Source organism: Janthinobacterium sp. SUN176 (assembly GCF_030587335.1).
GTDB lineage: Bacteria > Pseudomonadota > Gammaproteobacteria > Burkholderiales > Burkholderiaceae_D > Janthinobacterium > Janthinobacterium kumbetense.
Genome location: NZ_JAPWIA010000002.1, coordinates 170,618 through 227,180 on the forward strand (window position 1 = coordinate 170,618; position 56,563 = coordinate 227,180).

Genomic DNA, 56,563 nt, shown 5'->3' on the forward strand with positions numbered 1-56,563 from the left:
CGCTGCCTGCTCAAGCCTGTTGACGTTTCCATTTTGCAAAACGGTTTGGCAATGCTGTGCGCGTGATGCCGGCCGTGCCGGTTTTCGTTGCTCAGTTGTTGGCTGGATTTTTTTTTGTCAGTCAAAGAGGCGCGTCTGTTTTTTTGAAGAGAGGCTTGTCAACGTTCTCGAAGGCGAAGGACAGGCAAAGCGTGCGTTGTCGGGTTTACCTTAACAAGTTCGTATACAAGAATAGTAATAGTAGTTAACGGCGGCATCTTCTGTGGATAAGTCCGGATTTATCCTTGTAAACAATCGCTTGGCGTACGGATAAACGCTGAGTAAGGGTTGTATCTGCCGGGGATGGTTTTGGGATAAAAAAAAGGCGTCCAAAAAAATTTTCGTTTACGCACATATCGTACCTGTGGATATCCATACGGTTATCCACAGCTTGGCGACCCTGTTTTTGAGCTTGTCGTGACGCTCGGCCGTATCGCGGGCCACGATTAATGTCGCCCTGGCCCGGCACTGGTGGTAATCTCAAGGCGGCTCAGCAGCCATGCATGCATGAAGAAAGACAGACTCTGGTACAGGGACGCGGCGGGGAGACACGCCGCGCGACAGCTTGATGGCATACCGAAAGGAGCTTCATTGGAATCGGCAGGCGAATACGACTACATCATCGTGGGCGGCGGCACGGCAGGTTGCGTGCTGGCCAACCGGCTCACGCGCGACAAGGATGCCAACGTTTTACTCGTGGAAGCGGGCGGCAAGGATGATTACGTGTGGATCCACATCCCCGTCGGCTATCTGCATTGCATCGGCAATCCCCGCACGGACTGGCTGTATTCCACGCAGGCGGACGCGGGCCTGGGCGGGCGCAGCCTGATCTATCCACGCGGAAAAGTCCTGGGCGGCAGCTCTTCCATCAACGGCATGATCTACATGCGTGGCCAGGCCGGCGATTACGACCACTGGGCCGACTTGACGGACGACGCTTCCTGGCGCTGGGACAAAGTCTTGCCGCTTTTCAAACAAAGCGAGGATTACTACGGCGGCGCCTCGGAAAACCACGGTGTGGGCGGCGAGTGGCGCGTGGAAAAACAGCGCCTGTCCTGGGATATCCTGAATGCATTCCGCGATGCGGCGCAGCAGGTCGGCATCCCGAAAACCAGCGATTTCAACGGCGGCGACAATAGCGGCAGCGCATATTTCGACGTCAACCAGCGCCGCGGCATCCGCTGGAATACCTCGAAAGCGTTCTTGAAACCGGCATCGCGCCGCCCGAACCTGACCATCATGACGGGCTGCCACGTGGAACGTCTGTTGCTGGAAACGACGGACGCGGGACCGCGCTGCGCGGGCATCGTGTTTACGGGCGGCGGCACGCAGTGGCAGGCGACGGCCCGGCGGGAAACCCTGCTGACGGCGGGCGCCATCGGTTCGCCGCAATTGCTGCAATTGTCCGGCATCGGCCCGGCCGCCTTGCTGCAGCAGCATGGGATTGTGCCGGTGCTCGATGCGGCTGGCGTGGGCGGCAATTTGCAGGATCATTTGCAGCTGCGCATGGTTTACAAGGTGCAGGGCGTGAAAACCTTGAATGTGATGGCCAGCAATATCGTGGGAAAAATGCAGATCGGCTTGCAATATGCGCTGTTCCAGAGCGGGCCCATGTCGATGGCGCCGTCGCAGCTGGGAGCGTTCGCCAAGTCCGATCCGCAGCAAGCCACGCCGAACCTGCAATACCATGTGCAACCCTTGTCGCTGGATAAATTCGGCGAACCGTTGCACGCGTTTCCCGCGTTTACGGCCAGCGTGTGCAATCTGCGCCCCACCTCGCGCGGCCACGTGCATATCGCGTCGGGCGACAGTTATGCGGCGCCGAAGATCGTGCCCAATTACCTGAGTACCGAGCAAGACCGCGCCGTGGCGGCCGACGCCTTGCGCCTGACGCGGGCCATCGCTGCCGCGCCGGCGTTAAGTAAGTTTGCGCCACAGGAATACAAGCCCGGCGTGCAATTCCAGAGCCAGGAAGAACTGGCGCAGGCGGCCAGCCAGATCGGCACCACCATCTTTCATCCCGTCGGTACTTGCCGCATGGGCCTGGCCAGCGATCCCTTGAGCGTGGTCGACAGCCAGCTGCGCGTGCTCGGCGTGGCCGGCTTGCGCGTCGTCGATGCCTCGGTTATGCCGTACATTACTTCTGGTAATACGAACTCGCCCACCGTGATGATCGCGGAAAAAGCGGCGCAAATGATACACGCGGCCTGGAAATAGCCGGGCAAGCGTGCGAGTTTGCGCCATTCGGGCCGGCGAAAAATCCCCGTAGTTATACTGTATTGTGCGTTAAATTTAAGTTGTGTATTATAAAAATGACTAAGTAGTACAAAAAGTACAACTAGGAGACACGATGTCAAACGTAATCTTGGAAACAAGAAATTTGACCAAGGAATTCAAGGGATTCACCGCTGTGAGCGACGTGAACCTGAAGGTAGAGCGGGGCCATATCCACGCCTTGATCGGTCCGAACGGCGCCGGCAAGACCACGTGTTTCAACTTGCTCACCAAATTCCTGGTCCCCACTTCCGGACAGATCCTGTTCAATGGGAAAGATATCACGGCCGCCAAACCAGCCCAGATCGCGCGCATGGGCGTGATCCGTTCCTTCCAGATTTCCGCCGTCTTCCCGCATTTATCCGTGCTGCAAAATGTACGCATCGGCTTGCAGCGCCAGCTCGGCACCTCGTTTCACTTCTGGCAAAGCGAACGCGCATTGAACCAGCTCAACGACCGCGCCATGGCCTTGCTGGCCGAAGTCGACTTGACGGAATTCGCGGACACCATCACGGTCGACATGCCGTACGGCCGCAAGCGGGCGCTGGAAATTGCCACCACCCTGGCGATGGAGCCGGAAATGATGCTGCTCGACGAACCGACGCAAGGCATGGGCCATGAAGACGTGCACCGCGTGACGGAATTGATCAAAAAAGTGTCGGCTGGCCGCACTATTTTGATGGTGGAACACAATATGAGCGTGGTTTCCGGCATCTGCGACAAGATTTCCGTCCTGCAGCGCGGCGCCATGCTGGCCGAAGGCAGTTACGCGGAAGTGTCGCGCAATCCGCAAGTGATGGAAGCGTACATGGGCACCACCCACGCGGAACTGGAAGGGGCGCATTGATGGCGACACGAGCGAATGGCAGCGCACCCGCGCTGGAAATTACACAACTGCACACCTGGTATGGCGAATCGCACATCCTGCACGACGTCAATCTGAAAGTGGAGCAGGGCGAGGTGGTGACTTTGCTGGGCCGCAACGGCGCCGGCCGCACCACCACCTTGCGCGCCATCATGGGGCTGACGGGCGCACGCACGGGCTCCATCAAAGTCAACGGCGTCGAAGCGATAGGTTTGGCCACGCACAAAATCGCCCACCTGGGCATCGGGTATTGTCCTGAAGAGCGCGGCATTTTTTCCTCGCTGTCGACGGAGGAAAACCTGTTGCTGCCGCCGACCCTGGCCAGCGGCGAGAAGGGCATGTCGGTGGAGGAAATCTACGCGATGTTCCCGAACTTGCAGGAACGCCGCCACAGCCAGGGCACGCGCCTGTCGGGCGGGGAACAGCAGATGCTGGCCGTGGCGCGCATCCTGCGCACGGGCGCGCGTTTGCTGCTGCTCGATGAAATTTCCGAAGGCCTGGCGCCCGTCATCGTGCAAGGCTTGGCGCGCATGATCACCACCCTGAAAGCAAAGGGTTACACCATCGTCATGGTGGAACAGAATTTCCGGTTTGCCGCGCCGCTGGCGGACCGGTTTTATGTGATGGAGCACGGTCAGATCGTCGAGACTTTTGCTGCATCCGAACTGGAGGCCAAGATGCCGGTATTGACCGAGCTGCTTGGCGTGTAGTCCCCATGTAGTCTGTTGTACTCGTCATCGTCCAGCAATCGACTGAATAGCAAACAATAATCCCAACGGAGACACTATGAAACGTAACGCTATCGCCATTGCCACCGCCACTCTTTGCGCCCTGGGCTTGTCCAGCGCCGCGCACGCCCAGGTATCGGGCGACACCATCAAGATCGGTTTTATTTCCGATATGTCGGGCGTGTATTCCGACGTCGACGGCCTCGGTGGCGCGGAAGCCATCAAGATGGCGATCGCCGATGCCGGCGTGGTACTGGCCGGCAAAAAGGTGGAATTCATTTCCGCCGACCATCAAAACAAGGCCGACATCGCCGCCTCGAAGGCGCGCGAATGGTTCGACCAGCAGGGCGTCGACATGCTGATCGGCGGCACCAATTCCGGCGCCAGCCTGGCCATGGCCAAGGTGGCGGCGGAAAAGAAGAAAATTTTTATCGCCATCGGCGCCGGTTCGTCGCGCCTGACGAATGAGGAATGCACGCCGTACACCGTGCATTATGCGTATGACACGGTGGCGCTGGCGCGCGGCACGGGCGGCACCATCGTCAAGCAGGGCGGCAAGAACTGGTATTTCATGACGGCCGATTATGCGTTTGGCCATTCGCTGGAAAAAGACACGGCCGAGGTCGTCAAGGCGGCCGGCGGCAAGGTGCTGGGCAGCGTCAAGCATCCGCTGGGCGCCTCGGATTTCTCTTCCTTCCTGCTGCAGGCGCAAGCGGCAAAACCGCAAATCCTCGGTCTGGCCAATGCCGGTGGCGACGCCATCAACAGCATCAAGGCGGCCAACGAGTTTGGCCTGACGAAATCGATGAAGCTGGCCGGCTTGCTGATCTTCATCAATGATATCCATTCGCTGGGCTTGAACTTGACGCAGGGCATGTACCTGACGGACGGCTGGTACTGGGACTTGAATGCGGAGACGCGCGCCTGGTCGAAACGCTATTTCGCCAAGATGAAGAAGGAACCGTCGATGCTGCAGGCGGCCGATTACTCGGCCGCGGCGAACTACCTGAAAGCCGTCAAGGCGCTGGGTACGGACGACACCGAGAAGGTCATGGCCTATCTGAAAAAGACCAAGATCAACGACATGTTTACCCAGAATGGCGAAGTGCGTCCCGATGGCCGCATGGTGCACGATATGTATTTGATGGAAGTCAAGAAACCGTCCGAGTCGAAGTACCCATGGGATTACTACAAGGTGGTCGCCACCGTGCCCGGCGCGCAAGCGTATGTGACCAAGGCCGAGTCGAAGTGTTCGCTGTGGAAGTAATGCTGTAGCACTCTCTACAGGGTGCCCGCCGCTGCGCGGGTGCTCTGTCCTGCACGCTTCGCCCGCAGGGTTCGCCTTGCGCCGCCGCTCCCGTTTGCGGTGGCGCGTTTCCCTTGATACCACACCGCTACCCGGCGGTGCTTTTTATACTGTGATGCCATGGAAATTTTCGGCGTTCCAATACAAGCGATGATGAGCCAGCTGCTGCTGGGTCTCGTCAACGGCTCGTTCTATGCCATGTTGTCCCTCGGTCTGGCCGTCATCTTCGGCTTGCTTAATGTGATTAATTTCTCGCACGGCGCCATGTACATGATGGGCGCCTTCCTGGCCTGGATGGGCCTCAGCTATTTCGACATCAATTACTGGGCCATGCTGGTCATCGCCCCTATCCTCGTCGGCCTGGTCGGCATCCTGATCGAAAAGACCATGCTGCGCTGGCTGTATAAACTCGACCACCTGTATGGCTTGCTGCTGACCTTCGGCATCACCCTGATCATGGAAGGCGTGTTCCGTTCCTTCTATGGCGTCTCGGGCCAGCCGTATGCCGTGCCCGAAGCGCTGGCCGGCGCGACGGACCTGGGTTTCATGATCTTGCCGAACTACCGCGCCTGGGTGGTCATCGCCTCGCTCTCCGTCTGCCTGGCGACCTGGTTCGTCATCGAAAAAACCAAGCTGGGCGCCTACCTGCGGGCCGGCACGGAAAACCCGAAACTGGTGGAAGCGTTCGGCATCAACGTGCCGCTGATGGTGACGTTGACGTTCGGCTTCGGCGTGGCCCTGGCCGGTTTCGCCGGCGTGCTGGCGGCGCCCATCATCCAGGTCTCGCCGCTGATGGGCTCGAACCTGATCATCGTCGTGTTTGCCGTGGTGGTGATTGGCGGCATGGGATCCATCATGGGTTCCATCCTGACGGGCCTGGGCCTGGGCGTGATCGAGGGCCTGACCCGCGTGTTCTACCCGGAAGGCTCGGCCACCGTGGTGTTCGTGGTGATGGTCATCGTGCTGCTGCTGCGTCCCGCCGGCCTGTTCGGCAAAGAAAAGTAATCCTCATCAGTCATGTATTGGAGCTACCACGATGAATAAGAATGTAGGCTACGCCATTGCCTTGCTGCTGGCGTTGGCGGCCCCGTTTTACGGCTATCCCGTCTTCCTGATGAAGTTGCTGTGCTTTGCCCTGTTTGCCTGCGCTTTCAACTTGCTGATCGGCTACACGGGCTTGCTGTCGTTCGGCCATGCGGCCTTCTTCGGCGGCGCCGGCTATGTCACCGGCTACGCGCTGCGCACCTGGGGTTGGCCAACGGAACTGGGATTGCTGGCCGGCGTCGCCACGGGCGCCTTGCTGGGCCTGGTGATCGGCGGCCTGGCGATCCGCCGCCAGGGCATCTACTTTACGATGATCACCCTGGCGCTGGCGCAGATGGTGTACTTCCTGGCCTTGCGCCTGCCGTTCACGGGGGGCGAGGATGGCTTGCAGGGTGTTCCACGTGGAACCTTGCTGGGCACGATAGACCTGGGCAATGACACCGTCTTGTACTACGTCGTGCTGGCGATTTTTGTCGCCGGCTTCGCCTTGATCGTGCGCACCATCCACTCGCCGTTCGGACAAGTGCTCAAGGCGATCAAGGAAAACGAACCGCGCGCCATCTCGCTGGGCTACGACGTCAACAAGTACAAGCTGATGGCCATCGTGCTGTCCGCTTCGCTGGCCGCGCTGGCCGGCGCCACCAAGACGCTGGTGCTGGGCTTTGAAACCCTCACCGACGTGTACTGGGGCATGTCGGGCCTCGTTGTGCTGATGACACTGGTGGGCGGCATGGGCACCTTGTCCGGCCCCATCCTCGGCGCCGTGTTGATCATCGCGCTGGAAAACAAGCTGGGCGATGTCGGCACCTACCTGGCCACGCACACGGGCATCGAGTGGTTCGGCACCCTGGGCGAATCGGTGGGCATGGTGACCGGCGTGATCTTTGTCATCTGCGTGCTGATGTTCCGGCGCGGCATCGTCGGAGAAGCCATCGCGCGCTTCGGCGGCAGGCCAGCCAAAGCGGCTGTCTGATTTTCAAGCAACGCCGGACGGATCGTCCGGCGTTTTTCATTGTGCGTCCACTGTTACCTTAACGGAGAGAACCACCATGCAAACGACGATCACGCGCGCGGGGAGCAGCCTGTGCACCCTGCTGGCGTTGGCAGCCTGCGGCAGCAATCATGCACCGGAAGAACGGAACCAGATACCGGGCTACCTGGGCACCATCACGCGGACCGACTACGACGGCAAGACGAACGATCTGCTGACGGCCGGCCTGGGCAAGACGGGGCTGGCGGGAGCGACTCCCGCGTATGCGAATGCGGAACAGCCGACGCCGGTCGAATTGCGCCGCAATGCGATCTACGCCAATTACCGCGCCGTGCTCGACATTGCCGCCAACAGCGGCTACGGCACCTTGTACGGACCGAACGTGGATGCGTCCGGGACCGTGGGCACGGGCGAAGGCTTGATCGCCGGCAGCGAATACATCGCGTATGCTGACGATGGCACGGGCAAGAAGAATGTCACCTTGATGGTGCAGGTGCCGGCCAGCTTCGACCCGGACCATGCCTGCATCGTCACGGGCACGTCCAGCGGCTCGCGCGGCATTTACGGCGCCATCGGCAGCTCGGGCGAATGGGGGCTGAAAAAGGGTTGCGCCGTGGCGTATGCCGACAAGGGTTCCGGCACGGGCCTGTATGTGTTTGAAGATGACAGCGTCAACCTGCAGAACGGCGTGCGCGCGGGCAGGGTGGCCGCCGGCAAGAACGCGCTCTTCGCGCCCGACTTGAGCGATGCCGACCGGCTGGCCTGGGCCGCTGCCAACCCGAACCGCATCGCCTTTAAGCACGCGCATTCGCAGCAGAATCCCGAGAAGGATTGGGGCAAGGTCACCTTGCAGGCCATCGAGATGGCGTATTACGTGTTGAACGAACGCTATGGCGTGCTGGCCCGCGACGGCAGTTCGCGCGTCGTGCGGCTGACGCCGAAGAACACGATCACGATTGCCTCCAGCATTTCCAACGGCGCCGGCTCGGCCTTGCTGGCGGCGGAACAGGATAGCAAGGGCTTGATCGGCGGCGTGGCGGCCAGCGAGCCGCAAGTCCAGCCGGCGCCATCGACTGCCTATAGCGTGCGCCAGGGCGGGGCGGTGGTGGCCAATCCGGGCCGCGCGCTGTTCGACTACGCCACCTATGCCGCCCTGTACCAGCCGTGCATCGCTTCCGTGGCAGGCAATGCGGGACGCTGTACGGCGCTGGTGACCAAGGGCTTGCTGAACGGCGCCGACTTGGCGGCGCAGCAGGCGGACGCGAAACAGCGCTTGCGCGCGTATGGCTGGTTAGTGGATTCCGATCCGCTGCAGGCGGCGCACGCGGGCACGAATATCCTCGTGGCCGTCACGTATGCGTATGCCTACGGCAAATTCTCCGTGACCGATAAGGTGTGCGGTTTCACGTTTGCGCAGACGGATCTCAGCGGTAATCCGATCGCGTTTACCACGGCGCAAAAGGCTGTCAGCTTTGCCGCGCAGAGCGGCATCGTGGGCAATGTCGTGTACGAGAACAGCGTGGGCGGCGCCAGGGTGTACACGGCGGGGGTATCGCCATCGAGCAGCCTGGCGGACCAGTCGCTCGACGGCTTCCTGTGCCTGCGCAGCCTGGCGACGGGACGCGATGCCGTCAGCAACGCCAACTTGCAGGGTACGCTGGCCGCGCAAAGCGTGCGCGTGCGGGCAGGCATGACCGAGGTGCAGGCGACGGGCAAACTCAATGGCAAGCCGGCCCTCATCGTGCATGGCCGCAGCGACACCTTGATTCCCGTCAATCACGCCTCGCGCGCTTATCTGGGGCTGAACGCAGCGGTGGAAGGGACGAATAGCCGCCTGCGTTATATCGAGGTGACCAACGCCAACCACTTCGATTCCTTCAGCAGCGCCTTGCCGACCCTGATCGTACCGCTGCACGTGTACCTGAACCGCGCGCTGGACGCCATGTATGCGCACTTGAACGCCAAGCAAGCCTTGCCGCCATCGCAGGTGGTGCGCACGGTGACGCGCGCCGATGCGTCGACCCTGATCACGAATGTCAACGTGCCGGCCATTGCGGCAACGCCGGCGGCCGGTAATGTCATCAGCGTGACGGGCACGGTGGTAGATATTCCCAACTAGCGGCTGCTTGTGGTCGCAAGGCTAGCCACGCGCCATGCGTGGCTTTTTTTATGTCTTGACAGCGTATGGCCTTACAGCGCGGCCGCATAGATGGCGCGCGCATCGCTGCGCGTGACGGGACGGGGATTGTTGCCCAGCAAGCGCGTCTGCAGCATGGCTTCATCGGCCAGCCGGTCCAGGTCGCTGGCCGCGATGCCCACCTCGCGCAGGGTGCGCGCGATGCCCGTGGCCGAGGCAATTGCCTGCATGGCGTCGATCAGGGCGTTCGCCCGCGCCTCGTCGCTGCCCGTAATGCCGGGCTGCACGATGGCTGCCAGTTGCGCGTACAGGGGCGCCGCGTGGGACAGATTAAAGCGCAGCACGTGCGGCAGCACCAGCGCATTCGACAAGCCATGTGGCACGTGGAACAGTCCTCCGATGGGATAGGCGAGCGCATGCACGGCGGCCACGGGGGCGTTGGCAAACGCCTGGCCGGCCAGCATGGCGCCCAGCAGCATGGCTTGGCGCGCCGGCAAGTGGCTGCCATCGCGGCAGGCCGTGAGCAGATTGGCGGACAGCAGCGACAGCGCCTGGCTGGCCAGCATGTCGGACAAGGGATTTTTCAGCAGGCGGCTGGTGTACGCTTCGATCGCATGCACCATGGCGTCGATGCCGGTGGCGGCCGTCACGGCGGGCGGCAAGCCCAGAGTCAGGCTGGCGTCGAGGATGGCCAGGTCCGCATACAGTTGCGGCGCCACCACGCCCATCTTGCTGGTGGCGCCCGTGGTGACGATGGCGATGTGCGTCACTTCCGAGCCCGTGCCCGCTGTGGTCGGCAATTGCACCAGGGGCAGGCGCTGACCGTGGACATTGCCGATGCCATACAGTTGGGCCAGCTCCTGGTGGCCGGGGACCAGCACGGCGATCAGCTTGGCCACGTCCAGCGAGCTGCCGCCACCGAGGCCGATAATCAGTTCCACGTGAAACATCCGGGCCTGGGCCACGCCTGCCAGCACGATGGCTTCGGGCGGATCGGCTTGCACGTCGGAAAAAACATGGGTGTCGATGCCCGCCGTCCGCAAGCTGTGCAGAGGGGCATCGGCCAGTCCCGTCCGCAGAAACCCTGCATCGGTGACGAGCAGGGCGCGGCGGACGGTGGGGAAGTGGTGGGCGATATGCGCGCCCAGCTGGGCGGCGGCGCCCGGTTCAACGATCAGGTGCGGCACGGTGCGGAACTGGAAGGCGGGCATGCAGACTCCTGGCGGCAAGGACAGACGCCAAGCTTACTCCGCTTTCCCGCGCCGCGCATGTTTCACGTGGAACCGTTTAGTCTTGCAGCTGACTGGCCAACCCCAGGCTCACGAGCAGCGACAGGCTGGAAACGGCCACCAGCACGCGGAACGTGCGCGCATCTTGCCGATACTCGCGCACGGCCGCATAGGCCAGTCCGGCACCCATCAGCAGGTTGAGCAACAGTAGCTTGCTCATTCCCACTCCAGCGCGCCGCGTTTCCATTCATAGGCCAGGCCGATGGTCAGTACGCCCAGGAAACCCATGACGGCCCAGAAGCCGGGCAAGCCCAGTTCATTGACGTTGGCCGCCCACGGCATCAGGAAGATCACCTCGATATCGAACAGGATGAACAGGATGGCCACCAGGTAGAAGCGGATGTCGAACTTCATGCGCGCATCGCCGAACGCTTCGAAGCCGCATTCGTACGGCGACAGTTTTTGCGGGTCCGGCTTGTGCGGACCCAGCGTGCGGCCCAGCAGCATGGGCACGATGCCGACCAGGATGCCGATCAGAATGAACAGGAGGACGGGAAAATAGTTTTCGAGGAGCATGGGGATTCCTCTCAGTGGCTGGACGACAGTTTCATCAACACGATGCCGCACACGATGAGGACGGCGGCGCACACGCGCATGGTATTGACTTGCTCGCCCAGAAAGACGATGCCGACGATGAAGGCGCCGACGGCGCCGATACCCGTCCAGATGGTGTAGGCCGTGCCCAGGGGCAGGGTGCGCATGGCCAGCGACAGCAAGCCGAAGCTGGCGATCATCATGACGATGGTAACAACGGAGGGAGTGAGTTTGGTGAAACCCTCGGAGAGTTTCATCGAGTATGCCCACACGACTTCAAACATGCCGGCAATGAGTAACAGTATCCAGGCCATGGCGGCTCCTTATACAGAGCGGGCCGTCCCGGTGTGTTCCCATGATGGGGGAGGCCGTCCTCCTGGATGCTCGTCCCGCTGGCCACTGGCGTGGTCACGTTGGCGGACGATGCGGCAATTGTAGCAAACATTTCACGCCACCGCAGCCCTCTGCCTGACCACGCTGCGTGTTCCACGTGAAACAGAAATCGTCGTTGGCTTGCCCCTGCTGAGTAAAAATTAAGCAAAAAATGCGCTGCGCAAGGTTGCGCTTGCAAAAAGACTCTATAATCGGAGCTCTCATCCCGCATTTTTACTTGCACTGTTACCTATTTATCATGTTATTTCCTACAGAATTCGACGTCATCGTTGTCGGTGGTGGTCACGCCGGTACCGAGGCGGCCCTCGCTTCCGCCCGCATGGGGCAGAAGACGCTATTGCTCACGCATAATATTGAGACACTGGGCCAGATGTCGTGCAACCCTTCCATCGGCGGCATCGGCAAGGGCCACCTGGTCAAGGAAGTCGATGCCATGGGCGGCGCGATGGCGATCGCCACCGACGAGTCCGGCATCCAGTTCCGCATCCTGAATTCCTCGAAAGGCCCGGCAGTCCGCGCCACGCGCGCCCAGGCCGACCGTATTTTGTACAAGGCCGCCATCCGTACGCGCCTGGAAAACCAGACTAACCTGTGGCTGTTCCAGCAAGCCGTCGATGATCTGATCGTCGAAGGCGACCGGGTCGTCGGCGCCGTGACGCAGATCGGCTTGAAGTTTCTCGCGCGCGCCGTCGTGTTGACGGCCGGAACCTTCCTCGACGGCAAGATCCACGTGGGCTTGAATAACTATTCGGCCGGCCGTGCCGGCGACCCGCCCGCCATCTCCTTGTCGGCCCGCCTGAAAGAGCTGAAACTGCCGCAGGGCCGCCTGAAAACGGGCACGCCGCCGCGCATCGATGGCCGCACGATCGACTTTTCCGTGATGCAAGAGCAACCGGGCGACCTCGATCCCGTGCCCGTGTTTTCCGTGATGGGCAATACGGCCATGCACCCGCGCCAAGTGCCGTGCTGGGTCACGCATACGAATAGCCAGACGCACGACATCATCCGCGCCGGCCTGGACCGCAGCCCCATGTATACGGGCGTGATCGAAGGCGTGGGGCCCCGCTATTGCCCCTCGATCGAAGACAAGATCCACCGTTTCTCGGGCAAGGAATCGCACCAGATTTTCCTCGAGCCGGAAGGCTTGACGACGCATGAGTTCTATCCGAACGGCATCTCCACGAGCTTGCCGTTCGACGTGCAGATCGCTCTGGTGCAATCGATGAAAGGCATGGAAAACGCGCACATCCTGCGTCCCGGTTATGCCATCGAATACGATTATTTCGACCCGCGCGGCTTGAAGGCCTCGCTGGAAACGAAGGCCGTCGCCGGCCTGTTCTTTGCCGGCCAGATCAACGGCACCACAGGCTACGAGGAAGCGGCCGCGCAAGGCATGCTGGCGGGCCTGAATGCGGCCTTGCTGACGCAGGATAAGGAAGCCTGGGTACCGGGCCGCTCCGAGGCCTATCTGGGCGTGCTGGTCGACGATCTGATCACGCAGGGCGTGCAGGAACCGTACCGCATGTTTACCAGCCGCGCCGAGTACCGTTTGAGCCTGCGCGAAGACAATGCCGACATGCGCCTGACGGAAATCGGCCGCGCTCTGGGCTGCGTGGGCGACGCCCAGTGGCAGGCGTTTGAAACGAAGCGCGAAGCGGTGGCGCGCGAGCTCGAGCGCCTGCGTTCCACGTGGGTCAACCCGCGCATCCTGGCGGCCGCCGAATCGGAACGCATCGTCGGCCAGGCCATCGAGCGCGAGTATTCGCTGGCGGACTTGCTGCGCCGTCCGAACGTCGCCTACGACACCTTGATGAGCATGACGGGCATCGAAGGCCAGGCCCTGGCCGGCCCCGGCGTGGAAGACGCGGCCGTGCGCGAGCAGGTGGAAATCCAGCTCAAATACGCAGGCTACATCGAGCGCCAGAGCAAGGAAATCGAGCGCCACGAACACTATGAAAACCTGGCCTTGCCAGAGGGTTTCAACTACCTGGACATCGGCGCGCTGTCCGTCGAAGTGCGGCAAAAACTCGACAAGCAGCGCCCGGAAACCCTGGGCCAGGCTTCGCGCATTTCCGGCGTGACGCCGGCGGCGATTTCGCTGCTGCTGGTTCACCTGAAAAAGCGCGGCTTCGGTGCCGCGCAGACCACCACTTTAAAGGATGAGGTTGTTGAATGAAGCAGTTTGACCGGGCCGCATTGGCCCAGATTTTGAATGAAGGCATCGCCACGCTGGGGCTGGACCTGAGCGCGGATCAGACGGAAAAACTGCTCGATTACCTGGCCTTGCTGGCCAAATGGAACAGCGTGTACAACCTGACGTCGGTGCGCGATCCGCTGCAGATGCTGACCCTGCACGTGCTCGATTCGCTGGCCGCCGTGCCGGCATTCGCGCAGGCGAAAAACGTGCTCGACGTGGGCGCCGGCGGCGGCTTGCCGGGCATGGTGCTGGCCATCGCGCGGCCCGATGTGAAGGTGTCGATGATCGACACGGTGCATAAAAAGACGGCATTCCTGACGCAAGTGAAGGCCGAACTGGGCCTCGCCAACGTGACCGTGTACACGAAACGCGTGGAACAGCTGGAAGTGCAGCAGAAATTCGACGTGATCACCTCGCGCGCCTTTGCCGACCTGTCCGACTTCGTCAACTGGTCGAATCACGTGCTGGCCGAGGGCGGGCAATTCATCGCCTTGAAAGGGGTGGCACCGCCAGACGAGCGCGAGAGACTGCCGGCAGACTGGCAAGTGACGGAATTACGGCCTATCCAGGTGCCAGGGCTAAATGCAGAGCGTCATCTGGTCTTTATAGCAAGAATTTAAAAGCCGGAAATTAAACGGTATAAATCATATAAACAGTTTATACGGTATAAACGATATGAATGATTTATATCGTATAAATGAAATAAATAATATAAATCGTTTCGGCCGGATGCCGGGGCGCACGATGAAGTTTGCATCTCTTTACAATTAGAAGATACATGGCCAAAATTTTTTGTGTAGCAAATCAAAAGGGTGGTGTTGGTAAAACCACAACAAGCGTCAACCTCTCCGCCGGTCTGGCCAAGTTGAACCAGCGCGTGCTGCTGGTCGACCTCGACCCGCAGGGCAACGCGACCATGGGCGCCGGCATCAACAAGGCCGGCCTGAAGGCGTCCACCTATGAAGTGATGCTGGGCGAGTCCGATGTCAAGACGGCACGCCAGCGTTCGGAAGCGGGGCGTTTCGATGTCTTGCCGTCGAACCGCGAACTGGCCGGCGCGGAAGTGGAGATGGTCGAACTGGACAACCGCGAACGCCGCCTGAAGGATGCGCTGGCCGAAGTGGATGGCGAATACGACTTCATATTAGTAGATTGCCCACCGGCATTATCGATGCTGACCCTGAATGGCCTGTGCGCCGCGCATGGCGTGATCATCCCGATGCAATGCGAGTACTACGCGCTGGAAGGTTTGTCCGACCTGGTCAACACCATCAAGAAGGTGCACGCCAACCTGAACCCGGATCTGAAGATCATCGGCTTGCTGCGCGTGATGTTCGATCCGCGCATGACATTATCGCAACAAGTGTCGGCGCAGCTGGAGCAGCACTTCGGCGACAAGGTATTCAATACCATCATCCCGCGCAACGTCCGTCTGGCCGAAGCGCCATCGTACGGCTTGCCCGGCGTGACCTTCGACCCCAGCTCGAAAGGTGCCCAGGCGTATATCGCCTTCGGCGCCGAGATGGTCGAACGCATCAAACATATGTAAACAAGGGGCGAGCGCCTGCACATTGTGATGTAAGCGCTTACTCTGAAAACACGATTAGGACAGCATGGCTACGAAAAAATTAAAAGGACTGGGTCGCGGACTCGACGCCCTGTTGGGCGGCGGCGGCGACTTTGCCAGTCCGGACACGAATCAACCGTCGAACTTGCCCGTGTCGCAAATGCAAGCCGGCAAATATCAGCCGCGCACGCGCATGGACGAGGGGGCCCTGAATGAACTGGCCGCCTCGATCAAGGCGCAGGGGCTGATGCAGCCGATCCTGGTGCGGCCGATCGGGCAAGATACCTTGAGCGGCGTGATCAAATATGAAATCATCGCCGGCGAACGCCGTTTCCGCGCCTCGCAACTGGCTGGCCTGACGGAAGTGCCGGTGCTGGTGCGCGACGTGGACGATTTGGCGGCCGCCGCCATGGCGCTGATCGAGAACATCCAGCGCGAAGACTTGAATCCGCTGGAAGAGGCGCAGGGCATTCACCGCCTGATCGCCGACTTCAGTTTTACGCATGAGCAAGCGGCCACTGCGCTGGGACGCTCGCGCAGCGCCGTGTCGAACCTGTTGCGTTTGATGAACCTGGCTGCTCCCGTGCAAACCATGCTGATGGCCGGCGATATCGACATGGGCCATGCGCGCGCGCTGCTGGCCGTCGATGCGGCCAGCCAGATCACCCTGGCGAACCAGGTCGTGGCCAAGCGCCTGTCGGTGCGTGAAACGGAAAAGCTCGTCACGCGCACGGTCGAGGAAGCGGCCAACCCGGTCGAACCGCGGCAGAAGGAAAAGTCCGGCGACATCGCGCGCCTGGAAGAAGAGTTGTCCGATGCGCTGGCCACGCCCGTGGTGTTCAAGATGGGCAACAAGGGCCGTGGCCAATTGGTGATTGATTTTGCCGATCTTGACGTGCTCGATGGTTTGTTGACCCGCTTGCGTGGTTAAATAGCAAGCTGCAAAGACAGGGGCCATGCGGGTATGGACGATCCGGCCATGCTTTCCAGATGCACCACGTGATTCCTTGATAACACGGCTGGAAGCGGCCAGACAAGCGACTTTGCCATATAGTGGTGCAAAAGGCGGCGAATAGTCGGTAAAGCGTCAGTTTCACGCAGCAATTGCCCTGCTGCGGTGCAGCAACGTTTGACTCTATAGATCAAAGCCAACTATAATCCCGTGTCTTTGCGTGTGTAGATTTTTCTGGGAACTTGGCAATTGAGTGATTCACAACAAAGTATTGCCAAGCCAGTCTACAAAGTAGTTGCATTGCAGCTAGCAATCGCTATCAGCTTTGCCACGGTCACCCTGTTTTTCGGTGGCAATGTCAGAGGCTGGTCCGCCGCATACGGCGGCGCTATCGCAGTCATCGGTAGCCTGGTGTATGCCCTGTTGGTGGTTCGCGGTTCTAGCGACGCCAATAAGGCATTCCGGGCGCATTTGCGCGCAGAAGTGGTGAAAATATTTATCACAGCGGTGCTGTTTATATTGGCACTGGTGTTGTTTCAGTCGGCCGCCTGGTTATGGCTGATCTTGGGTTTCGCGGTGGCAACCTTAGCATACTGGTTTTCATTGCTCGCTGTTTAATCATTGGTTTTGGGGCCTGTTGAGCTCTGAAACGACAAATCTAAATTCATTATGACCACAGAACACGCTATTGAAGCGGGCCATGCTGCCCCGGCCAACGCCACAGAATACATCAGTCACCATCTGGCCCACCTGAGAAGTGCCGACGGCATGATCAATCTGGATACGTTCTGGATTTCGGCCATTCTGGGCTTTGTTTTCCTGGCTGTTTTCTATATGGCGTCGCGCCGCGCGACGGCTGGTGTCCCTGGCAAGTTGCAAAACTTCGTCGAAATGGTCATGGAAATCGTCAATGACACTATTAATGGGGCCTTCCACGCGAAAAGCAAGGTCATCGCGCCGCTGGCCATCACTATTTTTGTGTGGGTCTGGTTGCTCAACGCGATGGACTTCCTGCCGGTTGACCTGTTGCCGAAGATCTTGAGCTGGTTTGGCGTGCATAAACTGCGCGCCGTGCCGACCGCCGACGTCAACCACACCTTCGCCATGTCGCTGTCGGTCGTGCTGTGCGTGATCGCCTTCTCGATCAAGGCCAAGGGCCTGGGCGGCTGGATCAAGGAACTGTTCACGGCACCGTTCCATGCGAGCGGCCTGATCGGCACGATCGCCCTGGCACCTGTCAATTTCCTGCTGCAAATGGTTGAGCTGGTTGCAAAACTGATCTCCCTGTCGCTGCGACTGTTCGGCAATATGTATGCCGGCGAACTGATTTTCATCTTGATCGCGTTGTTGCCTTGGTGGGCACAGTGGGCGTTGGGTGGTCCATGGGCAATTTTCCATATCTTGATTGTAACTTTGCAAGCTTTTGTGTTTATGGCGTTGACGGTTGTGTATCTGAGCCTTGCGGTTGAGAAACATTAATCATTAACTTTATATTTTGTTTTTTTAGTATCTTTCGTTTTTAAATTTAGGAGAATTTTATGCAAGCTCTGATCGCACAAGTACAAAGCATGACCGTTCTGGCAGCAGCAATCATCATCGGCCTGGCCGCAATCGGCACCGCTCTGGGCTTCGCTATCTTGGGTGGCAAATTCCTGGAAGCTTCGGCACGTCAACCAGAACTGATGCCACAACTGCAAACCAAACTGTTCGTTATCGCTGGTCTGCTGGATGCTATCTCGATGATCGGCGTTGGTGTTGCTCTGCTGTACACGTTCGCTAACCCGTTCCTGTCCGCTCTGACGGCTGTTGCTCAGTAATTCGCTCCAACCCTAGGAGAAACTTTTAGTTAGGAGCAAAGGTATGGACATCAATATGTCGCTCATCGGCCAGATGATCACCTTCGCGGTGTTGGTCTGGTTCTCGATGAAGTTCGTATTTCCAGCGCTGAACAACGCGCTGGATGAGCGTGCCAAACGAATCGCGGATGGATTGGCTGCGGCCGATCAAGGTCAGGCTTCGATGGCTGTCGCTGAAAAGCGTGCGCAAGAGGCATTGAACAGTGCACGTGAAGAAGCGTCGCAACGCGTTGCGGACGCTGAAAAGCGCGCGCAGCTGGTTGCTGAAGAGATCAAGCAAAATGCACAAGCTGAAGCTGCGCGTATCATTGCGCAAGCCCAGTCGGACGCCGAACAGCAACTGTCGAAAGCACGCGAACAATTGCGCGCTCAGGTGGCTGACCTGGCTGTCAAGGGTGCCGAGCAGATCTTGAAGCGTGAAGTAAACGCTACGGCTCACGCCGAAATGTTGCAGCGTCTTGCTGTCGAGCTGTAATCATGGCAGAACTCGCAACCGTCGCCCGTCCCTACGCGGAAGCTTTGTTCCGCGTAGCCCAAGCTGGTAAGGAGTCAAGCAACCTCGCGGCGTGGTCCGAACTGGTGTCCGAACTGGCACAGATCGGTAGCCACCCCGAGGTACAGGCGTACGCGCGCAATCCGAAAGTTTCGGAAAGCGACGTCGCCGCCACCATCCTGTCGTTGTTGAAATCGCCGCTCAATGAGGAAGTGAAAAACTTCGTCACGATGTTGATCGAAAATGGCCGCATCAGCCTGCTGCCGGAAATCGGCGCGCAATTCCATGCCTTGAAAAATGGCCTGGAAGGTGCGGCTGACGCCGAGATCACGAGCGCTTTCGATCTGAGCGAAGGCCAAACGGCCGAGCTGGTCGCAACGCTGGAAAAGAAATTCAGTCGTAAGCTCAACCCTGCCGTCACAGTGGATCCATCGCTGCTCGGCGGCGTGCGCGTGGTTGTTGGCGACCAAGTGCTCGACACCTCGGTGCGCGCCAAGCTGCAGCAACTGCACGCTGCACTGGTGTCGTAAGACACGCGCTTCGGCAGGCCAGCTTAGACAGACCCTTACCCCTCGCGCAAGCTGAGAGAAACACTTTTAGGAGTTAGTATGCAACTCAACCCATCTGAAATCAGCGAGTTGATCAAGAGCCGGATCCAAGGTCTTGACGGCGGCGCTGAAGTGCGTAATCAAGGCACGGTTATTTCCGTCGCCGACGGTATCTGCCGCATCCACGGTTTGTCGGACGTGATGCAAGGCGAGATGCTGGAATTCCCAGGCAACACGTTTGGCCTGGCCATGAATCTGGAACGCGACTCCGTCGGTTCCGTGATTCTGGGTGCCTACGAGCACATCTCCGAAGGCGACACGGTGAAATGCACCGGCCGCATTCTGGAAGTGCCAGTCGGTCCTGAGCTGCTCGGCCGCGTTGTCAACGCGCTGGGTCAGCCGATCGACGGCAAAGGCGCCATCGAGACCAAACTGACGGCCGCGATTGAAAAAATCGCCCCGGGCGTGATCGCCCGTGAATCCGTTTCGCAACCAATGCAAACCGGCCTGAAATCGATCGATGCGATGGTTCCAGTTGGCCGCGGCCAGCGCGAACTGATCATCGGCGACCGTCAAACCGGCAAGTCGGCTGTGGCGATTGATGCGATCATCAATCAAAAAGGCCAGGGCATGAAGTGTATCTACGTCGCGATTGGCCAAAAAGCCTCGTCGATCAAGAACATCGTGCGCTCGCTGGAACAGCACGGCGCGATGGAATACACCATCGTTGTCGCCGCTTCCGCTTCGGAATCGGCCGCCATGCAATACATCTCGCCGTACTCCGGTTGCGCCATGGGCGAATACTTCCGTGACCGCGGTGAAGATGCACTGATCGTCTACGATGATCTGTCCAAACAAGCTGTTGCATACCGTCAAATCTCGCTGCTGCTGCGCCGTCCACCAGGTCGCGAAGCGTACCCAGGCGACGTGTTCTACCTGCACAGCCGCCTGCTGGAACGCGCAGCACGCGTGAACGCCGACTATGTCGAGAAGTTCACCGACGGCGCCGTCAAAGGCAAGACCGGTTCCCTGACGGCACTGCCGATCATTGAAACGCAAGCTGGCGACGTGTCCGCATTCGTTCCAACCAACGTGATTTCGATTACCGACGGTCAGATCTTCCTGGAAACCTCGCTGTTCAACGCCGGTATCCGTCCTGCAATTAACGCCGGTATTTCCGTATCGCGCGTCGGTGGCGCCGCCCAGACCAAGGTCATCAAAAACCTGTCCGGCGGTATCCGTACCGACTTGGCGCAGTACCGTGAACTGGCCGCGTTTGCGCAGTTCGCTTCGGACCTGGATGAATCGACCCGCAAGCAGCTGGACCGCGGTGCGCGCGTAACGGAATTGCTCAAGCAAGCCCAATACTCGCCACTGTCGATCTCGCTGATGGCCGTATCGCTGTTCTCGGTGAACAAAGGCTTCATGGACGACGTGCCAGTCAAGCAAGTGCTGTCGTTTGAAGCTGGTGTCCACGCTTACATGAAGACCAAGCAAGCTGCTCTGCTGGCCAAGATCGAAGAAACCAAGCAACTCGACAAAGACAGCGAAGCAACTCTGTCGGCGGCCATTGCTGATTTCAAGAAATCCGGCGCATATTAAGCGGCCAGGCGGCGCCCACCTTTGAGTGAGGCGCCGCCCTACGCGCAGAAGGAGTAAGGACTCATGGCATCAAGCAAAGAGATACGAGGCAAGATCAAGAGCGTAGAGAATACGAAGAAGATCACCAAGGCGATGGAAATGGTCGCCGCGTCCAAAATGCGCAAGGCGCAAGACCGGATGCGGGCCGCCCGTCCCTACAGTGACAAGATTCGGAATATCGCCGCCAATCTGGCGACCGCCAATCCGGAATACACGCACCCGTTCCTGGCAGCTGCCCAGGGTACGCAAGCGAAGGCAGTGGGTTTCATCGTTGTCACGACCGACAAGGGTCTGTGCGGCGGCATGAACACCAACATCCTGCGCCAGGTGACGTCGAAGTCGCGCGAGCTGGAAGCAGCTGGCAACCGGGTTGAAGCAGTTGCCATCGGTAACAAGGGTTTGGGTTTTTTGAATCGCATCGGCGTCAAGATCATTGCGCACGCCATTCAAACCGGTGATACGCCCCACCTGGACAAATTGATCGGACCCGTCAAGGTCATGCTCGAAGAGTTCCAGGCAGGCAAGATCGATGCAGTGTACCTGTGCTACACCAAATTCATCAACACGATGAAACAGGAACCAGTCGTGGAGCAATTGCTGCCCCTGACGGCCGACAAGATGGTCGCCGACAAGGGCGCCCACTCGTGGGATTACATCTACGAGCCGGACGCGCAAAGCGTGATCGACGAATTGCTGGAGCGCTATGTAGAAGCGCTGGTGTACCAGGCAGTCGCGGAGAATCTGGCGTCCGAGCAATCGGCACGGATGGTCGCGATGAAAGCTGCAAGCGACAACGCGGGTAGTGTGATCGGCGAATTGAAGCTGATCTACAACAAGACCCGTCAAGCTGCGATTACCAAAGAACTCTCCGAAATCGTCGCCGGTGCGGCTGCGGTTTAAACGAATTTAACTATATTGAAGGAACGAACATGGCTGATGGCAAAATCGTTCAGTGTATCGGCGCTGTGGTGGACGTTGAGTTTCCCCGCAACGCGATGCCTAAGGTATTTGATGCCTTGAAGATGGCAGGCTCGGAACTGACCCTGGAAGTACAACAGCAGTTGGGCGACGGCATTGTCCGTACCATTGCACTCGGCTCGTCCGATGGCCTGCGTCGCGGCATGATGATCCAGAACACCGGCAAACCTATCATGGTGCCAGTCGGTAAAGCAACCCTGGGTCGCATCATGGACGTGCTGGGCAACCCGATCGACGAATGCGGCCCTGTGTCGCACGAGCAGATCGCGTCGATCCACCGCACCGCTCCTGCATACGACGAACTGTCGCCATCGCAAGAACTGCTGGAAACCGGCATCAAGGTGATCGACCTGGTGTGCCCGTTTGCAAAAGGCGGTAAAGTTGGTTTGTTCGGCGGCGCTGGCGTAGGCAAGACCGTGAACATGATGGAACTGATTAACAACATCGCCAAGGCACACAGCGGCGTGTCCGTGTTTGCCGGCGTTGGTGAGCGTACCCGTGAAGGTAACGACTTCTACCACGAGATGGCTGACGCGAAAGTGGTCGATCTGGAAAACCCAGAGAACTCCAAAGTGGCGATGGTCTACGGTCAGATGAATGAACCGCCAGGTAACCGTCTGCGTGTCGCGCTGACCGGCCTGACGATCGCTGAATCGTTCCGTGATGAAGGCAAGGACGTTCTGTTCTTCGTCGACAACATCTACCGCTTCACGCTGGCCGGTACCGAAGTATCGGCACTGCTGGGCCGTATGCCATCGGCTGTGGGTTACCAACCGACCCTGGCGGAAGAAATGGGCCGTCTGCAAGAGCGTATCACGTCGACCAAGACCGGTTCGATCACCTCGATCCAGGCCGTCTACGTTCCAGCCGATGATTACACCGATCCGTCGCCTGCTACCACGTTTGCTCACTTGGATTCGACCGTTGCGCTGTCGCGTGACATCGCTTCCCTGGGTATCTACCCAGCCGTGGACCCACTGGATTCGACCTCGCGTCAGCTGGATCCGTTGATCGTTGGTCAAGAGCACTATGACACCGCGCGTGCCGTGCAAACGACCCTGCAACGCTACAAGGAATTGCGCGACATTATCGCGATTCTGGGTATGGACGAGCTGGCACCGGAAGACAAACTGCTGGTCGCCCGCGCACGTAAGATGCAGCGTTTCCTGTCGCAGCCTTTCCACGTCGCTGAAGTCTTTACCGGCGCGCCTGGTAAATACGTTTCGCTCAAAGACACGATCAAGGGCTTCAAAATGATCGCTTCGGGCGAACTCGATCACCTGCCGGAACAAGCGTTCTACATGGTCGGCACGATCGAAGAAGCAATCGAAAAAGCCAAGAAACTTAACTAAGTTAAGTCTGGGCCTAACCCCGCCCGTTACACGGCGGGGTTCTTCAACCCGATAGGACACACATGGCACACACAATTCACGTTGACGTGGTTTCCGCTGAAGAACTGATTTTTTCAGGCGAAGCAGAATTCGTCGCGTTGCCGGGTGAACAGGGCGAGCTGGGTATCTACCCACGCCACACGCCTTTGATTACCCGCATCCGTCCGGGCGCGGTCCGCATCAAGGTAGTCGGCCAGGCTGAAGAAGAGTTCGTCTTCGTTGCCGGCGGCCTGCTGGAAGTGCAACCGGATACCGTGACCGTCCTGGCCGATACCGCCATCCGCGGTCACGACCTCGACGAAGCGAAAGCGCTGGAAGCGAAGAAGTTGGCGGAAGAAAATATCCACAACAAGGATTCGGGCATCGACTACGCGCAAGCGCAAGCCGAGCTGGCCAGCGCGATTGCGCAGCTGGCAGCGATCCAGAAGCTGCGCAAGATTTAATCCATCTGCGCCGCACAAGAAAGGCAGCCTTCGGGCTGCCTTTTTTTATGCCCTTTAGCTGACGGCTATTCCTGGCGCTTTTGCCTGCTCCTTTCCTGCCCCGCCTTCAATATCGTCTTCCACTTGGCGCGCGCGGCGATGCGCTCGAGCGGCGTTTCCTCGCCGCGCCGGGCGTCGCGCAGCAGCTTGTGATAATTGCGCAGCCGATCTGCATCGATGGCGCCGCGCACCTGGCAGCCTGGTTCGCTGGCGTGCTGGCAGTCGCGGAACTGGCACGTCGAGGCGAGCGCCGCGATGTCGTCGAAGGTGGCCGCCAGGGTCTGCGCATCGGCGTCGGCCTGCCAGCTGCGCAAGCCCGGCGTATCGATGATGCAGGCGCCGCTGGCGCACAAGTGCAGCGAGCGCGCCGTCGTCGTATGCCGTCCGCGCCCATCGCCATGGCGCACGCCGTTGGTTGCCTGTTGCGCCGCAGACAGGGTATTGGTCAGGCTGGACTTGCCGGCGCCCGATGAACCGAGCAGCACCAGGGTCTGGCCAGTACCCAACCAGGGTTCCAGGATGGCCACGTCATACGCATGGCGCGTGTCGATGGCAAACAGGGGCACGCGGGGCGGCAGGCGCTGTTTGAGCTGCGCCAGCTTGCCCGGCACGTCGTCGGCCACGTCGGCCTTGCTCAGCACCACCACGGGGCTGACCTGGGCCGCCAGCACGATGGCCAGATAGCGTTCCAGGCGGCGCGGATTAAAATCCCCGTCCAGTCCCATCACCAGCAGGGCCGTATCGACATTGCTGGCGAGCACTTGCCGCCGGCCGTCGTTGCCGCGCCGGGCGATTTGCGTGACTGGGGATAAGTGTGCCGTTATCCACAGCGCGCCGTGACCATCGTGTTCGGCGGCGACCCAGTCGCCGACCGTGAGGACGGCATCTTGCGCCAGAAGCTCGTGCAACAGGCGCGGCAGGACCTGTGCCGGGTGTTCCCGGGTGCCGTCGTGCACGAGAAGGCTGTCGCGGTGGACGGCACTCACGCGCAGCAGTTGTGCGGCAGGGGAAGATAAGTCGAGTTGGGTGGCTGCGCCGGCGATGGCCTGCTGCAGCCCGATAAGGCGTAGTTGCGCAAAATCGAATGCGATCATGGTAGCGTGATTCCAAATTCTGTCGTCCGCGTACGGACGTGAAGCCTGCGCGTGCAGGCACCGCCAGTCGCGATGACTGGCACGAAAGAAAGGGAAGTCGGCTACGCGATCACGCGTATGGGCAATGGCGGGCTAAGGGTCTTAGCGGGGAAAGACCGTGATCAGGCAGCCGACAGCACGGCAGTATCCGAATGGCGCATGTTGTCTACTCCTGTTGTGTGAGGGAAAACGCCAGTGTGCCAGCGGCACGCGCCGCCGTCAATGGATGGCGTGGTTCAGCTGCACATGCCGTAGGCGCTGCGCTCGGGGAAATAGCGGTACGTAAAGGTGCGCACCGGGTAGCGCTTGCCGCCGACGAGCATGTCGGGCATGGACAGATCAAAGCGCTGCGGCAGCTGGCGCGGCAGTTGCAGGCGCAGGCGCCACTGGGTTTCGGCGCTGGAACCGACGGCGGAAAACATGATGGGCAGCTGCTCGATGACGTCGACGATTTCCGCCTTGCGGTTCATGCCGCGCTGGTAGATGGTCAGCACCTTGGCTTCGGCGAAGGGCTGCTGTTTTGGTTCTTCCAGCAGGAAGGACAGGCGCGTAAAACTGGCTTGCGTGCCGATGGGAAGAGTAAAAATCAGCGCCAGCTCCGTGCCGCCATCCTTCAGAGTGACGGGCGGTGTGGCATACACGCTGATACCGCGCGGCAGCTCGAAGCGTGAACCCTCCGTCCACGTCTTGCACTCGGGCGTGGTGGCCTGGTACAGGCTGGGCGCCGTGTAGTCGTTGCAGGCTGAAACCAGCAGCAGCAGGGGCAGGGCAAGGAGGGCGGAACGGCGCATGGGAGTCAAGGTTGGGATATGAGCCGACAGTGTAAGCGATCCCCCCGCGATCCACCAGCGGCGCTAGGAATGCCCGGGTGGCGCGCGCCGCACCGATTGCAGCTGGCAGTGCGCCGCCTGCAACGCATCCTTGATGGCGTCCAGCGCCAGTTGCGGCCGGGTCGCGCCGCACATGAAGATGTCGACGGCGGCAAAGCCGCATTCCGGCCAGGTGTGGATGGAGATATGTGATTCGGCCAGCAGCACCACGCCCGTGATGCCCTGGCCGGCGCCAAAGCTGTGGAAATGGCTGTGCAGCACCTGGGCGCCGGCCGTGACGGCCGCGTCGCGCAACAGGCGCTCGAGCGCGGTGCCATCGCGCAGGCGTTCCGGCGCGATGCCCGACAGATCGGCCAGCAAATGGGTGCCCAGAGGCAGATGCGGTGTGGCTGTCATGCTTACTTGTGGCTGCCGCCGCTGGAGCCGCCGCCATAGCTGCCGCCGCCGCTGCCCGTGCGCGAACTCCAGCTGCTGCCGCTGCTACTGCCGGCCACCTTGAACATGCGCACCCAGTTGGCGGCCGTGACACTGAAGGTCACCATCAGGGCATAGATCACGTATTTACTCATGGGGGATTCTTTGCATTCTTGTCGAGAAAAGCGGCAGGCAGGAACAGCGCCAGGCAGCCCAGCAAACTCCACATCAGGGTGCTGGAGAACGAGACAAACATGGGAATCGCATTCAAGACCAGCACGATGATGATGAAGACCTTGGCGATGCCGCGATGACTGAGCTGGATATTCTGCACGTTGGCGCCGCCATGGAAGGCCGCGCCGAACCAGGCGGCCATCTGGTCATGGGCGACGGGCGCGGAGCGCGACCAGGTCATTTCCTCGCCGGTGAGCTCTGCCGCCAGTTTGGTCTGCCCTTGCTCGAATTCAAACACGCGCGTGCTGTCGCCGACTGCCACCTTCCAGTTGAAGGCGCCCGCCGCGTACACGACTTGCGAGCCGTAGTCATACAGCTTGCGGTAGGTGGCACCATCGAGCGTGCAGGTATCGGCGTCCAATGACGCCCAGTTGGGCCAGTTCGGCAGCACGTTCGAGCGCGACCAGCCATCGTCGGTCTCCACCAGCCAGAAGAAGCCGGCGCGCGCGCCATACAGCAGGTATTCGTTCCACTCGCTGCCTTCGTCGTCGGCGCGGCGCATCATGCCGATCACCGTGAAATCCACATTGCTGATCTTCGCGCTGGCGCCCAGCTCCAGGGTGATGTCGGCGTTGTCGTGCACCTGCTTGCCGATGGCCAGCACCTGCGCTTCCGGACCGCTGGCGTCGAGCTGCGCATGGCAGGCGGGACACACCAGCTGCGCTGCAGCGCCGGGCACATACTGAATGCCGCTGCCGCAGGAGGGGCAGTCGAGCGCATCGAGCTTGCCGCGGTACTTGCCTGCACTCTTGGCGATGGTATCGTCGTCGCGCAGCAGCTGGCACTTCAAACTGTCCAGGGTGACGGCGACGCCCTGGTAGACGATGGGTTGTGGGCCATCCGTGTAGTCGAGCGTGACAAAGCTGGCGTAGTTGCGGAAGTCCGCCACCTGGATGCGCCAGCCGGCGCCCACCTTGAACGGTAATTCTCCCTGGCCGGCGATGCATTCGGCGCTGCGGATCTCGGCCGCCGTGTACGGCTCGCCGCAGATCGTGTAGCGCCTGCCCGGCGTCAGTTCGGCAAAGGCGGGCAGGGCGTCTTGCGTGCTGCGTTCGCGCGTCAGCGTGTACAGGCCGGACGAATCGCCCAGCCACGCCGTGCTTGCGTCGTCGAACAGCAGATACCACTCGTTCCACGTGCCGGCGCTGTAGCGCTGCTGGATGCGCCCGACGATGGTGAAGTGCACGCCATCGTGCACGCCGGCCGTGCCGACCTGGATCGGCGAGTAATCCTCGAGGACGGCCGACATCTTGCCGAGATCCTTGACCGAGTCGGCGTCCTTGAGAATGGTGCTGTGGCAGTACTCGCATACGGCGAGCACGGAAGCGTGCGAGCGGAAACGAACTTCCGCGCCGCAGCTGGGACAGGAAACAGTTTGCATGCAGTCGTATTTCGCCCTAATCAGCCGATCAGTTTTTTCAGCAGTTCAGCCTTGGCGCCGTCGTAGTCGGCCGGCGAAATGAGACCCTTATCGAGCAAGCCTTTGAGCTTTTCCAGGCGCGCCTCGATTGGTTCTTCCGGGGGGGGCGGTGGCGCCGCCGGCGCGGGCTGCTGCAAGGCGCCACCCATGCTTTGCGCCATCACCTGGCCGATCGACAGCCCGGCGCCCAGTCCCGCGCCGATGCCGGCCATGCCGCCTTCATTCTGCGCCGCCAGTGGGATCGCGTTGGCAACTTGGAATTTCGTATAGCCGCTCATCTTGTCGGCGCCCAGGCCGCCCTTCATGCCGGCGGAGATGCGTTCGTCAAGCGCCGCCTGCAATTCCTCGGGCAGACTGATGCTGGCCACGTTGAATTCATCGAGGCCCACGCCATAGCGGGAAAACGCCTGCGCCAGGCCATCCTTGACTTCCTGCGCCATCAGCGCCTGGTTGGCGGCCATGTCGAGGAAGGGCACATTCGCGCCGCCCAAGGAACTGGCCATGCTCGACATCAAAATGCCGCGCAATTGATCTTCCACCTCGTCGCGCGTATACACTTCGCGCGTGCCGCTGATCTCGGTGAAGAAGGTGCGGGCGTCGGCGATGCGGTACGAGTACATGCCGAAGGCGCGCACGCGGATCATGTCGAAATCCTTGTCGCGGATGGTGATCGGCTGCGGCGTGCCCCACTTGCGGCCCGTCTGCACGCGGGTGCTGAAGTAATACACGTCCGACTTGAAGGGCGAGTCGAACAGCTTGTCCCAGTTTTTCAGGTTGGTCAGCAGCGGCAAGGTCTGCGTCGTCAGCTTGTGCGTGCCGGGACCGAAGACGTCGGCGATCTTGCCTTCATTGACGAAGACGGCCACTTGCGATTCGCGCACATTCAGGATGGCGCCGTTCTGAATCTCGAAATCCTGCATGGGGAAGCGCCAGGCCAGTACTCCTTCCGTTTCTTCGTTCCACTGCAGTACGTCGATAAACTGCTTCTTGATAAAGCTGCCGAGGCTCATGATGGTGTCCTTGAATGAGGTAAAACGTCAGGAAATGCAAGCGGCGTTGATGGCGCCGATCGACAGGGAAATGGCGGCCAGCAGGCCGCCGAAGGCGCTGTTGTTCGATTCGATCTGGTCTTTCGACATGCGCAGCAGGCGCGTGGTGACCACATAGGCGAGCAATTGCACCACCATGGCGCCGAAGGCCCAGGCGAAGAACTGCTGATAGTCGGCCGTGTGCATCAGCGACGAGGCGATGGTGGCGGAAAAACCCAGCATGGCGCCACCCAGCGACAGGGCCGCGGCCTGATTGCCCTGGCGGATCAGCAGCACTTCGTTATACGGCGTGACGCGCGTGTAGATGATAAAAAATACAATCAGTAGCCCGGCGGCCAGTAAAAGATGAATCAGATAGTTTAGGATGGCGGGCACGGCATTCCTCACAATGAGTATTTGATAACGTCAACGCATATTAGAACAAAAAAAGTCCCATGAACAAAAAGATTCTGATTTTGTCCGTCTTCGTGGTCGCCTCCTGCGGCCTCGCGTATGAGCTGATCGCCGGCGCCATGTCCAGCTACCTGCTCGGCGACTCCATCCTGCAGTTTTCCACCATAATCGGCTGCTACTTGTTTGCCATGGGTGTGGGTGCTCACTTTTCAAAGTATGTGCGCGATGACGACGTGCTCTCGCGCTTCGTCGACATCGAACTGGCCGTGGGCTTGATCGGCGGCCTGTCGGCCGCCATCCTGTTCATGACCTTTTCGTGGATGGCCGCGCCATTTCGCACCTTATTGTATGTGATGGTGTTCCTGATCGGCGCACTGGTCGGCATGGAAGTGCCGCTGGTGATGCGCGCCCTGAATTCGCGTCAAACGGAATTTTCCGAGCTGGTCAGCCGCGTACTGACCTTCGATTACCTGGGCGCGCTGGCCGTTTCCCTGCTGTTCCCGCTGGTGCTGTCACCGTACCTGGGACTGGTGCGCACGGGCTTCCTGTTCGGCATGCTGAATGTGGGCGTGGGCCTGTGGACGATCTGGGTGTTCCGCGCGGAATTGAAGAACCTCACGAGCCGCTTCCTGCGCGCTTGCGCCGTGATGCTGGTACTGGTGGCCGGCTTTGCCATGTCGGACCGCATGGTGGCCTGGGGCGAGCACGGCCTGTTCGGCGACCAGATCGTGTACTCGACCACCACGCCCTACCAGCGCCTGGTGATCACGCGCTGGAAGGACGATACGCGGCTGTACATCAATGGCAACCTGCAGTTTTCCTCGCGCGACGAGTACCGCTACCACGAGGCGCTGGTGCACCCCGTGCTGGAAGCGCTGCCGTGGGCGCGCCGCGTGCTGGTGCTGGGCGGCGGCGATGGCCTGGCCCTGCGCGAAATCCTGCGTTATCCCCACGTCGAACACGTCACCGTGGTCGACCTCGACCCCGCCATGACGGCCGCGTTTACCACGCGCCCGGAACTGGCAAAGCTGAACAATAATTCGTTCTCGGACAAGCGGGTTACCGTCGTCAATGCCGATGCCGCCGTCTGGCTGCGCAACAATGGCGATATGTTCGATGCGGCCATCGTCGACTTCCCTGATCCGTCCAGCTTCGCGCTCGGCAAACTGTACTCGGTGCCGTTCTACGACCTGGTGAAAAAGCATCTGGCGGCCAAGGGCCTGATGGTGGTGCAATCGACGTCGCCCTTCTTTGCCCCGCACGCCTACTGGACCATCAATTCGACCCTGCGTGAAGTGGGCATGCGCACCTGGCCCTATCACGCTTACGTGCCCTCGTTCGGCGAATGGGGGTTTATCCTGGCCTCGCCCCAGCTCGACTACGTGCCGCCGACGAGCTACCGCCTGCCCATGCGCTACCTGAATGCGGACACCACGCGCGAAATGTTCATCTTCCCGCCCGATATGCAGCCGCTGCCGATGGCGCCGAATCGCTTGAATACCCAGTCGCTCGTGCATGAATTCGAGCAGGACTGGAACCGGGTGATCCGCTGATGCAGCGCCGTTCCTTCATGCTGTGGGCCGCCGGCGGCACGGCAGCGGCAGCCGCTGGCATCGGCAGCATCGCCGCGTATCTGCGCTGGCAGGAGATCACGCCGAAGGTGCTGTATCCGGGCCGCAGCGAGGGGCATTATTTGCGCAAGCTGATGCGCGAGCGCATGGCGTTGCCGGCACCCTCGGCAACCATCACCACCGACGTGGCGATCCTCGGCTCCGGCATCGCCGGCCTGACGGCGGCCTGGCGCCTGAACAAGCTGGGGCACAAGGACTTCCTCATGATCGATGGCCCGCAGCCGTATGGCAACGCGGCCGGCGGCCATTTCGGTGACCTGGCCTACCCCACGGGCGGCCATTATTTGCCGCTGCCTTCGCCCGAATCGACCCATGTGCGGGAAATCCTGTTCGATCTGGGCATCATCGAGCGCGATCCGCAGGCGGAAAAGCCGTATTACGACGAGCGCTACATCCTGCACGCGCCCGAGGAACGCCTGCTGTTCAACGGCCACTGGCAGGATGGCTTCATTCCCATCGAAGGCGTTTCTGCCGAAGAACTGGCGCAGCACGAGCGCTTCTTTGCCGAGGTGCGGCGCCTGCGCCAGGCGCATGGCAATGATGGCAAGCGTGTCTTCGTCTTTCCTACCGTGGAGTCGTCGCAAGATCCGGCCTGGCAGGCGCTCGACACCATCACCTTGAAGCAATGGATGGAGCGCGAAGGCTATACCTCGCCCACCCTGCACTGGTATCTGAATTACTGCTGCCGCGACGACTACGGCACGCGCTACGACCAGGTCTCGGCCTGGGCCGGCCTGCACTACTACTGCAGCCGCTGGGGACAGGCAGCCAATGCGGGCAACGGCGCCTGGCTGACCTGGCCGGGCGGCATGCAGCCCGTGGCCACGGCGATGGAGCAGGCGTCGGGTGTCCAACGTCATGCGGGTACGGTGGTTTCCGTGCAGACGACGGAGCAGGGCGTGGAGGCACTGTGCCTGGAACTGGTCGACGGCCAGCCGCGCACTTACCTGGTCAAGGCGCGCAAGGCCATCTGCGCCATGCCCTTGTATGTGGCGGCGCGCGTGGTCAACGACATCGCCAGCTATGGCTTCGATCTCAAACGCGATACGCCCGCGTATGCGCCGTGGCTGGTGGCGAATTTTTTACTGAAACGCTTTCCCGATGAACTGCCGCATGCGCCGCTATGCTGGGACAACGTGGTGTACCAGGAGCCGGGCCTCGGCTATGTCGTCTCCACGCACCAGGATATCCGCGTGCGTCCGCCCGAGAAAACCGTCTTCAGCGCCTACGTGGCCCTGTCCGACCGCACACCGCAGGAAGCGCGCAAGTGGTTAGATGTGGCCACACCCGAGGAATTGCTGGCGCTGGCCAGCGTCGATTTAAAGACGGCGTATGGACGTGACTTTGCCAGCTGCGTCGAGCGCGTCGACATCACCGTGCGTGGGCACGCCATGGCGGCACCGTTGCCAGGATTTCGCAGCAATGTGGGCTTGAAGGCGCTGCGTGAGCACGATGGCGCGATGCTGTTTGCGCATGCCGACTTGTCGGGCTTTTCCGTGTTCGAGGAGGCGGCGTGGTGGGGGGACCGGGCGGCGCGTCTGGCGGCTAAATAAAAAGGCCGGCGCGAACGCCGGCCAGAGCCCCCTAAGGCTCGAACCTGTGCTTCCTTGTTCTTCTCATTTATTTTTATTAATGACGTCGATGAACACGGCCGCCAGCAGCACCAGGCCCTTGATCACCTGCTGATAGTCGATGCCGATGCCCATGATGGACATGCCGTTGTTCATCACGCCCATGATGAAGGCGCCGATGACGGCTCCCATCACCTTGCCAACGCCGCCCGAAGCCGAGGCGCCGCCGATGAAGCAGGCGGCGATCACGTCCAGTTCGAAACCCGTGCCCGCCTTCGGCGTGGCCGTGTTCAGGCGCGCGGCGAAGATCAGGCCGGCCAGCGCGGCCAGCATGCCCATGTTGACGAAGGTGTAGAAGCTGACCCGTTCCGTCTTGATGCCCGACAGGCGCGCGGCCTTTTCGTTGCCGCCCACGGCGTACACGCGGCGGCCCAGCACGGTGCGGTTGGTGATGAAGGTGTAGGCGACGATGAGCAGCGACATCACGGCCAGCACATTGGGAAAACCGCGGTACGACGCCAGCAGGTAGCTGAAATACACCATCACGGCCGCGAAGATGGCGTTTTTCAGCAGGAAGAAGGCGCGCGGCTCGTTTTCCATGCCGTGTTTCAGTTGCTTGGTGCGGCTGCGCAGCGAGGTGACGATCAGCGCCGCGGCGGCGATCACGCCCAGCAGCAGCGACAGGCCGCGCAGGTTGTCGCCGCCGAACGGGTCGGGCAGGAAGCCGGAGCTGAGCATCTGGAAGCCTTCCGGGAAGGGACCGACCGACTGGCCTGCCAGCAGCGCCAGGGTCAGGCCCTTGAACACCAGCATGCCGGCCAGGGTGACGATGAAGGACGGGATTTTAAAGAAGGCGACGAAATAGCCTTGCGCGCCGCCGATGACGGCGCCGGCCAGCAGGCAGAGGATGCTGGCGGCGACAAAATGCATGTGGTAGTTGACGATCAGGACGGCGGCCAGCGCGCCGACGAAGCCGACCACCGAGCCGACGGATAAATCGATATGGCCGGCCACGATGACCATCAGCATGCCCAGCGCCATGATGACGATGTAGCTGTTTTGCAGCACCAGGTTCGTCAGGTTCAGCGGCTGCATCAGGGTGCCGTCTGTCATGTACTGGAAAAAGCCCATGATGACGATCAGCGAGAGCAGCATGCCGTAGTCGCGCATATTGTTTTTCAGGAAGCCGGCATAGCTTTTCGCTTGCGGCGCGGCCGCTGGCGCTGCTGCTGCCGGCGCGCCTGCTGTCAGTTTATTGTCCATTGTTTTCTCCGTGTGTAACGATCGCGCGCATGATGCGTTCCTGCGATGCTTCTGCCGCGCTCAGTTCTGCCGCGAAGCGGCCTTCGTTCATGACATAGATCCGGTCGCACATGCCCAGCAATTCCGGCATTTCCGAGGAAATCATGATGATGCATTTGCCTTCGGCGGCCAGCTCGCTGATGATGCTGTAGATCTCGTACTTGGCGCCCACGTCGATGCCGCGGCTCGGCTCATCGAGGATCAGCACGTCGGGGCGCGAAAACAGCCATTTCGCCAGCACCACTTTCTGCTGGTTGCCGCCGGATAGGTTGACCACCTTCTGCGCCACGCTCGAGCAACGGGTCTTGAGCTTGCGGCGGAACTCCTCGGCCACGCCGAATTCACGCTGCTCGTCGATCACCATGTGCTGCGAAATCGCGTCCAGGTTGGCCAGGCTGGTGTTCTTCTGGATGTCTTCCTCGAGGATCAGGCCCAGGCCCTTGCGGTCTTCCGTGACATACGCGAGGCCGTGCGCGATCGCCTTGCCGATGGTGCTGACGTCGATTTCCTGGCCATGCTTGAGCACCGTGCCGCTGATGCGCTGGCCGTAGGCGCGCCCGAAAATGCTCATCGCCAGTTCCGTGCGCCCGGAACCCATCAGGCCGGCGATGCCGATGATCTCGCCCTTTTTCGCGTGCATATTGATGCCCTTGATGACGGGGCGGTCGGCATGCTCGGGATGGAAGACGCGCCAGTCGCGCACCTCGAAAATGGTCTCGCCGATGGTGGGCGTGCGCGGCGGATAGCGGTCGGCCATTTCGCGTCCGACCATTTTTTCGATGATGCGGTCTTCGCTGACGGGTTCCGTGCGGCAGTCGAAGTTGTCGACCGTGTTCCCATCGCGCAGCACCGTGATGGCATCGGCGACTCTTGAAATTTCATTGAGCTTGTGCGAAATCAGGATCGAGGCGATGCCCTGGGCTTTCAGGCCCAGCAGCAGGTCGAGCAGGGCCGCGCTGTCGCTTTCGTTCAGGCTGGCCGTCGGCTCGTCGAGGATCAGCAGCTTGACGTCCTTGCACAGCGCCTTGGCGATCTCGATCAGCTGCTGCTTACCCACGCCCAGGTTAGTGATCAGGGTGTCCGGGGACTCTTTCAGGCCGACTTTGTGCAGCAGTTCGCGCGTCTTCGCTTGCGCGTATTCCCAGTCGATGACGCCCATGCGGGCCGGCTCGTTGCCGAGGAAGATATTCTCGGCGATCGACAGCTGGGGCACCAGCGCCAGTTCCTGGTGGATGATGATGATGCCGATTTCTTCGCTGTCCTTGATGCTGCGGAAGTGCCGCGTCTGGCCCTGGTAATCGATGTCGCCCGTATAGCTGCCATGGCCGTAGACGCCGCTCAGCACTTTCATCAGGGTCGATTTGCCGGCGCCGTTTTCGCCGACGATGGCGTGGATTTCGCCGCTGCGTACCCGCAGGTTGACATTGTCGAGCGCAACGACGCCCGGGAATGTTTTGCGTATCCCGCGCATTTCCAGGATAGTGTTCGTCATATAACCTCTCTGGCACGGCCGCGCTGGTCGGCGCCGGTCGTGCGGCAGTCTTGTTCTTGATCGTGCATGAAGCGAAAGGCCCGGCAGCGCCGGGCCTTCAGTACCGTCGATGCTTATTTCACTTGCGCTTCCGTGTAGTAGCCGCTGCCGGTGACGAGCACCTGCTTCCAGTTCGCCTTGTCGACGGTGACCGGTTTCAACAGGTACGATGGCACCACCTTGATACCGTTGTTATAGGTCTTGGTGTCGTTGACGGTCGGCGTCTTGCCGCTCATCATCGCGTCGACCATGTTCGCCGTCACCTTGGCCAATTCGCGCGTGTCCTTGAACACGGTCGATGCCTGTTCGCCGCGGATGATCGATTTCACCGACGGGATTTCCGCATCCTGGCCCGTCACGACGGGGAACGGTTGTTTCGGCGTGCCGTAGCCGACGCCCTTGAGCGAGGACAGGATGCCGATGCTCAAGCCGTCATACGGCGACAGCACCGCGTCGACACGCGCATTGCCGTAGTAGGCGCTGAGCAGGTTGTCCATGCGCGCCTGCGCCACGGCGCCGTCCCAGCGCAGGGTGGCGACCTTTTCCATGCCCATCTGCTTCGAGCGCACTACCAGCTTGCCGCTGTCGATGTAGGGTTTCAGCACCGACAGCGCGCCGTTGTAGAAGAAGTGCGCGTTGTTGTCATCGGCCGAGCCGCCGAACAGCTCGATGTTGAACGGGCCCTTGCCTTCCTTGAGTTTCAGCGCCGATTCGATATAGCCCGCTTGCAGCACGCCGACCTGAAAGTTGTCGAAGGTGGCGTAGTAATCGATGTTTTTCGTGCCGCGGATCAGGCGGTCATACGAAATGACCTTGATGCCCTTGTCGGCCGCTTTTTGCAGCACGTTCGACAGGGTGGTGCCGTCGATGGCGGCGATCACCAGCACCTTGGCGCCCTTGGTGATCATGTTTTCCACCTGCGCCAGCTGGTTCGGGATATCGTCGTCGGCAAACTGCAAGTCCGTCTTGTAGCCGCGCTCCTTGAATACCTTGACCATGTTGTCGCCGTCGGCGATCCAGCGCATGGACGACTTGGTCGGCATCGAGATGCCAATCGCGCCCTTGTCGGCGGCGCTTGCCACGGGCATTACCGCCATGCCGGAGATGGCCAGCGCCAGGCTCGCGGTCAGCATTTTCATTGTTGTTTTCATTTCAGGTCTCCACCGTCTTCGATAGTTGAATGTGCCAGGGCCGTCGTCCCAGTGGGCGGGCTCCGTGCGGATGGCCGATTGCAGGCCACGGCTGATACTAGTTTGTCCATCCATCCCTCACCAATCACTTTTTTCGCATTGGCGATATCCAAAACGATATCGATGGGCCAATTGATGCAATGCGCCATGCCGCCCCTGCCCGCCTGCGGGCCGGGCGGAAACGGGGGTCGGACGGCGGCTTTTTTTGGTGCGCTGCAATACCAATAATCATCATTCAATTTGGTGATTTTCGTAATTGCGGCGACACAGGGCGGCGCGCAGAATCGGTCCGAACTTGAAGACCAGCCATCCCGTCCCGACCTTTTGAAAGCTTGCCATGCAGCCGATTTCTCCCGCCTCCCTGTTGCCTGCCGACCTGGCGCAGGCCCTCCTCATCGGCCGCATCTGGCGTGACGGCCCCTGCGTCGTCGCCGTGCGTGGCGGCGAGGTGGTCGACATCACGCAGACGGTGGCGACGGTGGCCGAGCTGTTCGAGCGCAGCGATGCGCTCGATATCGCCCGCCATGCGCCCGGCGTGGCCCTCGGCCCCGTGCAGGCGCTGCTGGAGCAGGCGCTGGCCGCGCCGGCCGACGAGCCGTTGCTGCTGGCGCCGTGCGACCTGCAGGCCGTCAAGGCCTGCGGCGTGACCTTCGCCGTCAGCCTGCTCGAACGGGTGATCGAGGAACAGGCGGGCGGCGACGCGGCGCGCGCGGCGAGTCTGCGCACCGCCCTGCAAACGACCCTGGGCGGCGATTTGTCGGCCTTAAAACCCGGCTCGGAGGCGGCGCAGCGCCTGAAACAGCAGCTGCAGCAGCGCGGCGCTTGGTCGCAGTACATGGAAGTGGGCATTGGCCCCGATGCGGAAGTGTTTACCAAGGCGCAGCCGATGTCGTCGGTGGGTTGCGGCGCGCAGGTGGGCTTGCTGCCGTCGTCTGCCTGGAACAACCCGGAGCCGGAGATCGTCCTGGCCGTCAACAGCCGCGGCGAGGTGCTGGGGGCGACCTTGGGCAACGACGTCAACCTGCGCGACATCGAAGGGCGCAGCGCCCTCTTGCTGGGCAAGGCCAAGGATAACAACGGTTCCTGCGCCATCGGTCCCTTCATCCGCCTGTTCGACGAACACTTCACGCTCGACACCGTGCGCCAGGCGGAAGTGTCGCTGCTGATCGAAAGCGCGGACGACGGCTTTGTGCTCGAAGGCGTCAGCTTCATGCGCGAGATCAGCCGCGACCCGCTGGACTTGGTGCGCCAGACGGCGGGCCCGTATCACCAGTATCCGGACGGCTTCATGCTGTTCCTGGGGACCATGTTCTCGCCCGTGAAGGACCGCGGCGCGCAGGGCGGCGGCTTCACGCACCACCTGGGCGACCGGGTGACGATTGCCAGCGCCGCGCTGGGCGCGCTGGTTAACAAAGTGCAGCGCTGCGATGCGATTCCTCCCTGGACGTTCGGCGTGCGCGCGCTGTACCAGAACCTGGCGCAGCGCGGCCTGATCTGATTTCCCAATTCCTATAACGAGAGACACCATGCAACATGCAATCTATCCCAGCCTGGCAGGTCAGCGCGTCGTCATCACGGGCGGAGGCACCGGCATCGGCGTGGCCTTCGTCGAGGCGTTCGCGCGCCAGGGCGCCCACGTCACTTTCCTCGACATCGCCCGCGAGGCGTCGCTGGCGTTGCAGGAAAAGCTGGCGCACCTGCCGCAGCCGCCCGTGTTCCGCTATTGCGACCTGACGGACCTGGGCGCCCTGGCCGCCACCTTCGCCGAGATTGAACACAGCGCGGGCGCCACGAATATCCTCATCAACAACGCGGCCAATGACGACCGCCACCAGTTACAGGACGTCACGCCTGCCTACTGGGACGAGCGCATCGCCGTCAACCTGCGCCACCAGTATTTCTGCGCCCAGGCCGTGGCGCCGGCCATGCGCGCCAAGGGGGGCGGCGTGATCCTCAACCTGGGCTCGATTTCCTGGCACCTGGCGCAAGCGCGCCTGTCGATCTACATGACGGCGAAAGCCGGCATCGAGGGCCTGACGCGCGGCCTGGCGCGCGACCTGGGCGTCGACGGTATCCGCGTCAATTGCATCATTCCCGGCGCCGTGCGCACGCCGCGCCAAGAGCGGCTGTGGCATACGCCGGAGGCGGAAGCCGTGATCCTGCAGGGACAATGCCTGCAACTGCGCGTGGAGCCGGAAGACGTGGCGGCGCTGGCGCTGTTCCTCGCGTCGGACAACGCGGCCAAGTGCGCCGGCCGCGAATACTACGTCGACGCAGGCTGGTACGGCGCATGAACATTCCTGCCCAACGCCCGTCGCGGCGCTTCCGCTCGCAGGACTGGTTCGACAATCCCGAGCACATCGACATGACGGCGCTGTACCTGGAGCGCTTCATGAACTACGGCATCACGGCCGAGGAGCTGCGTTCGGGCCGTCCCATCATCGGCATTGCGCAAAGCGGCAGCGACATCAGTCCCTGCAACCGCATCCACCTGGAACTGGCGCAGCGCGTGCGCGACGGCATCCGCGACGCGGGCGGCATCCCGATGGAATTCCCGCTGCACCCGATCTTCGAGAACTGCCGCCGTCCCACGGCAGCGCTGGACCGCAACCTGGCGTATCTGGGCCTGGTAGAAATCCTGCATGGCTACCCGATCGACGCCGTGGTGCTGACCACCGGCTGCGACAAGACGACGCCGGCGCAATTAATGGCCGCCGCCACGGTGGACATTCCCGCCATCGTGCTGTCGGGCGGGCCCATGCTCGACGGCTGGATGGACGGCGAACTGGTGGGTTCCGGCGCAGCCATCTGGAAGGGCCGCCGCCAGTTGTCCGCCGGCTTGATCGACAACGACAAATTCCTGCAGATCGCCGCCGCCTCGGCGCCATCGGCCGGCCACTGCAACACCATGGGCACGGCATCGACGATGAATGCGCTGGCCGAGGCGCTGGGCATGTCCCTGACGGGCTGTTCGGCCATCCCCGCGCCGTACCGCGAGCGTGGCCAGATTGCCTATGCCACGGGGTGCCGCATCGTCGACATGGCGTTCGAGGACGTCCGTCCTTCAAGCATCCTCACGCGCGCAGCGTTTTTGGACGCCATCATCGTCAACGCGGCCATCGGCGGCTCGACCAACGCCCAGCCCCATTTGATGGCCATGGCCCGCCATGCGGGCGTGGCATTGCATTCGAGCGACTGGATGGAACACGGCTACGACGTGCCGCTGCTGTTGAACATGCAGCCGGCCGGGAAGTATTTGGGTGAGCGCTTCCACCGTGCCGGCGGCGTACCGGCCGTGATGTGGGAGCTGCTCCAGGCGGGTTTGTTGCACGCCGAGCGTCCCACCGTCACGGGGCAGACGATGGCGGCCAACTTGCAAGGCCGCGAAAGCGCGGACCGCGAGATGATCCGTCCGTTTGCCGCGCCGCTGAAGGAAAAGGCCGGTTTCATGGCATTGCAGGGCAACCTGTTCGACTTCGCCATCATGAAGACCAGCGTGATCTCGCCCGCTTTTCGCGAGCGCTACCTGTCGCGCCCCGGTAGCGAGGGCGTATTCGAGGCGCGCGCCATCGTCTTTGACGGTTCAAACGATTACCACGCACGCATCAACGACCCGGCGCTCAATATCGACGACAGCTGCATGCTGGTCATGCGCGGCGCCGGCCCTGTCGGCTGGCCCGGTTCTGCCGAAGTGGTCAACATGCAGCCGCCGGACGCCTTGCTGAAGGCGGGCATCTTGAACCTGCCGACCCTGGGTGACGGGCGCCAGTCGGGCACCTCGGACAGTCCCTCGATTTTGAACGCGTCGCCGGAAAGCGCCGTGGGAGGCGGCCTGGCGCTGCTGCGCACGGGCGACATGATCCGCGTGGACTTGAACGGGGGCAGCTGCGACATGCTGGTCGATGCGTTTGAGCTGGCGCGCCGCGCCAAAGAGCTGCCGCCGCCCGTCAACGACAGCGCCACGCCATGGCAGGAGCTCTACCGCGCCAGCGTGGGCCAGCTGGAAACGGGCGCCTGCATGGAGCTGGCGTTGAAATATCGCGCCGTGGGACAGACCCTGCCACGCCATAACCATTGATTTTTGAAGCCGCAACACCCGTAGTGAAAAAACGTTGTTAATAAAATCCACAAGGAGACACACAATGAACAAGATCATCAGTGCAGCCATCATGACCGCCATGCTGGCATTGAGCAGCAGCGCCGCCCTGGCCGATGCAAAAAACCCGAAGATCGGCTTTTCCATCGACGATCTGCGCGTGGAGCGCTGGACGCGCGACCGCGATTTCTTCATCGCCGCCGCCGAAAAGCAGGGCGCCAAGGTTTTCGTGCAGTCGGCCGATGCCAGCGAGCAGCGTCAGATTTCGCAAATCGAGAACCTGATTTCGCGCGGCGTGGACGTGCTGGTGATCGTGCCGTTCAACGCAACGGTATTGAACAACACCGTCAAGGAAGCGAAAAAGGCTGGCATCAAGGTGCTGTCGTATGACCGCCTGATCCTGAACGCCGATATCGACGCGTATATCTCGTTCGACAACGAGAAAGTGGGCGAGATGCAGGCCGAAGGCGTGACCAAGCTGCAACCGAAGGGCAATTACTACCTGTTGGGCGGCTCGCCGACCGACAACAACGCCAAGATGCTGCGCGAAGGCCAGATGAAGGTGCTCAAGCCGTTCATCGACAAGGGCGATATCAAGATCGTCGGCCAGCAGTGGGTGAAGGACTGGAGCGCCACCGAAGCGCTGTCCATCGTGGAAAACGCGCTGACGGCCAACGGCAACAAGATCGACGCCATCGTCGCCTCGAACGACGGCACGGCCGGCGGCGCCATCCAGGCTCTGGCCGCGCAAAAACTGGCCGGCAAGGTGCCTGTCTCGGGCCAGGACGCCGATCTGGCGGCGGTGAAACGCGTCATCGCCGGCACGCAATCGATGACCGTCTACAAACCCCTGAAAACCATCGCTTCGGAAGCGGCCAAACTGGCCGTGCAACTGGCGCGCAATGAAAAGCCGGCCTACAACTCCAGCTATGACAACGGCCTGAAAAAGGTCAGCACGGTGCTGCTGAAGCCTACGCCGCTGACCAAGGCGAATGTGAACATTCTCGTCGACGATGGGTTCTATACCAAGGCGCAACTCGGTAATTGATCGCCTGTGTCATGTCGGGTTACGCGCCATGCGCTAACCCGACCTACCCGTTTTTACCGGTAGGTCGGATCAGCGTAGCGTAATCCGACATTTTTTCCCGTATCAGCAACGAGAGCAAGAATGTCCGACTATCTGCTTGAAATGAAAGGCATCGTCAAACAGTTTGGCGGTGTCCGCGCGCTTGACGGCATCGACCTGCAGGTGCGGGCTGGCGAGTGCATCGGCCTGTGCGGCGAGAATGGCGCCGGCAAGTCGACCCTGATGAAGGTGCTGTCCGGCGTGTACCCGCACGGCACCTGGGAGGGCGACATCCTGTGGGATGGCCAGCCCCTGCGCGCGCAATCGATCCGCGACACGGAAGACGCGGGCATCATCATCATCCACCAGGAACTGATGCTGGTGCCGCAGCTGTCCGTGGCCGAAAATATCTTCATGGGCCGCGAGCACACCCTGCCCGGCGGGCGCATGCATTACGCGGCCATGTACAAACGCGCCGACGAGCTGCTGCGCGAACTGAAAATTCCCGAACTGAACGTGGCGCAGCCCGTGATGAATTACGGCGGCGGCCACCAGCAACTGGTGGAAATCGCCAAGGCGCTCAACAAGAATGCGCGCTTGCTGATTCTCGACGAGCCGTCATCGTCGCTGACGGCGTCGGAAATCGCCGTGCTGCTCGATATCCTGCGCGCCTTGAAGGCCAAGGGCGTCACCTGCATCTACATTTCGCACAAGCTCGATGAAGTGGCGGCCATCTGCGACACCATCGTCGTCATCCGCGACGGCAAGCACATCGCCACCACGCCGATGGCGCAGATGAACGTCGAGCGCATCATCGCGCAGATGGTGGGCCGCGAAATGAGCCAGTTGTATCCGCAGCGCGCGCAGCCGCCGGCCATTGGCGAGGTGCTGTTCGAGGCGCGCCATGTGACTTGCATCGACGCCGACAACCCGCAGCGCAAGCGCGTCGACGATGTGTCATTTACCCTGCGCAAGGGCGAAATCCTCGGCATCGCCGGTCTGGTGGGGGCGGGGCGTACGGAGCTCGTCTCGGCCCTGTTTGGCGCCTACCAGGGGCCGTGCGAGGCCGAAGTGTGGCTCGATGGCCTGAGAATCGATACCCGCTCGCCGCAAAAGGCCATCGCCATGGGCCTGGCCATGGTGCCGGAAGACCGCAAGCATCACGGCATCGTGCCCGACCTCGATGTGGGGCAGAACATCACCCTGGCCGTGCTGGAGCAATTCGCGCGCGCCACGCGCATCGACGGCGAGGCGGAATTGACGGCCGTGCGCGGCGAGATCGCCCGGCTGGAGCTGAAGGCGGCCAGCCCGTCGCTGTCCATTACGAGCCTGTCGGGCGGCAACCAGCAAAAGGCCGTGCTGGCCAAGATGCTGCTGACGCGCCCGCGCGTCCTGATTCTCGACGAGCCCACGCGCGGCGTGGACGTGGGCGCCAAATATGAAATCTATAAATTGATGCTGGCGCTGGCCGACCGGGGCGTGGCCATCATCATGGTCTCGTCGGAACTGGCCGAAGTGCTGGGCGTGTCCGACCGCGTGCTGGTGATGGGCGAAGGCCGCCTGCGCGGCGACTTTATCAACGATGGCCTGAGCCAGGAAACCGTGCTGGCGGCGGCGCTGGACCAGCGCCCGGCACCCGCCGCCAACACCGCAAACAAGGAACCCGCAGCATGAAACCGCACAGTATCAAACCGCTGTTCACCCAATACAAGATGCTGGCCCTGCTGATCGCCGTGGCGCTGATCTGGGCCTTCTTTTCGTGGAAGACGGAGGGCAGTTTCCTTACGCCGCGCAACCTGTCGAACCTGCTGCGCCAGATGTCCGTCACCGGCATCCTCGCCTGCGGCATGGTGCTGGTGATTATCGCCGGCGAGATCGACCTGTCGATCGGCTCCCTGCTGGGGCTACTCGGCGGCATCGCCGCCGTGCTGGACGTGACGCAGCACTGGCCCCTGGCCTTGAACCTGGCTGCGGTACTCGGCTGCGGCCTGGTGATCGGCCTCCTCAACGGCTACCTGACGGCGTACCGGGGCATCCCGTCCTTCATCGTCGGCCTGGGCGGCATGCTGGCGTATCGCGGCATCCTGCTGGGCATCACGGGCGGCATCACGATCGCGCCCGTCTCCGAGCCGATGGTCTACCTGGGACAGGGCTACCTGCCCGCGGTGCCCGGCATCGTGCTGGGTATCGGCCTGTTCCTGCTGGCCGCTTTCCTGACGTGGCGCGCGCGCGCCAGCCGCGCGCAGCATGGCTTGCCGCAGACGGCGCCCTGGGCCGACGGCTTGCGCCTGGCCGTCATCGGTGCCGTGCTGTACGCCTTCGTGCAAACCCTGAACGGTTATGAAGGCATTCCGCTGCCCGTGCTGTTGCTGCTGGCCTTGCTGGGGCTGTTCAGCTACATCACCAGCCAGACCGTATTCGGCCGCCGCATCTACGCTGTCGGCAGCAATATGGAAGCGACGCGCCTGTCCGGCATCAATGTGAAAGCCGTCAAGCTGTGGATCTTCGGCATCATGGGCTTGATGTGCGCGCTGGCGGGTCTGATCAACACGGGCCGCCTGGCGGCCGGTTCGCCGTCGGCCGGCACCTTCAGCGAACTCGATGCCATCGCCGCCTGCTTCATCGGCGGCACCTCGATGCGCGGCGGCTCGGGCACCGTGTACGGCGCCCTGATTGGCGCGCTGGTGATGGCCAGCCTGGATAACGGCATGTCCATGCTGGACGTGGACACCTACTGGCAGATGATCGTAAAAGGCAGTATCCTCACCCTCGCCGTGTGGGTCGATGTCAGCACGCGTGCCGGACGCCGCTAGCCGTGAAACGATCTGGCACGGGAGGAGACACCATGAAGATGCCGACCGCGCACCGGATTGCGCTGCTGTTTAACGGGAATAAAATCTATGACCGCGACATCATCGCGGGCATCGCCGCCTACCTGAACACCACGCGCGTGTCGTGGGACCTGTTCCTGGAAGAGGATTTTCGTTGCCGCCTGCCGGGCATCGAACGCTGGCAGGGCGACGGCATCATCGCCGATTTCGACGATCCCGCCGTCTGCGCGGCGCTGGCGCACAGCCGCCTGCCGGTGGTGGCCGTGGGCGGCTCGTATGCGCGCGCGGAGGATTACCCGGCCGTCATTCCGTACGTGGCGACCGATAATTTCAAGATCGTCAAGCTGGCCTATGAACATCTGGTGGAAGCGGGATTGAGCCGCTTTGCCTGTTTCAGCCTGCCCGAGGCCGATGTCAACCGCTGGGCGCAGGAGCGCGAAACGGCGTTTTGCACCTTGATGGAGCGCGACCACATGCATGCCGACGTGTACCGGGGCGTCGCCACCAGCGCGCCGTCATGGGACGAAGCGGTGGAGCAGCAGATCGCCTGGCTCAACAGCCTGGAAAAACCCGTCGGCATCATCGCCGTCAGCGACGCACGCGCGCGCCAGCTGCTGCAAGCCTGCATGCACGCGGGCATCGCCGTGCCGGAGCAGGTCGCCCTGATCGGCATCGACAACGACCCGCTGGCGCGCATGCTCACGCGCATTCCCTTGAGTTCCGTGATCCAGGGCACGGAGGAAATGGGCCGCACGGCGGCGCATCTGCTGCACCAGATGCTCAACGGCGCGCGCCTGTCCGGCACGCGCATCCTGGTGCCGCCGGCCGGCCTGAACGTGCTTGCTTCCACGCGCCACCAGCCCTTCCAGCATCCGCAGGTGATGCAGGCGCGCCACTTCATTCGCCAGTACGCCTGCCAGGGCATCAAGACGGAGCAGGTGGCCGATTACGTGGGCGTGTCGCGCTCTTCGCTCGAAGCGCACTTCCGCCACGAGCTGGGGCGCAGCGTGCACGATGAGATTCTGCATTTCAAGCTCGACGCGGCCAAGACCCTGCTGGCGCGCGGGCCGGGGCAGGTGGCCGAGGTGGCCGTGCGTTGCGGTTTTACCACGGTGCAGTACATGCATGCCGTCTTCAAGCGCGAACTCGGTTGCACGCCGCGCGAATTCCAGCAGCGCAGCCGGCCGCCGCCAGCCCCCGGGCAGGCGCCATGATGCATCTGCTGCGCAACGCGCGCGGCATGCGCGTGGCCATCGATACGCACGATGCCAGCGTGCGGGCCTGGTGGGCGCCCGACCGCTATGGCCGGCTGGCCGATGTACTGGGCGCGGCGCCCCCAGCGGCGCGATCCTCCACGGGCTGGCAGTGCGCATCGCCCGACGATGGCCACTTGCAGTTGCAGCTGGCGCAAGACGGCCTGTCGGTGCGCCTGAGCTACCGGTTTGATGACGACGGCAGCCTGCACCTCGACTGTGTCGCCACATCCGATACCGTTTCCCGTTTTGCGCTTGCCGCGCCTCGCTTCAATCTGCAGGGCCACCATGCCAGCGTGGGCGACCATGTGCTGCGCCTGGCTGCCGACCGCTATTGGCCTGGCGGTGGCACGGGCGGTTCTCCGCACGATGTGGCGGGCAGCGCCTTCGACTTCCGCCAGCCGGCGCCGCTCGCTTCGCGCCTGGCCTGGCCCGCGCTGGCCCACTTGCCGGGATTCCGGCATGACTTTTACTGGACGGGCAGCGGCCAGCTGCGCGAGGCGGCGCGGGTTGTCGACCCCGCGTCCGGCCGGGTCTTGCGTTTTTCCAGCACCCAGGACGGCTGCCATCTGTATTCCGATGCGCGCTGTTTTTCCCTGCTGGCGCAGGGTGTGGACATGCAGCCGGGACAGGCGATGCGTTTCAAGCTCGCCTACCGTTTGGGCGTGCAGGATATCGACGCGTTTGACATATCCGAACCGGTATCAATGATGTCAAATAAGTGATTGGTCAGATATGCGGGGCAGTTCTACCATGGGGTAGTTTTTCCCTCATTTATTTTTGTCCTGACCGACGCTGCGAACCTGCCCATGAACATACTCACCATCGATGCCGGCACCACCAATACGCGTACCTTGCTGTGGCGCGCGGGCGCCGTCGTCGCCCAGGCGCAGCTGGAAACGGGCGTGCGCAATACCGCCATCGATGGCCATAACGGCGCGCTGAAACAGGCGCTGCGCGACACCATCGCCTGCGTGCTGGCCAGCGCGGGCATCGCGCCGTCCGAGGTGGACCTGGCGCTGGCGTCGGGCATGATCACCTCGCCCATGGGCGTGCGGGAAGTGCCGCATTTGCCGGCGCCCGCCGGCCTGGCCCAGCTGGCGCAAGGCATGCAGGCGGTGGACTTGCCCGACGTGCTGGCGCAGCCCCTGTGGCTGATTCCCGGCGTGCGCAACCAGCATGGCGCCGTCGGCCTGCATAACGTCGAGGCGATGGACATGATGCGCGGCGAAGAGACGGAAGTCGTCGCGCTGCTCGAGCGCCTGCAATTGCGGGGCGCGGCAACCCTGATCATGCCCGGCTCGCATACCAAACTGATCAGCGTGGACGAGCAGCGCCGCATCCTCGGCTGCAGCACCACCATCGCGGGCGAACTGTTGCAGGCGATCACGCAGCACACCCTGATCAAGCAATCGGTCGATGGCGGTTTTGCGCAGACCCTGGTGCCGAAAATGCTGCTGGCCGGCGCGGCGGCGGCGCAAAAAACGGGGCTGGCGCGCGCCTGCTTCAGCGTGCGCACCCTGGGCCAGTTCAGCTCCATCGAATGCAACGAGCGGGCCAATTTCCTGATGGGCGCCGTCCTCAGTGGCGACTTGCTGGCGCTGCGCAACAGCACCGCCATCCAGATGCGGCCCGATACCCCGCTCGTCATTACCGGCAAGCCCATGCTGCGCCAGGCGCTCGGGCTGCTGATCGAAGAACACGGATTTTTTTATGGCAAGCGCGTCATCGTCGACGACCAGCAGCAAGCCAATCTGGCCGGTCACGGTGCGCTGCTGATCGCCGCCGCGCGCGGCTTGATTTCCCCGCAGGAGACAGTATGAGTGACAACAAGAACAAGCGTCCCTTGCGTTCGCAAGCGTGGTTTGGCGGCGACGACAAGGACAGTTTCATTCACCGCAGCTGGATGAAGAACCAGGGCTATCCCAGCGACGCCTTCGATGGCCGTCCCGTCATCGGCATCTGCAATACCTGGTCCGAACTGACCCCCTGCAATGGACATTTCCGCGACCTGGCCGAGATGGTCAAGCGCGGCGTGCTCGAAGCGGGCGGTTTTCCCGTCGAATTCCCCGTGATGTCGCTGGGCGAGACGAACCTGCGCCCGACGGCCATGCTGTTCCGTAACCTGGCCAGCATGGATGTCGAGGAATCGATCCGCGCCAACCCGATCGACGGCGTGGTGCTGCTGACGGGCTGCGACAAGACCACTCCGGCCCTGCTGATGGGCGCGGCCAGCGTGGACTTGCCGACCATCGTGCTGTCGGGTGGTCCCATGTTGAACGGTAACTACCGCGGCAAACCGATCGGCTCCGGCACCGACGTGTGGAAGTTTTCCGAAGACGTGCGCGCCGGGCGCATGACCTCAAACGAATTCAAGCAGGCCGAATCGTGCATGTCGCGCTCCGCCGGCCACTGCATGACCATGGGCACGGCTTCCACCATGGCCAGCATGGTCGAGGCGCTGGGCGTGACCCTGCCCGGCAACGCGGCCATTCCCGCCGTCGATGCGCGCCGCAAGCTGCAGGCACAGCTGACGGGCCGGCGCATCGTCGACATGGTGCATGAAGACCTGAAACTGTCGCAGATCCTCACGCGCGAAGCGTTTGAAAACGCCATCATGGTCAACGGCGCCATCGGCGGCTCGACCAATGCCGTGATCCACCTGCTGGCCATCGCCGGGCGCATCGGCGTGGACATGCGCCTGGGCGACTGGGACCGCCTGGGGCGCGACATTCCCTGCCTGCTGAACCTGATGCCGTCGGGCCAGTACCTGATGGAAGATTTTTATTATGCGGGCGGCCTGCCGGTGATCATCCGCGACTTGCTGGGCAAATTGCATGGCGAGGCGCTCACCGTCACGGGCGCCAGCATGGCCGTCAACGTGGCCGAAGCGGAAAATTTCAATCCCGAGGTGATCACACCGCTGGCGCAGCCATTCAAGGACGAGGGCGGCATCGCCGTCCTGCATGGCAACCTGGCCCCGCGCGGCGCCGTCATCAAGCCTTCCGCCGCTTCGCCGGAACTGATGCAGCACCGTGGCCGCGCCGTCGTCTTCAACAGCATCGAGCACTATAAAAAGCGCGTCGACGATCCCGCCCTCGATATCGATGCCAGCTGCGTGATGGTGCTGCAAAATTGCGGCCCGCAGGGATATCCGGGCATGGCCGAAGTGGGCAATATGGGCTTGCCGAAAAAACTGCTGGAGCAGGGCGTGCGCGACATGGTGCGCATCTCGGACGCGCGCATGAGCGGCACGGCCTACGGTACGGTGGTGTTGCACGTGGCGCCGGAAGCGGCCGTGGGCGGGCCGCTGGCCCTGGTGCGCGATGGCGACATGATTGAACTCGACGTGGCGGGACGGCGCCTGCACTTGGACGTCGACGAGGCCGAGCTGGCGCGCCGGCGGGCGGAATGGAGCGCGCCGCCACCGGCCATGAAGGGCGGCTACCAGTCGATGTACATCAAGCACGTGACGCAGGCCGATGAAGGCGCGGACCTCGACTTCCTCGTCGGTTGCCGAGGCTCGGCGGTTCCGCGCGAATCACATTGATAGCGCACGATCAAACCTGCTGCGCGTCGTCATTTGCGGCCTCGATGCTCACTGTGCTCAAGCACAGTTGCGCGTCTCGGGCACAACTGACTTCCGCTCGCGACGGTTTTATCATGCGTTATACATTAGTTAAAGGAAAAATGATGGGGACACAGGCCCAATTACTGGTCGATGCGCAGAATTTTCTCGGCGAGGGCGTGCGCTGGTGCGAACGCAGCGGCCGCGTTTTCTGGACGAATATCGAAGGCTGCCAGCTGCATGCGCTGGTGCTGGCCACAGGCGAGCGCCAGACGTGGGCCATGCCGGAGCGCCTGGCGTGCTTCGCGCTGACGGACAGCGACGATGTGCTGCTGCTGGGACTGGCTTCGCGCCTGGCCTGGTTTGACGCGCGCAGCGGGGCCGTCACGCCCTTGCACACGGTGGAGGGGGACTTGCCCATGACGCGCCTGAACGATGGCCGCTGCGACCGCCAGGGACGCTTTGTCTTCGGCACGCTCGATGAGCGCCCGTGCCGCGATGCCGTCGCCAGCTTCTACCGCCTCAACCTGGACCTGACCCTGGAGCGCCTGCCGCTGCCGCAGATCGCCATCTCGAACAGCATCTGCTTCAGCGTCGATGGCACGGCCATGTACTTCTGCGACTCGATGAAGAAGGCGATCTACCGCTGGGACGATTATCTGGGGGGCGATGCCAGCCGGGTGCGCGTGTTTGCCGTGCTCGATCCGGGCCCCGGCGCCGCCGATGGCGCCACCGTCGATGCGGATGACTACCTGTGGAGCGCGCAATGGGGCGCCGGCAGGGTCTTGCGCTTCGCGCCGGACGGCAGCGTCGAGCGCAAGATCAGCCTGCCCGTCTCGCAGCCCAGCTGCGTGAGCCTGGGCGGCCCGCGCTACGACGAATTGTTCGTCACGACGGCGCAGGAGAGCTTGAGCCCGGCCCAGCTGGCGAGCGAACCGCTGGCCGGGGGATTGTTTCATGCGCGTCAGGTGGGCGTGCGCGGTTTGCCGGAAGTGCGCTTTGGCGCCCTGCCGGCCTGACAGGAGAGAGCAAATGCAGAAGCACACGGTTTTCGAGGGCATTATCGAACGGGGTATGGTCGGCATCGTGCGCGCCTCTTCGGCGCAGGCGGCCGTGCAGATTGCCGAGGCGTGCATTGCCGGCGGCATCACGGCGCTGGAAGTGGCGTTCACCACGCCCGATACCCTGGGCGTGCTGCGCACCCTGCGCGAACGCCATGGCCATGACGTGCTGCTGGGCGCGGGCACGGTGCTCGATACGGAGACGGCACGCGCCGCCATCCTGGCCGGCGCCCAGTTCATCATCTCGCCTGGCGTGAACGTGGAGACCATCACGCTGTGTCAGCGCTACCAGGTGCTGTCTATGCCGGGGGCGATGACGCCGACGGAGATAGTCACGGCCCTGCAGGCGGGCGCCGACATCGTCAAGGTCTTCCCTGCCGAGATGTTCGGTCCCGCCTACATCAAGGCCCTGCGCGCGCCCCTGCCGCAAGCGCCGTTGATGCCGACGGGCGGCGTGACGGTGGAGAACCTGCATGCATGGTTTGCCAGCGGCGCCGTGGCCGTAGGCATCGGCAGCAGTCTGAGTGGTCCGGGCGCCACGGGAGACTACGCGGCCGTGACGGCGCGCGCGCAGGCCTTCGTGGCGAAGATGGCGGCCGTGCGGACGGCTAAGTCTTCTGGCTAGCTCCCACCGGGACGGGAATCTGCTACGCTAAGGGGGCAATGTCGCACGCCTCATAGACCAGAATATGTCCAACATCGCCCGCATCCTGCAAGACAGCCGCATCATCGCCATCGTCGGCATGTCCGATAAGCCCGAACGCGCCAGCCATGAAGTGGCAGATTACCTGCTGCGGCATGGCTATCGCGTGTTGCCCGTCAATCCGGCCCTCGCCGGACGCGATGTGCTGGGGCAGCGCGCTTACGCCACCCTGACGCAGGCCGCGGCGGCTGTCGCGCCGGCGCGCATCGACATCGTCGACTGCTTCCGCAAGTCAGAAGATATTCTGCCCATCGCCGAGGAAGCCATCGCCGTCAAGGCCGGCTGCCTGTGGCTGCAACTTGACGTCATCAACGAGCAGGCGGCGCAACTGGCGCGGGCGGCGGGCCTGGATGTGGTGATGGACCATTGCACAAAAATCGAGCACCGTAAGCTGGCGGTGGCGGCATGAAGGCGCGCACGCAGTTCCGTGCCGGGAAGGACTTCGACCTGAACGAGGATTTCGCCGGCAAGCGCCTGCTGGGCGCCGCCAGCAAGGCGGCGAACAAGAAGCTGACGGCGGCCCAGTGCAAGGCCCTGGACCGCGAGGAAACCGTGGCCCTGACGGCGCAGATCGCCGAGTGCCAGAGCATGCTGTACGCGCAGCACAAAAAGAAGGTGCTGCTGGTCTTGCAGGGCATGGATACGTCGGGCAAGGATGGCACGGTCAAGGCCATCTTCAGCAATATCAACCCGATGGGCATCCGCGCCGTGGCGTTCAAGGGACCCACCGATATCGAACTGGCGCACGATTACCTGTGGCGCGTGCACCAGCATGTGCCCGTGAAAGGCGAGATCGCCATCTTCAACCGCAGCCATTACGAGGATGTGCTGATCACGCGCGTGCAGGACATGATCGACAAGGCCGAATGCCAGCGCCGCTATGCGCAGATCCGCGATTTCGAGCGCATGCTGAGCGAAACGGGCACCGTCATCCTGAAGGTCTTCCTGCATATCTCGAAGGACGAGCAACGGGGACGGCTGCAGGAGCGGCTCGACGATCCCGACCGTCAGTGGAAGTTCGATCCCAACGATATCGCCCAGCGCAAGAAGTGGGATGGCTACCAGCGCGCCTATGAAACGGCGATCCGCGAGACGGATGCCGACCACGCGCCGTGGTACGTGGTGCCATCGAACTCCAAGACGCAGCGCAACCTGGTGGTCGCATCCCTGCTGCTGGAAACCCTGCAGGGCATGAAACTGGAATACCCGGCGCCGGACCCGAAACTGTCGTCTTTCAAGGTCGAGTAGAGCTTGGGGCAGTTCAGCGCCGCGCCTGCGAAATCTGCCGCGCTGTGGCATAGTATCCCTCGTCGATAATTCAAACCAGACCGGAGATCCATATGCTGCAGTTGAAAGATCCTACCTTGTTGCGTCACCAGGCTTACGTGAATGGAGCCTGGGTCGATGCCGATGGTGGCCAGACGATTAATGTGAGCAATCCCGCCACGGGCGAGCATATCGGCACGGTGCCCCTGATGGGCGCCGCCGAGACGCGCCGCGCCATCGAGGCGGCCAATGCCGCCTGGCCTGCCTGGCGCAAGAAGACGGCCAAGGAGCGCGCGGCCGTGCTGCGCCGCTGGCATGACCTGATCCTGGAAAACGCCGACGATCTGGCGCTGATCATGACCACCGAGCAGGGCAAGCCCTTGCCGGAAGCGAAGGGTGAAGTGCAGTTCGGCGCCTCGTTCATCGAGTGGTTTGCCGAAGAGGGCAAGCGCGTTGCGGGCGATACCCTGCAGTCGCCGTGGCCGGACCGCCGCCTGGTCATCACCAAGGAGCCGATCGGCGTATGCGCCGCCATCACGCCGTGGAACTTCCCCGCTGCCATGATCACCCGCAAAGTCGGCCCGGCCCTGGCCGCCGGCTGCCCGATGGTCCTGAAACCGGCAGAAGCCACGCCGTTTTCCGCGCTGGCGCTGGCAGTGCTGGCCGAGCGCGCTGGCGTGCCTGCGGGCGTGTTCAGCATCGTCACGGGTGCGCCGAAAGACATCGGCGGCGAAATGACGTCGAACCCGATCGTGCGCAAGCTGACGTTTACGGGTTCGACCCAGGTGGGCCGCCTGCTGGCGGAACAGTGCGCGCCAACGATCAAGAAACTGTCGCTGGAACTGGGCGGCAATGCGCCGTTCATCGTCTTCGACGACGCGGACCTGGATGCGGCCGTGGAAGGCGCCATCGCCTCGAAATACCGCAATGCGGGCCAGACCTGCGTGTGCGCCAACCGCCTGTACGTGCAGGACAGCGTGTATGACGCGTTTGCCGACAAGCTGGTGGCCGCCGTGGCCAAGCTGAAGGTGGGCAATGGCATCGAGGCGGGCGTCACGCAAGGTCCGCTGATCGACGCCAAGGCCGTCGCCAAGGTGGAAGAACACGTGGCCGACGCGCTGGGCAAGGGCGGCCGCGTGCTCGCTGGCGGCAAGCGCCACGCGCTGGGCAACGGCTTCTTCGAACCGACCATCATCGCCGACGTGACGAACGACATGCGCGTGGCCACCGAGGAAACCTTCGGCCCGCTGGCGCCCCTGTTCCGCTTCAAGACGGACGATGAAGTGATTGCCCTGGCCAACAACACGGAATTCGGCCTGGCTGCCTACTTCTATTCGCGCGACATCGGCCGCATCTGGCGCGTGGCCGAAGGCCTGGAAACGGGCATGGTCGGCGTCAACACGGGCCTGATCTCGAACGAGATCGCCCCCTTCGGCGGCGTCAAGCAATCGGGCCTGGGCCGTGAAGGGTCGACCTACGGTATCGAAGACTATCTGGTCATCAAGTACATCTGCATGGGCGGTATCTAGGATGCTTGATTAAATCTACTGCGCGGCGCGCTTTCCGGCCTACGATGCGCGCTGCCTCGGCGGCCCCGTACTCAGTACAGCTGCGCTTCTTAGCCAGCTGGGGGCGCCGAGCCTCGTTGCCGCTCGCTACGATTTTTTTTAAGCATCCGTGACGTCCGTTATCGACGGCTGTTGCGAGCCGATCCTAACCTGTCCAGCATGCCCTTGACCGCTTCCATCTGCGTGCCGCTCTTGCGGTAGAAATCCGGGTCGATCGGATTGATGCTGGTGTAGCCCCAGAAATCCCAGCAGCCTTTCGGGTTGTACGGGTAGACGGGGCTCGGTTCGGCCTGCGGATACAGCACGATGATCTTGTTGGCGTCCGCCACCTGGTTGTAGCCGGTGCTGGTATAGAAACGGTCGCCGATGGCTTGCGTCGTTTGCAAGCAGCCGTGGAAGACCACGTGCACGCGGCAGCTTTCGTTGTCGCAGGCTTTCGGGATGTAGGCGTAGCCCGTGTTGTTCATGCTCGAGTATGCGTTCTGGATGAAGCTGCGCTGGTTGAAGGCGATCAACTTGCCCGTCAGCGTGGTCGACGCGGGCTGCAGGTCCGGATACAGGTGCTGCAGGATGTCGCGCGCCTGCACGAAGTCGCAGTCATTGATGAAGGGCGACGCCGTTACATCGCAAGCCTTGTCCTGATTGTTGTCCGTGATGATGGCATGGCCTGCGCCGACATTGTCGACGAAGCGGATCTGCTCGGCCGGCGTGCCCGCCAGCGCATAGAATTTCCCCACCTGTTCCACTACCGGCCGCGTCACGGTCTGGTCTTTCGTTCCGCTGAACAGATACACGCGCTGGCGTTTCAGGTTGGCCGTGTCGTCGATGAGGCGGGCGCGCGCGAAGTCGTTCGCCGCGCGCAGCAATTCGCTGGCGACAGGCGGCGCCACCTGCGCGCTGCCCGGATTCATGCAGGTGGTCAGGGCATTCGTCAGGTAGGGGATGTAGGGGAAGCGGCCCGGCTGGCCCGAGCAGAAATACGGGCCCCCCGCGATGATGCCGGCGCCGGCCACCGTGGCCGAGTAGGCGACGGCAAACTGCGCCGCCATGAAGCCGCCCGAGGACAGGCCGGACACGGTGGTCTGGCTCAGGTCAGCCTGGTAGCCGGGCAGGGCGGGGGCGTCCCTGGTCGCGGCGGGCTTGGCCGCTTTGGCGGCCGTGGCGGCGAGCGTGTCGCCTGGCGCCAGGGTGAGCAGGCTGGCGGCCAGCAGGGCGGTGGGTAATGCGGTCAGGTGCGGGAAGGGCATGGCGACTCCACAAGGCAAGAAATGGGATAGGAAGGCCGAGCATAGGTAAAAAAACTGTGCGATGGGCAAGTACTGCACTATCGTTGATGTCGCTCAAGCAATTGCTGTTCTTGTGGCCCTCATGCGCGCGCGCGGCGTTTGACATAGAATGGTTTTTTCCGTTCAACCATGGTGCCCTTCATGTCCAAGACTCTTGCCCAGCTGTTTGCGCTCACCACCCTTGCCGCCGGCGCCAGCCTGGCCATGCCGGCCCATGCCGCCGAAACCGCTACAGCTGCCGTCGCGCCGGCCGCCTGCCCCGCGATTCTCAAGCAGACCTTCAACCGCCTGCAGGATGAAGCGCCGCAAAACCTGTGCCAGTACGCGGGCAAGGTGGTGCTGGTGGTCAATACGGCAAGTTATTGTGGTTTTACCAATCAATATGAAGGGCTCGAGGCGCTGTACGCCAAGTACGGCAGCAAGGGCCTGGTGGTGCTGGGCTTCCCGTCGAACGATTTCGGCAAGCAGGAGCCGGGCAACAGCAAGGAAATCGCCGATTTCTGCTACAACACCTATGGCGTGAAGTTTCCCATGTTCGCCAAATCGGTGGTCTCCGGCCCCGCGCCGAATCCGCTGTATGTGGACTTGATCAAGCAGACGGGCAAGACCCCGGCCTGGAACTTCCACAAATACCTGATCGACCGTCACGGTAAAGTGGTGGAAAGCTTCCCCAGCAAGGTGACGCCGGACGACAAGAAACTGGTGGGCGCGGTGGAAAAAGCGCTGGCGCTGTAAGTTGCCGACACGCAAGCAGGCTTGATCGCCTGCTTTTTTTTAATGCCGCGCTTGTCGTCTTGCCATCATTGTCCTAAGCTGGTTGTTCGCGTTTGTCACAACCAAGGAGAACATCATGGCGTATGTCGATGGATTTGTGGTGCCCGTACCGAAAGCCAAGCTCGAAGCCTACCTGGCCATGTCGCGCAGTTGCGGCGCCATCTGGCGCGAGTACGGCGCGCTGGAATTTCGCGAATGCGTGGGCGATGACGTCAAGCCAGGCAAGCTGACGTCGTTCCCGCAGGCGGTGGACTTGCAGGATGGCGAAGTGGTGGTGTTTTCCTGGATCGTGTATGCGTCGCGCGCCAAGCGCGATGAAATCAACGACAAGGTCATGAAAGACCCGCGCCTGGCCGAGATGATGGATCCGGCCAAGCTGCCGTTCGATGGCAAGCGGATGATTTATGGTGGTTACGAGATGCAGGTAGATATCAGGTAACCAGCTGCGCCGGTATCGCCCCGCGCAGCGCGTTGCACACGACAACCGCTTCGGCCTGCGCCAGCATGGCCCGCGTGATGATGGTTTCCTGCGCGTCCCAGGCGGGATCGGCCAGCATGGCGGCGCGTTGTACGCCGGGCAGCAGGCCGCAGGACAGGGGCGGCGTATGCCAGCGGCCATCGAGGCGGACGAAGACATTGCTGCGCCCGCCTTCCGTCAGTTCGCCCCGTTCGTTAAAGAACAGCATGT

55 protein-coding genes (1 of these 55 only partly in view) are annotated in these 56,563 nt (G+C 62.0%); 39 read left to right on the forward strand and 16 right to left on the reverse strand.

Annotation, left to right across the window (positions count from 1 at the left end):
• Positions 1–630: 630 nt before the first annotated feature.
• The 7 genes from O3299_RS19990 to O3299_RS20020 all read left to right on the forward strand — a co-directional run bounded on the left by O3299_RS19990 (position 631) and on the right by O3299_RS20020 (position 9,366).
• Positions 631–2,256 (forward strand): GMC family oxidoreductase, encoded by a 1,626-nt coding sequence (locus O3299_RS19990; protein ID WP_305063059.1) that lies wholly within the window; start codon positions 631–633, stop codon positions 2,254–2,256.
• 133 nt (positions 2,257–2,389) lie between these two features.
• Entirely contained in the window at positions 2,390–3,160 is a 771-nt protein-coding gene (locus O3299_RS19995) for an ABC transporter ATP-binding protein (RefSeq protein ID WP_034752653.1), read from the forward strand.
• Positions 3,160–3,888, forward strand: a complete 729-nt coding sequence (locus O3299_RS20000; protein ID WP_305063060.1) for an ABC transporter ATP-binding protein — start codon at positions 3,160–3,162, stop codon at positions 3,886–3,888. The genes O3299_RS19995 and O3299_RS20000 overlap by 1 nt, the downstream gene beginning before the upstream one ends.
• 76 nt (positions 3,889–3,964) lie before the next feature.
• Positions 3,965–5,173, forward strand: coding sequence for an ABC transporter substrate-binding protein (locus O3299_RS20005; protein WP_099665952.1), 1,209 nt, complete (start codon positions 3,965–3,967; stop codon positions 5,171–5,173).
• A gap of 159 nt (positions 5,174–5,332) precedes the next feature.
• The gene (locus O3299_RS20010) at positions 5,333–6,217 is read left to right on the forward strand and encodes a branched-chain amino acid ABC transporter permease (protein WP_034752662.1); all 885 of its coding nucleotides are present in this window, start codon (positions 5,333–5,335) and stop codon (positions 6,215–6,217) included.
• A gap of 31 nt (positions 6,218–6,248) precedes the next feature.
• Positions 6,249–7,229, forward strand: coding sequence for a branched-chain amino acid ABC transporter permease (locus O3299_RS20015; protein WP_035823444.1), 981 nt, complete (start codon positions 6,249–6,251; stop codon positions 7,227–7,229).
• Between the two features lie 76 nt (positions 7,230–7,305).
• On the forward strand, positions 7,306–9,366 hold the full coding sequence (locus tag O3299_RS20020) for a 3-hydroxybutyrate oligomer hydrolase family protein (protein WP_305063061.1): 2,061 nt from the start codon (positions 7,306–7,308) through the stop codon (positions 9,364–9,366).
• Between the two features lie 71 nt (positions 9,367–9,437).
• On the opposite strand, the gene O3299_RS20025 is transcribed toward O3299_RS20020, so the two are convergent.
• The 4 genes from O3299_RS20025 to sugE all read right to left on the reverse strand — a co-directional run bounded on the left by O3299_RS20025 (position 9,438) and on the right by sugE (position 11,521).
• Entirely contained in the window at positions 9,438–10,595 is a 1,158-nt protein-coding gene (locus O3299_RS20025) for an iron-containing alcohol dehydrogenase (RefSeq protein ID WP_251349592.1), read from the reverse strand.
• Between the two features lie 76 nt (positions 10,596–10,671).
• Positions 10,672–10,833, reverse strand: a complete 162-nt coding sequence (locus tag O3299_RS20030) for a hypothetical protein (protein ID WP_305063062.1) — start codon at positions 10,831–10,833, stop codon at positions 10,672–10,674.
• Positions 10,830–11,189, reverse strand: coding sequence for an NADH-quinone oxidoreductase subunit A (locus O3299_RS20035; RefSeq protein WP_305063063.1), 360 nt, complete (start codon positions 11,187–11,189; stop codon positions 10,830–10,832). Before O3299_RS20035 ends, O3299_RS20030 begins: the two co-directional genes overlap by 4 nt.
• An 11-nt stretch (positions 11,190–11,200) precedes the next feature.
• The gene (sugE, locus tag O3299_RS20040; RefSeq protein WP_099665947.1) at positions 11,201–11,521 is read right to left on the reverse strand and encodes a quaternary ammonium compound efflux SMR transporter SugE; all 321 of its coding nucleotides are present in this window, start codon (positions 11,519–11,521) and stop codon (positions 11,201–11,203) included.
• Positions 11,522–11,838: 317 nt separating this feature from the next.
• Between sugE and mnmG the strand changes: the two genes are divergently transcribed.
• From mnmG to O3299_RS20105, 13 genes are all read left to right on the forward strand, one after another.
• Positions 11,839–13,776, forward strand: a complete 1,938-nt coding sequence (mnmG, locus tag O3299_RS20045; protein ID WP_251349586.1) for a tRNA uridine-5-carboxymethylaminomethyl(34) synthesis enzyme MnmG — start codon at positions 11,839–11,841, stop codon at positions 13,774–13,776.
• Positions 13,773–14,417, forward strand: a complete 645-nt coding sequence (gene rsmG, locus O3299_RS20050; RefSeq protein ID WP_305063064.1) for a 16S rRNA (guanine(527)-N(7))-methyltransferase RsmG — start codon at positions 13,773–13,775, stop codon at positions 14,415–14,417. The genes mnmG and rsmG overlap by 4 nt, the downstream gene beginning before the upstream one ends.
• 158 nt (positions 14,418–14,575) lie before the next feature.
• Positions 14,576–15,346, forward strand: a complete 771-nt coding sequence (locus O3299_RS20055; protein ID WP_034752687.1) for a ParA family protein — start codon at positions 14,576–14,578, stop codon at positions 15,344–15,346.
• A gap of 64 nt (positions 15,347–15,410) precedes the next feature.
• A complete protein-coding gene (locus O3299_RS20060) occupies positions 15,411–16,295 on the forward strand; it encodes a ParB/RepB/Spo0J family partition protein (protein ID WP_077398372.1) in 885 nt (294 codons plus the stop codon).
• Positions 16,296–16,565: 270 nt separating this feature from the next.
• Complete coding sequence (locus O3299_RS20065) at positions 16,566–16,934, forward strand: ATP synthase subunit I (RefSeq protein ID WP_035823464.1); 369 nt, start codon at positions 16,566–16,568, stop codon at positions 16,932–16,934.
• Positions 16,935–16,985: 51 nt separating this feature from the next.
• Positions 16,986–17,795, forward strand: coding sequence for a F0F1 ATP synthase subunit A (atpB, locus tag O3299_RS20070; RefSeq protein ID WP_046681851.1), 810 nt, complete (start codon positions 16,986–16,988; stop codon positions 17,793–17,795).
• 59 nt (positions 17,796–17,854) lie between these two features.
• On the forward strand, positions 17,855–18,133 hold the full coding sequence (gene atpE, locus O3299_RS20075) for a F0F1 ATP synthase subunit C (protein WP_034752695.1): 279 nt from the start codon (positions 17,855–17,857) through the stop codon (positions 18,131–18,133).
• Positions 18,134–18,176: 43 nt separating this feature from the next.
• On the forward strand, positions 18,177–18,647 hold the full coding sequence (locus O3299_RS20080; RefSeq protein WP_034752697.1) for a F0F1 ATP synthase subunit B: 471 nt from the start codon (positions 18,177–18,179) through the stop codon (positions 18,645–18,647).
• A 2-nt stretch (positions 18,648–18,649) separates the two neighbouring features.
• A complete protein-coding gene (locus O3299_RS20085; RefSeq protein ID WP_034752699.1) occupies positions 18,650–19,195 on the forward strand; it encodes a F0F1 ATP synthase subunit delta in 546 nt (181 codons plus the stop codon).
• Positions 19,196–19,273: 78 nt separating this feature from the next.
• A complete protein-coding gene (atpA, locus tag O3299_RS20090; RefSeq protein ID WP_034752701.1) occupies positions 19,274–20,815 on the forward strand; it encodes a F0F1 ATP synthase subunit alpha in 1,542 nt (513 codons plus the stop codon).
• A gap of 63 nt (positions 20,816–20,878) precedes the next feature.
• Positions 20,879–21,754: a F0F1 ATP synthase subunit gamma gene (atpG, locus tag O3299_RS20095; RefSeq protein WP_034783836.1), complete on the forward strand. Its 876-nt coding sequence runs from the start codon at positions 20,879–20,881 to the stop codon at positions 21,752–21,754.
• A gap of 29 nt (positions 21,755–21,783) precedes the next feature.
• Positions 21,784–23,184 carry a F0F1 ATP synthase subunit beta gene (gene atpD / locus O3299_RS20100; RefSeq protein WP_034752705.1) on the forward strand — a complete coding sequence of 467 codons (1,401 nt, stop codon included), beginning with the start codon at positions 21,784–21,786 and terminating at the stop codon, positions 23,182–23,184.
• Positions 23,185–23,246: 62 nt separating this feature from the next.
• On the forward strand, positions 23,247–23,666 hold the full coding sequence (locus tag O3299_RS20105; protein WP_058050961.1) for a F0F1 ATP synthase subunit epsilon: 420 nt from the start codon (positions 23,247–23,249) through the stop codon (positions 23,664–23,666).
• Between the two features lie 65 nt (positions 23,667–23,731).
• Here the strand turns inward: O3299_RS20105 and rsgA are convergent, their stop codons facing one another.
• From rsgA to O3299_RS20140, 7 genes are all read right to left on the reverse strand, one after another.
• Positions 23,732–24,799 (reverse strand): ribosome small subunit-dependent GTPase A, encoded by a 1,068-nt coding sequence (rsgA, locus tag O3299_RS20110; RefSeq protein WP_305063065.1) that lies wholly within the window; start codon positions 24,797–24,799, stop codon positions 23,732–23,734.
• A gap of 275 nt (positions 24,800–25,074) precedes the next feature.
• Positions 25,075–25,629: a hypothetical protein gene (locus O3299_RS20115; RefSeq protein WP_099665942.1), complete on the reverse strand. Its 555-nt coding sequence runs from the start codon at positions 25,627–25,629 to the stop codon at positions 25,075–25,077.
• Between the two features lie 63 nt (positions 25,630–25,692).
• The gene (gene speD / locus O3299_RS20120; RefSeq protein ID WP_305063066.1) at positions 25,693–26,064 is read right to left on the reverse strand and encodes an adenosylmethionine decarboxylase; all 372 of its coding nucleotides are present in this window, start codon (positions 26,062–26,064) and stop codon (positions 25,693–25,695) included.
• Positions 26,065–26,066: 2 nt separating this feature from the next.
• Positions 26,067–26,237 carry a hypothetical protein gene (locus O3299_RS20125; RefSeq protein ID WP_157814714.1) on the reverse strand — a complete coding sequence of 57 codons (171 nt, stop codon included), beginning with the start codon at positions 26,235–26,237 and terminating at the stop codon, positions 26,067–26,069.
• Complete coding sequence (locus O3299_RS20130) at positions 26,234–27,697, reverse strand: DUF4178 domain-containing protein (RefSeq protein ID WP_305063067.1); 1,464 nt, start codon at positions 27,695–27,697, stop codon at positions 26,234–26,236. Before O3299_RS20130 ends, O3299_RS20125 begins: the two co-directional genes overlap by 4 nt.
• Positions 27,698–27,717: 20 nt before the next feature.
• Positions 27,718–28,746 carry an SPFH domain-containing protein gene (locus O3299_RS20135; RefSeq protein WP_305053681.1) on the reverse strand — a complete coding sequence of 343 codons (1,029 nt, stop codon included), beginning with the start codon at positions 28,744–28,746 and terminating at the stop codon, positions 27,718–27,720.
• Positions 28,747–28,773: 27 nt separating this feature from the next.
• Positions 28,774–29,160, reverse strand: a complete 387-nt coding sequence (locus tag O3299_RS20140) for a DUF350 domain-containing protein (RefSeq protein WP_034783828.1) — start codon at positions 29,158–29,160, stop codon at positions 28,774–28,776.
• Positions 29,161–29,219: 59 nt separating this feature from the next.
• Between O3299_RS20140 and O3299_RS20145 the strand changes: the two genes are divergently transcribed.
• Together O3299_RS20145 and O3299_RS20150 are read left to right on the forward strand one after the other, a co-directional pair.
• Positions 29,220–30,731 (forward strand): polyamine aminopropyltransferase, encoded by a 1,512-nt coding sequence (locus O3299_RS20145; protein ID WP_305053682.1) that lies wholly within the window; start codon positions 29,220–29,222, stop codon positions 30,729–30,731.
• The gene (locus O3299_RS20150) at positions 30,731–32,362 is read left to right on the forward strand and encodes an NAD(P)/FAD-dependent oxidoreductase (RefSeq protein WP_305063068.1); all 1,632 of its coding nucleotides are present in this window, start codon (positions 30,731–30,733) and stop codon (positions 32,360–32,362) included. Before O3299_RS20145 ends, O3299_RS20150 begins: the two co-directional genes overlap by 1 nt.
• A gap of 63 nt (positions 32,363–32,425) precedes the next feature.
• Here O3299_RS20150 and mmsB read toward each other — a convergent pair whose 3' ends face one another.
• From mmsB to chvE, 3 genes are all read right to left on the reverse strand, one after another.
• The gene (gene mmsB / locus O3299_RS20155) at positions 32,426–33,643 is read right to left on the reverse strand and encodes a multiple monosaccharide ABC transporter permease (protein WP_305063069.1); all 1,218 of its coding nucleotides are present in this window, start codon (positions 33,641–33,643) and stop codon (positions 32,426–32,428) included.
• A complete protein-coding gene (gene mmsA / locus O3299_RS20160; protein ID WP_305063070.1) occupies positions 33,633–35,174 on the reverse strand; it encodes a multiple monosaccharide ABC transporter ATP-binding protein in 1,542 nt (513 codons plus the stop codon). Before mmsA ends, mmsB begins: the two co-directional genes overlap by 11 nt.
• Before the next feature lie 113 nt (positions 35,175–35,287).
• The gene (gene chvE / locus O3299_RS20165; protein ID WP_369812196.1) at positions 35,288–36,310 is read right to left on the reverse strand and encodes a multiple monosaccharide ABC transporter substrate-binding protein; all 1,023 of its coding nucleotides are present in this window, start codon (positions 36,308–36,310) and stop codon (positions 35,288–35,290) included.
• A gap of 430 nt (positions 36,311–36,740) precedes the next feature.
• On the opposite strand from chvE, the gene O3299_RS20170 reads away from it, so the two are divergent.
• From O3299_RS20170 to gabD, 15 genes are all read left to right on the forward strand, one after another.
• A complete protein-coding gene (locus tag O3299_RS20170) occupies positions 36,741–37,901 on the forward strand; it encodes a fumarylacetoacetate hydrolase family protein (protein ID WP_305063071.1) in 1,161 nt (386 codons plus the stop codon).
• Positions 37,902–37,929: 28 nt separating this feature from the next.
• A complete protein-coding gene (locus O3299_RS20175; RefSeq protein ID WP_305063072.1) occupies positions 37,930–38,697 on the forward strand; it encodes an SDR family NAD(P)-dependent oxidoreductase in 768 nt (255 codons plus the stop codon).
• Positions 38,694–40,481, forward strand: coding sequence for an IlvD/Edd family dehydratase (locus tag O3299_RS20180; protein ID WP_305063073.1), 1,788 nt, complete (start codon positions 38,694–38,696; stop codon positions 40,479–40,481). Before O3299_RS20175 ends, O3299_RS20180 begins: the two co-directional genes overlap by 4 nt.
• Positions 40,482–40,572: 91 nt before the next feature.
• Positions 40,573–41,547, forward strand: a complete 975-nt coding sequence (gene xylF, locus O3299_RS20185) for a D-xylose ABC transporter substrate-binding protein (RefSeq protein ID WP_099389834.1) — start codon at positions 40,573–40,575, stop codon at positions 41,545–41,547.
• A gap of 120 nt (positions 41,548–41,667) precedes the next feature.
• Positions 41,668–43,239 (forward strand): D-xylose ABC transporter ATP-binding protein, encoded by a 1,572-nt coding sequence (gene xylG, locus O3299_RS20190; RefSeq protein ID WP_305063074.1) that lies wholly within the window; start codon positions 41,668–41,670, stop codon positions 43,237–43,239.
• Positions 43,236–44,378 carry a sugar ABC transporter permease gene (locus O3299_RS20195; protein WP_305063075.1) on the forward strand — a complete coding sequence of 381 codons (1,143 nt, stop codon included), beginning with the start codon at positions 43,236–43,238 and terminating at the stop codon, positions 44,376–44,378. The genes xylG and O3299_RS20195 overlap by 4 nt, the downstream gene beginning before the upstream one ends.
• Positions 44,379–44,410: 32 nt before the next feature.
• Positions 44,411–45,610, forward strand: a complete 1,200-nt coding sequence (locus tag O3299_RS20200) for a DNA-binding transcriptional regulator (protein ID WP_305053689.1) — start codon at positions 44,411–44,413, stop codon at positions 45,608–45,610.
• Positions 45,607–46,374 carry a hypothetical protein gene (locus tag O3299_RS20205; RefSeq protein ID WP_305063076.1) on the forward strand — a complete coding sequence of 256 codons (768 nt, stop codon included), beginning with the start codon at positions 45,607–45,609 and terminating at the stop codon, positions 46,372–46,374. The genes O3299_RS20200 and O3299_RS20205 overlap by 4 nt, the downstream gene beginning before the upstream one ends.
• Before the next feature lie 84 nt (positions 46,375–46,458).
• On the forward strand, positions 46,459–47,472 hold the full coding sequence (locus tag O3299_RS20210; RefSeq protein ID WP_305053691.1) for a 2-dehydro-3-deoxygalactonokinase: 1,014 nt from the start codon (positions 46,459–46,461) through the stop codon (positions 47,470–47,472).
• Complete coding sequence (gene araD / locus O3299_RS20215; RefSeq protein ID WP_305053692.1) at positions 47,469–49,199, forward strand: L-arabinonate dehydratase; 1,731 nt, start codon at positions 47,469–47,471, stop codon at positions 49,197–49,199. The genes O3299_RS20210 and araD overlap by 4 nt, the downstream gene beginning before the upstream one ends.
• Positions 49,200–49,342: 143 nt before the next feature.
• Positions 49,343–50,236 (forward strand): SMP-30/gluconolactonase/LRE family protein, encoded by an 894-nt coding sequence (locus tag O3299_RS20220; protein ID WP_305053693.1) that lies wholly within the window; start codon positions 49,343–49,345, stop codon positions 50,234–50,236.
• A 13-nt stretch (positions 50,237–50,249) separates the two neighbouring features.
• Positions 50,250–50,903 carry a bifunctional 2-keto-4-hydroxyglutarate aldolase/2-keto-3-deoxy-6-phosphogluconate aldolase gene (locus tag O3299_RS20225; RefSeq protein WP_099665924.1) on the forward strand — a complete coding sequence of 218 codons (654 nt, stop codon included), beginning with the start codon at positions 50,250–50,252 and terminating at the stop codon, positions 50,901–50,903.
• Between the two features lie 64 nt (positions 50,904–50,967).
• On the forward strand, positions 50,968–51,390 hold the full coding sequence (locus O3299_RS20230) for a CoA-binding protein (RefSeq protein WP_305053694.1): 423 nt from the start codon (positions 50,968–50,970) through the stop codon (positions 51,388–51,390).
• Positions 51,387–52,229 (forward strand): PPK2 family polyphosphate kinase, encoded by an 843-nt coding sequence (locus O3299_RS20235; protein WP_305053695.1) that lies wholly within the window; start codon positions 51,387–51,389, stop codon positions 52,227–52,229. The genes O3299_RS20230 and O3299_RS20235 overlap by 4 nt, the downstream gene beginning before the upstream one ends.
• Before the next feature lie 92 nt (positions 52,230–52,321).
• Positions 52,322–53,776, forward strand: a complete 1,455-nt coding sequence (gabD, locus tag O3299_RS20240) for an NADP-dependent succinate-semialdehyde dehydrogenase (RefSeq protein ID WP_305053696.1) — start codon at positions 52,322–52,324, stop codon at positions 53,774–53,776.
• A 158-nt stretch (positions 53,777–53,934) separates the two neighbouring features.
• Here gabD and O3299_RS20245 read toward each other — a convergent pair whose 3' ends face one another.
• A complete protein-coding gene (locus tag O3299_RS20245) occupies positions 53,935–55,062 on the reverse strand; it encodes a poly(3-hydroxybutyrate) depolymerase (protein ID WP_305053697.1) in 1,128 nt (375 codons plus the stop codon).
• Between the two features lie 180 nt (positions 55,063–55,242).
• Between O3299_RS20245 and O3299_RS20250 the strand changes: the two genes are divergently transcribed.
• Together O3299_RS20250 and O3299_RS20255 are read left to right on the forward strand one after the other, a co-directional pair.
• Positions 55,243–55,836 (forward strand): glutathione peroxidase, encoded by a 594-nt coding sequence (locus O3299_RS20250; RefSeq protein ID WP_289912542.1) that lies wholly within the window; start codon positions 55,243–55,245, stop codon positions 55,834–55,836.
• A gap of 115 nt (positions 55,837–55,951) precedes the next feature.
• Positions 55,952–56,314, forward strand: a complete 363-nt coding sequence (locus tag O3299_RS20255; RefSeq protein WP_251349549.1) for a DUF1428 domain-containing protein — start codon at positions 55,952–55,954, stop codon at positions 56,312–56,314.
• Here O3299_RS20255 and pabB read toward each other — a convergent pair.
• On the reverse strand, positions 56,307–56,563 hold the end of the coding sequence (gene pabB / locus O3299_RS20260; RefSeq protein ID WP_305053698.1) for an aminodeoxychorismate synthase component I. 1,582 nt of this gene lie beyond the right edge of the window; 257 of the gene's 1,839 nt are visible here — the last part of the coding sequence; its start codon lies off the right edge, out of view; its stop codon occupies positions 56,307–56,309. The genes O3299_RS20255 and pabB overlap by 8 nt on opposite strands.

Bases quoted from the DNA above. Each gene is read 5' to 3' on its own strand.
- O3299_RS19995 (WP_034752653.1), top strand. From the start codon at position 2,390: ATGTCAAACGTAATCTTGGAAACAAGAAATTTGACCAAGGAATTCAAG.
- O3299_RS20000 (WP_305063060.1), top strand. From the start codon at position 3,160: ATGGCGACACGAGCGAATGGCAGCGCACCCGCGCTGGAAATTACACAA.
- O3299_RS20005 (WP_099665952.1), top strand. From the start codon at position 3,965: ATGAAACGTAACGCTATCGCCATTGCCACCGCCACTCTTTGCGCCCTG.
- O3299_RS20010 (WP_034752662.1), top strand. From the start codon at position 5,333: ATGGAAATTTTCGGCGTTCCAATACAAGCGATGATGAGCCAGCTGCTG.
- O3299_RS20015 (WP_035823444.1), top strand. From the start codon at position 6,249: ATGAATAAGAATGTAGGCTACGCCATTGCCTTGCTGCTGGCGTTGGCG.
- O3299_RS20020 (WP_305063061.1), top strand. From the start codon at position 7,306: ATGCAAACGACGATCACGCGCGCGGGGAGCAGCCTGTGCACCCTGCTG.
- O3299_RS20025 (WP_251349592.1), bottom strand. From the start codon at position 10,595: ATGCCCGCCTTCCAGTTCCGCACCGTGCCGCACCTGATCGTTGAACCG.
- O3299_RS20030 (WP_305063062.1), bottom strand. From the start codon at position 10,833: ATGAGCAAGCTACTGTTGCTCAACCTGCTGATGGGTGCCGGACTGGCC.
- O3299_RS20035 (WP_305063063.1), bottom strand. From the start codon at position 11,189: ATGCTCCTCGAAAACTATTTTCCCGTCCTCCTGTTCATTCTGATCGGC.
- sugE (WP_099665947.1), bottom strand. From the start codon at position 11,521: ATGGCCTGGATACTGTTACTCATTGCCGGCATGTTTGAAGTCGTGTGG.
- mnmG (WP_251349586.1), top strand. From the start codon at position 11,839: ATGTTATTTCCTACAGAATTCGACGTCATCGTTGTCGGTGGTGGTCAC.
- rsmG (WP_305063064.1), top strand. From the start codon at position 13,773: ATGAAGCAGTTTGACCGGGCCGCATTGGCCCAGATTTTGAATGAAGGC.
- O3299_RS20055 (WP_034752687.1), top strand. From the start codon at position 14,576: ATGGCCAAAATTTTTTGTGTAGCAAATCAAAAGGGTGGTGTTGGTAAA.
- O3299_RS20060 (WP_077398372.1), top strand. From the start codon at position 15,411: ATGGCTACGAAAAAATTAAAAGGACTGGGTCGCGGACTCGACGCCCTG.
- atpB (WP_046681851.1), top strand. From the start codon at position 16,986: ATGACCACAGAACACGCTATTGAAGCGGGCCATGCTGCCCCGGCCAAC.
- atpE (WP_034752695.1), top strand. From the start codon at position 17,855: ATGCAAGCTCTGATCGCACAAGTACAAAGCATGACCGTTCTGGCAGCA.
- O3299_RS20080 (WP_034752697.1), top strand. From the start codon at position 18,177: ATGGACATCAATATGTCGCTCATCGGCCAGATGATCACCTTCGCGGTG.
- O3299_RS20085 (WP_034752699.1), top strand. From the start codon at position 18,650: ATGGCAGAACTCGCAACCGTCGCCCGTCCCTACGCGGAAGCTTTGTTC.
- atpA (WP_034752701.1), top strand. From the start codon at position 19,274: ATGCAACTCAACCCATCTGAAATCAGCGAGTTGATCAAGAGCCGGATC.
- atpG (WP_034783836.1), top strand. From the start codon at position 20,879: ATGGCATCAAGCAAAGAGATACGAGGCAAGATCAAGAGCGTAGAGAAT.
- atpD (WP_034752705.1), top strand. From the start codon at position 21,784: ATGGCTGATGGCAAAATCGTTCAGTGTATCGGCGCTGTGGTGGACGTT.
- O3299_RS20105 (WP_058050961.1), top strand. From the start codon at position 23,247: ATGGCACACACAATTCACGTTGACGTGGTTTCCGCTGAAGAACTGATT.
- rsgA (WP_305063065.1), bottom strand. From the start codon at position 24,799: ATGATCGCATTCGATTTTGCGCAACTACGCCTTATCGGGCTGCAGCAG.
- O3299_RS20115 (WP_099665942.1), bottom strand. From the start codon at position 25,629: ATGCGCCGTTCCGCCCTCCTTGCCCTGCCCCTGCTGCTGCTGGTTTCA.
- speD (WP_305063066.1), bottom strand. From the start codon at position 26,064: ATGACAGCCACACCGCATCTGCCTCTGGGCACCCATTTGCTGGCCGAT.
- O3299_RS20125 (WP_157814714.1), bottom strand. From the start codon at position 26,237: ATGAGTAAATACGTGATCTATGCCCTGATGGTGACCTTCAGTGTCACG.
- O3299_RS20130 (WP_305063067.1), bottom strand. From the start codon at position 27,697: ATGCAAACTGTTTCCTGTCCCAGCTGCGGCGCGGAAGTTCGTTTCCGC.
- O3299_RS20135 (WP_305053681.1), bottom strand. From the start codon at position 28,746: ATGAGCCTCGGCAGCTTTATCAAGAAGCAGTTTATCGACGTACTGCAG.
- O3299_RS20145 (WP_305053682.1), top strand. From the start codon at position 29,220: ATGAACAAAAAGATTCTGATTTTGTCCGTCTTCGTGGTCGCCTCCTGC.
- O3299_RS20150 (WP_305063068.1), top strand. From the start codon at position 30,731: ATGCAGCGCCGTTCCTTCATGCTGTGGGCCGCCGGCGGCACGGCAGCG.
- mmsB (WP_305063069.1), bottom strand. From the start codon at position 33,643: ATGGACAATAAACTGACAGCAGGCGCGCCGGCAGCAGCAGCGCCAGCG.
- mmsA (WP_305063070.1), bottom strand. From the start codon at position 35,174: ATGACGAACACTATCCTGGAAATGCGCGGGATACGCAAAACATTCCCG.
- chvE (WP_369812196.1), bottom strand. From the start codon at position 36,310: ATGGCGGTAATGCCCGTGGCAAGCGCCGCCGACAAGGGCGCGATTGGC.
- O3299_RS20170 (WP_305063071.1), top strand. From the start codon at position 36,741: ATGCAGCCGATTTCTCCCGCCTCCCTGTTGCCTGCCGACCTGGCGCAG.
- O3299_RS20175 (WP_305063072.1), top strand. From the start codon at position 37,930: ATGCAACATGCAATCTATCCCAGCCTGGCAGGTCAGCGCGTCGTCATC.
- O3299_RS20180 (WP_305063073.1), top strand. From the start codon at position 38,694: ATGAACATTCCTGCCCAACGCCCGTCGCGGCGCTTCCGCTCGCAGGAC.
- xylF (WP_099389834.1), top strand. From the start codon at position 40,573: ATGACCGCCATGCTGGCATTGAGCAGCAGCGCCGCCCTGGCCGATGCA.
- xylG (WP_305063074.1), top strand. From the start codon at position 41,668: ATGTCCGACTATCTGCTTGAAATGAAAGGCATCGTCAAACAGTTTGGC.
- O3299_RS20195 (WP_305063075.1), top strand. From the start codon at position 43,236: ATGAAACCGCACAGTATCAAACCGCTGTTCACCCAATACAAGATGCTG.
- O3299_RS20200 (WP_305053689.1), top strand. From the start codon at position 44,411: ATGAAGATGCCGACCGCGCACCGGATTGCGCTGCTGTTTAACGGGAAT.
- O3299_RS20205 (WP_305063076.1), top strand. From the start codon at position 45,607: ATGATGCATCTGCTGCGCAACGCGCGCGGCATGCGCGTGGCCATCGAT.
- O3299_RS20210 (WP_305053691.1), top strand. From the start codon at position 46,459: ATGAACATACTCACCATCGATGCCGGCACCACCAATACGCGTACCTTG.
- araD (WP_305053692.1), top strand. From the start codon at position 47,469: ATGAGTGACAACAAGAACAAGCGTCCCTTGCGTTCGCAAGCGTGGTTT.
- O3299_RS20220 (WP_305053693.1), top strand. From the start codon at position 49,343: ATGGGGACACAGGCCCAATTACTGGTCGATGCGCAGAATTTTCTCGGC.
- O3299_RS20225 (WP_099665924.1), top strand. From the start codon at position 50,250: ATGCAGAAGCACACGGTTTTCGAGGGCATTATCGAACGGGGTATGGTC.
- O3299_RS20230 (WP_305053694.1), top strand. From the start codon at position 50,968: ATGTCCAACATCGCCCGCATCCTGCAAGACAGCCGCATCATCGCCATC.
- O3299_RS20235 (WP_305053695.1), top strand. From the start codon at position 51,387: ATGAAGGCGCGCACGCAGTTCCGTGCCGGGAAGGACTTCGACCTGAAC.
- gabD (WP_305053696.1), top strand. From the start codon at position 52,322: ATGCTGCAGTTGAAAGATCCTACCTTGTTGCGTCACCAGGCTTACGTG.
- O3299_RS20245 (WP_305053697.1), bottom strand. From the start codon at position 55,062: ATGCCCTTCCCGCACCTGACCGCATTACCCACCGCCCTGCTGGCCGCC.
- O3299_RS20250 (WP_289912542.1), top strand. From the start codon at position 55,243: ATGTCCAAGACTCTTGCCCAGCTGTTTGCGCTCACCACCCTTGCCGCC.
- O3299_RS20255 (WP_251349549.1), top strand. From the start codon at position 55,952: ATGGCGTATGTCGATGGATTTGTGGTGCCCGTACCGAAAGCCAAGCTC.